43 protein-coding genes and 1 tRNA gene (1 of these 44 only partly in view) are annotated in these 57,671 nt (G+C 39.2%); 17 read left to right on the top strand and 27 right to left on the bottom strand.

Features of this window, described 5'->3' with window-relative positions; translation table 11 throughout:
• The first annotated feature begins 43 nt into the window (after positions 1-43).
• Both ACZ5L8_RS00810 and ACZ5L8_RS00805 read left to right on the top strand, forming a co-directional pair.
• Positions 44-487: a DUF1569 domain-containing protein gene (locus ACZ5L8_RS00810; protein WP_464439035.1), complete on the top strand. Its 444-nt coding sequence runs from the start codon at positions 44-46 to the stop codon at positions 485-487.
• A complete protein-coding gene (locus tag ACZ5L8_RS00805) occupies positions 484-1,107 on the top strand; it encodes an FMN-binding negative transcriptional regulator (protein WP_464439034.1) in 624 nt (207 codons plus the stop codon). Before ACZ5L8_RS00810 ends, ACZ5L8_RS00805 begins: the two co-directional genes overlap by 4 nt.
• On the opposite strand, the gene ACZ5L8_RS00800 is transcribed toward ACZ5L8_RS00805, so the two are convergent.
• Positions 1,104-2,456: a UDP-N-acetylmuramate--L-alanine ligase gene (locus ACZ5L8_RS00800; protein WP_464439033.1), complete on the bottom strand. Its 1,353-nt coding sequence runs from the start codon at positions 2,454-2,456 to the stop codon at positions 1,104-1,106. The genes ACZ5L8_RS00805 and ACZ5L8_RS00800 overlap by 4 nt on opposite strands.
• 155 nt (positions 2,457-2,611) lie before the next feature.
• Complete coding sequence (locus ACZ5L8_RS00795) at positions 2,612-3,571, bottom strand: tetratricopeptide repeat protein (RefSeq protein WP_464439032.1); 960 nt, start codon at positions 3,569-3,571, stop codon at positions 2,612-2,614.
• A gap of 108 nt (positions 3,572-3,679) precedes the next feature.
• On the opposite strand from ACZ5L8_RS00795, the gene ACZ5L8_RS00790 reads away from it, so the two are divergent.
• Complete coding sequence (locus ACZ5L8_RS00790; protein ID WP_464439031.1) at positions 3,680-10,300, top strand: alpha-2-macroglobulin family protein; 6,621 nt, start codon at positions 3,680-3,682, stop codon at positions 10,298-10,300.
• A 3-nt stretch (positions 10,301-10,303) separates the two neighbouring features.
• Here ACZ5L8_RS00790 and ACZ5L8_RS00785 read toward each other — a convergent pair whose 3' ends face one another.
• The 4 genes from ACZ5L8_RS00785 to ACZ5L8_RS00770 form a co-directional block, all read right to left on the bottom strand.
• Positions 10,304-10,825 (bottom strand): DUF4136 domain-containing protein, encoded by a 522-nt coding sequence (locus tag ACZ5L8_RS00785; protein ID WP_464439030.1) that lies wholly within the window; start codon positions 10,823-10,825, stop codon positions 10,304-10,306.
• 63 nt (positions 10,826-10,888) lie between these two features.
• Positions 10,889-11,899, bottom strand: coding sequence for a GTPase ObgE (obgE, locus tag ACZ5L8_RS00780; protein ID WP_464439028.1), 1,011 nt, complete (start codon positions 11,897-11,899; stop codon positions 10,889-10,891).
• A 20-nt stretch (positions 11,900-11,919) separates the two neighbouring features.
• Positions 11,920-12,381: a hypothetical protein gene (locus tag ACZ5L8_RS00775; protein ID WP_464439027.1), complete on the bottom strand. Its 462-nt coding sequence runs from the start codon at positions 12,379-12,381 to the stop codon at positions 11,920-11,922.
• A 26-nt stretch (positions 12,382-12,407) separates the two neighbouring features.
• Positions 12,408-13,514, bottom strand: a complete 1,107-nt coding sequence (locus ACZ5L8_RS00770; RefSeq protein ID WP_464439026.1) for an adenylate kinase — start codon at positions 13,512-13,514, stop codon at positions 12,408-12,410.
• A gap of 162 nt (positions 13,515-13,676) precedes the next feature.
• Here ACZ5L8_RS00770 and ACZ5L8_RS00765 point away from each other — a divergent pair, with 162 nt between their 5' ends.
• The 4 genes from ACZ5L8_RS00765 to ACZ5L8_RS00750 all read left to right on the top strand — a co-directional run bounded on the left by ACZ5L8_RS00765 (position 13,677) and on the right by ACZ5L8_RS00750 (position 18,328).
• Complete coding sequence (locus ACZ5L8_RS00765; RefSeq protein WP_464439025.1) at positions 13,677-14,837, top strand: 5-(carboxyamino)imidazole ribonucleotide synthase; 1,161 nt, start codon at positions 13,677-13,679, stop codon at positions 14,835-14,837.
• A gap of 5 nt (positions 14,838-14,842) precedes the next feature.
• On the top strand, positions 14,843-15,328 hold the full coding sequence (purE, locus tag ACZ5L8_RS00760) for a 5-(carboxyamino)imidazole ribonucleotide mutase (RefSeq protein WP_462599388.1): 486 nt from the start codon (positions 14,843-14,845) through the stop codon (positions 15,326-15,328).
• Positions 15,329-15,627: 299 nt separating this feature from the next.
• Positions 15,628-17,655, top strand: coding sequence for a M3 family metallopeptidase (locus tag ACZ5L8_RS00755; RefSeq protein WP_464439024.1), 2,028 nt, complete (start codon positions 15,628-15,630; stop codon positions 17,653-17,655).
• A gap of 376 nt (positions 17,656-18,031) precedes the next feature.
• Positions 18,032-18,328, top strand: a complete 297-nt coding sequence (locus ACZ5L8_RS00750) for a GIY-YIG nuclease family protein (RefSeq protein WP_464439022.1) — start codon at positions 18,032-18,034, stop codon at positions 18,326-18,328.
• A gap of 244 nt (positions 18,329-18,572) precedes the next feature.
• On the opposite strand, the gene ACZ5L8_RS00745 is transcribed toward ACZ5L8_RS00750, so the two are convergent.
• A complete protein-coding gene (locus tag ACZ5L8_RS00745) occupies positions 18,573-19,790 on the bottom strand; it encodes a glycosyltransferase family 4 protein (RefSeq protein WP_464439021.1) in 1,218 nt (405 codons plus the stop codon).
• 145 nt (positions 19,791-19,935) lie between these two features.
• On the opposite strand from ACZ5L8_RS00745, the gene ACZ5L8_RS00740 reads away from it, so the two are divergent.
• Positions 19,936-20,436 carry a GbsR/MarR family transcriptional regulator gene (locus ACZ5L8_RS00740; protein ID WP_464439019.1) on the top strand — a complete coding sequence of 167 codons (501 nt, stop codon included), beginning with the start codon at positions 19,936-19,938 and terminating at the stop codon, positions 20,434-20,436.
• Positions 20,437-20,481: 45 nt separating this feature from the next.
• Positions 20,482-21,393: an SRPBCC family protein gene (locus tag ACZ5L8_RS00735; RefSeq protein ID WP_464439018.1), complete on the top strand. Its 912-nt coding sequence runs from the start codon at positions 20,482-20,484 to the stop codon at positions 21,391-21,393.
• A gap of 54 nt (positions 21,394-21,447) precedes the next feature.
• Here ACZ5L8_RS00735 and ACZ5L8_RS00730 read toward each other — a convergent pair whose 3' ends face one another.
• Together ACZ5L8_RS00730 and gcvP are read right to left on the bottom strand one after the other, a co-directional pair.
• Positions 21,448-21,885, bottom strand: a complete 438-nt coding sequence (locus ACZ5L8_RS00730) for a DUF4468 domain-containing protein (protein ID WP_464439017.1) — start codon at positions 21,883-21,885, stop codon at positions 21,448-21,450.
• Between the two features lie 190 nt (positions 21,886-22,075).
• Complete coding sequence (gcvP, locus tag ACZ5L8_RS00725) at positions 22,076-24,925, bottom strand: aminomethyl-transferring glycine dehydrogenase (RefSeq protein ID WP_464439016.1); 2,850 nt, start codon at positions 24,923-24,925, stop codon at positions 22,076-22,078.
• Positions 24,926-25,049: 124 nt separating this feature from the next.
• Here gcvP and ACZ5L8_RS00720 point away from each other — a divergent pair, with 124 nt between their 5' ends.
• Positions 25,050-25,859 carry a UbiA prenyltransferase family protein gene (locus ACZ5L8_RS00720; RefSeq protein ID WP_464439015.1) on the top strand — a complete coding sequence of 270 codons (810 nt, stop codon included), beginning with the start codon at positions 25,050-25,052 and terminating at the stop codon, positions 25,857-25,859.
• On the opposite strand, the gene ACZ5L8_RS00715 is transcribed toward ACZ5L8_RS00720, so the two are convergent.
• Both ACZ5L8_RS00715 and ACZ5L8_RS00710 read right to left on the bottom strand, forming a co-directional pair.
• The gene (locus tag ACZ5L8_RS00715) at positions 25,840-26,094 is read right to left on the bottom strand and encodes a hypothetical protein (RefSeq protein ID WP_464439014.1); all 255 of its coding nucleotides are present in this window, start codon (positions 26,092-26,094) and stop codon (positions 25,840-25,842) included. The genes ACZ5L8_RS00720 and ACZ5L8_RS00715 overlap by 20 nt on opposite strands.
• Positions 26,091-26,645 carry a sigma-70 family RNA polymerase sigma factor gene (locus ACZ5L8_RS00710; protein WP_462599398.1) on the bottom strand — a complete coding sequence of 185 codons (555 nt, stop codon included), beginning with the start codon at positions 26,643-26,645 and terminating at the stop codon, positions 26,091-26,093. The genes ACZ5L8_RS00715 and ACZ5L8_RS00710 overlap by 4 nt, the downstream gene beginning before the upstream one ends.
• A 126-nt stretch (positions 26,646-26,771) precedes the next feature.
• Between ACZ5L8_RS00710 and ACZ5L8_RS00705 the strand changes: the two genes are divergently transcribed.
• Both ACZ5L8_RS00705 and ACZ5L8_RS00700 read left to right on the top strand, forming a co-directional pair.
• Positions 26,772-27,296, top strand: coding sequence for a methyltransferase (locus tag ACZ5L8_RS00705; RefSeq protein WP_464440892.1), 525 nt, complete (start codon positions 26,772-26,774; stop codon positions 27,294-27,296).
• On the top strand, positions 27,293-28,138 hold the full coding sequence (locus tag ACZ5L8_RS00700) for a glycosyltransferase family 2 protein (protein WP_464439013.1): 846 nt from the start codon (positions 27,293-27,295) through the stop codon (positions 28,136-28,138). The genes ACZ5L8_RS00705 and ACZ5L8_RS00700 overlap by 4 nt, the downstream gene beginning before the upstream one ends.
• On the opposite strand, the gene ACZ5L8_RS00695 is transcribed toward ACZ5L8_RS00700, so the two are convergent.
• The 4 genes from ACZ5L8_RS00695 to pafA form a co-directional block, all read right to left on the bottom strand.
• Entirely contained in the window at positions 28,135-30,837 is a 2,703-nt protein-coding gene (locus ACZ5L8_RS00695) for a TonB-dependent receptor (RefSeq protein ID WP_464439011.1), read from the bottom strand. The two genes, ACZ5L8_RS00700 and ACZ5L8_RS00695, sit on opposite strands and share 4 nt — an antisense overlap.
• Positions 30,838-30,840: 3 nt before the next feature.
• Positions 30,841-31,716: a GLPGLI family protein gene (locus ACZ5L8_RS00690; protein WP_464439010.1), complete on the bottom strand. Its 876-nt coding sequence runs from the start codon at positions 31,714-31,716 to the stop codon at positions 30,841-30,843.
• 107 nt (positions 31,717-31,823) lie between these two features.
• Complete coding sequence (locus ACZ5L8_RS00685) at positions 31,824-32,864, bottom strand: BF3164 family lipoprotein (RefSeq protein ID WP_464439009.1); 1,041 nt, start codon at positions 32,862-32,864, stop codon at positions 31,824-31,826.
• Between the two features lie 252 nt (positions 32,865-33,116).
• Complete coding sequence (pafA, locus tag ACZ5L8_RS00680) at positions 33,117-34,751, bottom strand: alkaline phosphatase PafA (protein WP_464439007.1); 1,635 nt, start codon at positions 34,749-34,751, stop codon at positions 33,117-33,119.
• Between the two features lie 121 nt (positions 34,752-34,872).
• Here pafA and ACZ5L8_RS00675 point away from each other — a divergent pair, with 121 nt between their 5' ends.
• Positions 34,873-35,610, top strand: coding sequence for an MlaE family ABC transporter permease (locus ACZ5L8_RS00675; RefSeq protein ID WP_462599401.1), 738 nt, complete (start codon positions 34,873-34,875; stop codon positions 35,608-35,610).
• Positions 35,610-36,377, top strand: coding sequence for an ABC transporter ATP-binding protein (locus tag ACZ5L8_RS00670; RefSeq protein ID WP_464439006.1), 768 nt, complete (start codon positions 35,610-35,612; stop codon positions 36,375-36,377). The genes ACZ5L8_RS00675 and ACZ5L8_RS00670 overlap by 1 nt, the downstream gene beginning before the upstream one ends.
• On the opposite strand, the gene ACZ5L8_RS00665 is transcribed toward ACZ5L8_RS00670, so the two are convergent.
• The 10 genes from ACZ5L8_RS00665 to porU form a co-directional block, all read right to left on the bottom strand.
• On the bottom strand, positions 36,374-37,825 hold the full coding sequence (locus ACZ5L8_RS00665) for a DUF389 domain-containing protein (protein ID WP_464439005.1): 1,452 nt from the start codon (positions 37,823-37,825) through the stop codon (positions 36,374-36,376). The two genes, ACZ5L8_RS00670 and ACZ5L8_RS00665, sit on opposite strands and share 4 nt — an antisense overlap.
• Entirely contained in the window at positions 37,822-38,925 is a 1,104-nt protein-coding gene (locus tag ACZ5L8_RS00660; protein WP_464439004.1) for a mannose-1-phosphate guanylyltransferase, read from the bottom strand. The genes ACZ5L8_RS00665 and ACZ5L8_RS00660 overlap by 4 nt, the downstream gene beginning before the upstream one ends.
• An 11-nt stretch (positions 38,926-38,936) precedes the next feature.
• Positions 38,937-39,533 carry a SprT-like domain-containing protein gene (locus ACZ5L8_RS00655; protein ID WP_462599405.1) on the bottom strand — a complete coding sequence of 199 codons (597 nt, stop codon included), beginning with the start codon at positions 39,531-39,533 and terminating at the stop codon, positions 38,937-38,939.
• A 1-nt stretch (position 39,534) separates the two neighbouring features.
• The gene (locus tag ACZ5L8_RS00650; protein WP_464439003.1) at positions 39,535-40,218 is read right to left on the bottom strand and encodes an SDR family NAD(P)-dependent oxidoreductase; all 684 of its coding nucleotides are present in this window, start codon (positions 40,216-40,218) and stop codon (positions 39,535-39,537) included.
• Positions 40,208-41,200, bottom strand: coding sequence for a M20/M25/M40 family metallo-hydrolase (locus tag ACZ5L8_RS00645; RefSeq protein WP_464439002.1), 993 nt, complete (start codon positions 41,198-41,200; stop codon positions 40,208-40,210). Before ACZ5L8_RS00645 ends, ACZ5L8_RS00650 begins: the two co-directional genes overlap by 11 nt.
• A 65-nt stretch (positions 41,201-41,265) precedes the next feature.
• Positions 41,266-42,924: a pyruvate dehydrogenase complex dihydrolipoamide acetyltransferase gene (locus ACZ5L8_RS00640; RefSeq protein ID WP_464439001.1), complete on the bottom strand. Its 1,659-nt coding sequence runs from the start codon at positions 42,922-42,924 to the stop codon at positions 41,266-41,268.
• Between the two features lie 2 nt (positions 42,925-42,926).
• A complete protein-coding gene (gene pdhA / locus ACZ5L8_RS00635) occupies positions 42,927-43,928 on the bottom strand; it encodes a pyruvate dehydrogenase (acetyl-transferring) E1 component subunit alpha (protein WP_464438999.1) in 1,002 nt (333 codons plus the stop codon).
• 115 nt (positions 43,929-44,043) lie between these two features.
• Entirely contained in the window at positions 44,044-44,526 is a 483-nt protein-coding gene (gene cdd / locus ACZ5L8_RS00630) for a cytidine deaminase (protein ID WP_464438998.1), read from the bottom strand.
• Between the two features lie 3 nt (positions 44,527-44,529).
• Complete coding sequence (gene porV, locus ACZ5L8_RS00625) at positions 44,530-45,705, bottom strand: type IX secretion system outer membrane channel protein PorV (protein WP_462599411.1); 1,176 nt, start codon at positions 45,703-45,705, stop codon at positions 44,530-44,532.
• A 40-nt stretch (positions 45,706-45,745) separates the two neighbouring features.
• Entirely contained in the window at positions 45,746-49,594 is a 3,849-nt protein-coding gene (porU, locus tag ACZ5L8_RS00620; RefSeq protein WP_464438997.1) for a type IX secretion system sortase PorU, read from the bottom strand.
• Between the two features lie 199 nt (positions 49,595-49,793).
• Here porU and gldJ point away from each other — a divergent pair, with 199 nt between their 5' ends.
• A complete protein-coding gene (gene gldJ / locus ACZ5L8_RS00615) occupies positions 49,794-51,488 on the top strand; it encodes a gliding motility lipoprotein GldJ (protein WP_464438996.1) in 1,695 nt (564 codons plus the stop codon).
• 61 nt (positions 51,489-51,549) lie between these two features.
• On the top strand, positions 51,550-52,839 hold the full coding sequence (locus ACZ5L8_RS00610; protein ID WP_464438995.1) for a UDP-N-acetylmuramoyl-tripeptide--D-alanyl-D-alanine ligase: 1,290 nt from the start codon (positions 51,550-51,552) through the stop codon (positions 52,837-52,839).
• 198 nt (positions 52,840-53,037) lie between these two features.
• On the opposite strand, the gene ACZ5L8_RS00605 is transcribed toward ACZ5L8_RS00610, so the two are convergent.
• Positions 53,038-53,112: transfer RNA gene (locus ACZ5L8_RS00605), tRNA-Val, on the bottom strand.
• 151 nt (positions 53,113-53,263) lie between these two features.
• On the opposite strand from ACZ5L8_RS00605, the gene ACZ5L8_RS00600 reads away from it, so the two are divergent.
• Positions 53,264-56,869 (top strand): BamA/TamA family outer membrane protein, encoded by a 3,606-nt coding sequence (locus tag ACZ5L8_RS00600; protein WP_464438994.1) that lies wholly within the window; start codon positions 53,264-53,266, stop codon positions 56,867-56,869.
• On the opposite strand, the gene ACZ5L8_RS00595 is transcribed toward ACZ5L8_RS00600, so the two are convergent.
• On the bottom strand, positions 56,866-57,671 hold the 3' end of the coding sequence (locus tag ACZ5L8_RS00595) for a sodium:solute symporter family protein (RefSeq protein ID WP_464438992.1). 907 nt of this gene lie beyond the right edge of the window; only the last 806 of its 1,713 coding nucleotides appear in the window; its start codon lies off the right edge, out of view; its stop codon occupies positions 56,866-56,868. The two genes, ACZ5L8_RS00600 and ACZ5L8_RS00595, sit on opposite strands and share 4 nt — an antisense overlap.

The following is a 57,671-nucleotide window of genomic DNA, read 5'->3' as shown; positions in this document are numbered from 1 at the left end:
TAAAAAATGTATTTTTAAAAACACCATAACCAACTGAATTTCAATGAAAAATATCTTCAATCAATCAGCTCATAATGAAATTGTTGAACGTATAAATAGGCTTTCGCCAAATAGCTCCGCACAGTGGGGAAAAATGTCTGTAAGCCAGATGTTGCATCACTGCCAGAAGCCTTTTGAGATTTTTACTGATGATAATGATTTTGGCTTAAAGCCAATGAAAATCATACAGTGGTTCTTTAAAAAGACGTTGTATAATGACAAACCTTGGCGCAAAGGATTGCCTACGGCTCCTGATTTTGTAGTGAAGGATGATCGTGATTTTGAGAAAGAAAAGGAGATTTTATTAGAACGCATTGAAGCATTTAGAGCGCTACAAGGCAGCAGAAAAGTGTATGATCATCCGGCTTTTGGTAAATTTACCGAGGAGCAAATAGGCCAGATGAGTTACAAACATCTGGATCATCATTTAACGCAGTTTGGCGAATGAAATACCCACCGCAGCATCATCAGGAAGCGAATTTTGAGAACATTATAAATACGATCAAGACATTTCCGCTGGCGACAGTAATTAGTGTTAGAGATGGCAAACCGCTCATTACGCATTTGCCGGTAGTTTATGAAGCTAATGACGGCTTAGGAAAATTGATCGCGCATATTGATAGAGTTAATCCGCAGTGTGAATTGCTTCAAGATGACAATTTGTGCACGGTGATCTTTAATGGGCCAGACACGTATATTTCACCTAGTATTTACACAACCTCTCAACTGCCTACGTACAATTACATCAAAGTTCATCTTGAAGGAAAATGCACAGCCATCACCAAAACTGAAGATGTAAAAAAGTCAATGGTAAAAATGACTGAATTTTTAGAAGGTGATGCGCAAAAATTCAAATTAGACATCAATGATGAGCGTATGGATAAATACGTAAATTACATCATGGGGTTTGAGATCGAGATCACATCCTGGGAAGGAAAATACAAACTAAGCCAAGATAAGTCTACTCCAGATTTTGACCAAGCACGTGAAGCGCTTTTGCATAACCATCAATCAAAAATGCAAAACTACCTAGACGCGATCTACGCCCAACACTCTACAAAAAACTAAAGAATTTGCTTAACCTCATCAAAGTTGAGGCCACCATAGTTACCACTACTCATCAAGAGAATTGAGGCATTTTTTGGCTTTAAGCCAAATAAATATTCTTTAAAATCTTCTGGTTTTGTGAAGATGATCAGGTCTTCACGTTCAAAAGCGTTTGCGATTTGCTCTTTTGTAATGTGATCTAACTTCTTGATCTCAACCGCTTCTGGAGAATAAAAAACTACAGCTTCTTCAGCAGCATCAAGCGCGCCCTTGTATTGTTTTAAGAATTCGGCATTGAGACTGCTGTATGTATGCAACTCTAGGCAAGCATATAATTTGCGATCTGGATATTGATCTTTAACCGCCTCTGTAGTTGCCTTTACCTTAGATGGTGAATGCGCAAAATCTTTATAAGCCACATTGCTGGCGGTCTCACCTATTTTTTCAAGACGTTTTGAAGCGCCTTCAAAGGTGGCAATAGCTTCATAAAAATCATCTTCATCAACGCCCATGTGTTGACAGATCCATTTGGCTCCAGCCAAATTATTAAGATTATGCTTCCCAAAAACAGCGATAGGCATTGGACCTTCTGGAGTTTCTATTAGCGTTTCTCCATTTTCTACCGTGAACTCTGGAGTTGTATATCCATGTTTACGCGTTGGTCCTTCGGCGGCTTCTGCGATGCGTTTTACCTCAGCGTCTTCTTCATTATACACTAGAATTCCGCCAGGAGTTATGCTATTTGCGAAAACCTCAAATTGCTCTACATAATTTTCCCAAGTAGGAAAAACATTGATGTGATCCCACGCAATACCGCTTATTAAAGCGATCTGTGGTTGGTACAGGTGAAATTTTGGGCGACGGTCAATAGGCGAAGACAAATACTCATCTCCTTCTAATAAAATAAAATCATTCTCATCTGTAAGATGCACCATATTATCAAAGCCAGCCAACTGTGCTCCTACCATAAAATCTACCTCGCGATCGTGATAATGCAACACATGCAAGATCATAGAAGTGATCGTGGTTTTACCATGAGAACCGCCAATAACAACACGCGTTTTATCTCTAGATTGCTCGTATAAAAACTCAGGATACGAATAGATCTTAACGCCCAGTTCTTGCGCTTGCAACAACTCTGGATTGTCTGGTTTTGCATGCATACCTAGGATCACAGCATCAAGATCTGTGGTGATCTTTTCAGGGAACCAACCAAAATTCTCTGGCAACAAACCTTTGTTTGCTAACCTTGATCTTGATGGTTCAAAGATCGTATCATCACTTCCTGTGATCTCATATCCTTTATCATATAGAGCGATCGCAAGATTATGCATCGCACTTCCTCCTATGGCAATAAAATGAATTTTCATATGCTGTGTCTTCTGGGCACGAATTTAGGCAATGCCCATGAATGATTGAAGTATTTTAATATCGCTTTCGCGAAAGGGATTGCAGCGGCATCCTTTGTGAGTGCAGCGAGCAAAGATATAGCATAAAGCCCGGTGCCTTGGCATTCGCCCAAAACTTACATTCGCTGAATTTTATCTTTCTCCTCTAGCGCTTGTTCAAAGTCTGGCCTGTCATTAAGCGCGAGCTCTATGTAATATTTTGCACTGGTTTTGTCGCCAAGATTCCTGTAGATCTGCGCCATGCGGTAATACGCCCAGTCTACCGGCACGCCATCACGCACGGTGTGATTCTTCACGTAGCGCTTTAAGCTACTTATACCTAGTTCTGCCTCCATATTATACTCGGCAGCGATCTTGCCTATCTGGTAATTCGTCTGATTGCGTTTATGCAGTTTTAGAGAAGTTGACGCTGTTTGTATCGCTTCTTTGGGCTGATCATTTTTCTCATAATGTTCTGACAGCTTCTCATACGTATGCGGCGATTTACCTATTGCAACCGCCTTTTTATAAAACCGTTCTGCATCTTCTTTGCGGTCGCTTTCTTCTGCGATGTAGCCTTTTGCGAGATACCCATCAACGGCAGAAATTTTCTCTAGTTCGTCTGCATAATGCAGTGCTTTTTTCTCGCTACCACCTACAATTCCCGGAAGTTGCATGTATAACTCTACCAGTGCCCAGCGGGTGTCAATGTGTTTAGGATCAAGTTCTGCGGCTTTAGTAAAATGCTCTTTAATATCATCTATCATCGTCAGGGCACGCAGCTTGTTGATCTCAAGCGCTTTCATACCCATTGAACCGCCGTATTTAAAGTGATATGTAGCATTTTTAGGGTCATGCTCCACAAGCTTCTCATAATAGTCTATCGCCGTGTCCCAATCTTTAGAATATCCAGCGATATCGCCAAGATATTCCTGCGTTTTTATATCTGTAGGATGTGATCTTAAATACTGTTGAAAAATGGGTTTTGCCTTTTCAAACTGTTCTTTTTTAAAGTAATCCTCAGCTTTTTTATAGTCGGTATTTTGGCTTAAAGCCAAAAAAGGAAAAAGCATTAGCAGTACAAAAAGGTTTTTCATAGGATTTTCATTTTGGCCTAAATCTAAACAAAAAATGGGCCATTACTTATTCTTAATAGTTAACTTAACCGATCGTGTTCTATTTAAGTATAAATCTACCATTTACACATGAAACATCATCTACTGGTATTGCTGTTCTTTTTTTCTCTTTTTGGCTATAGCCAAAACAACAATTACACTCAAAAATGGCAAGTTATTGATTCTCTAGAAGTCAATAAACAAATCACCTCTGCCATTGATCTTGTGGATGCCATTATACAACGCAGTGAACGCAAAAATGATCATGTAAATTATCTAAAAGCAAAAATATATAGGTGGAAATTTCTGCAGATAACACAAGAAAACAGCACAGATTTAATCGTAAAAGAGCTCAATAAAACGATCGCTGATTTTCCACAGCCTTATAAATCTATTGCACAAACGTATAAGGCTAAATGGCTTTTTGATTTTTATAAAAATAACCGTTATAAAATTAGCGGTAGAACACAAGTTGATGATGATGTTATTGAAGATATTGAGCTTTGGGATGTTCCCTATTTTTTACGTGAAATTAGAGCGACTTTTGATTTGGCTTTAAGCCAAAAGAAAATGCTTCAAAAATATCCTGTTGATGATTATGATGAACTTCTAGATGCTGCTTCCTTAGGCCGAAAATTTAGACCTACGCTTTATGATCTAATTATTCATGAGGCATTAGATTTTTATGATAATGATTTTTACTATGTAACAAGACCAGAAAATCTGTTTGTCTTAGATGATCCAGATTTATTTGGAGATAGTAAAACATTTACTTCGCTGAAATTTAAAACTATAGACAGCATTTATTCTAAATTGAATGTGCTCAAAACCTATCAAGAACTAGAACAAAATTATCAAAGTAAGGATGAGCAAATCCTTGTGTATAATGAATTAGAGCGATTAAAATTTGTTTATCAAAATTACAAAGATGACACTGACGATAAATGGGATCTATACAGAAGGGCTTTAGAAAATTTACGATCAAAGTTGCATAACAGACCTGCAAGCGCAATGGTTTTAAATGAACTCGCACGATCCTATTACAGCTTATCTGATAAAAAATTAGAAAGTGAGGATTATGAATCTTCTGATTATGGCCAAGAAGAAATAGATAGATTAAGCGAAATTGAGTACGGAAAGTATCTTTTAAAATATCCTGATTACCGCAAAAAAGCCGAAGAGATAGCAGAGATCATCATAAATGAATTTCCTGACACACAATATGACCAAGAAGCATCATCAATTCTTGCGATGATCAATGATGTTCAACTAAGCCTAAAAACCCAAGAAAGACTATCAGAAAATCAAAAAGGAAGAATATACATTGAGTATAAAAACATAGACTCACTTCAACTGTCAATCTACAAGATCACAAATGATGCTGAGCGTTTGCTTAATCCTGTTTCAATAACAGACTCTACTCTTCAAACAATTCTAAAAAGAAAACCCAACGTTACGCATACATATCTCTTACCAAAGAACGAAGACCTGAATATGCACAGTGTAGAATTTATGTATGATGGCTTACCGTTAGGTGAGTATTTTCTATTTGCTAGCGGACCAAAATTGTGGTCAAAGGATAAATTTTCATTTTCAAAAATCAGAGTTACAAATCTTGATGCCGCAGTCGTAGAGCATCAAGGGTATGAGAATTTTTATGTTGTAGATTCTAAAACAGGCGAACCTCAAAAAGATGTTGAAGTTTCTATTTTTAAATACGCTGGTGATAACACACCTTATTTTAAAGGGTATACGTTCTCTAATGGTGAAATACCAGTTCCTAAATTCAATAGTTTCTCGAGAGCTAGAAATGTAAAATTTAAAAATGGAGAAGATACTAATGTGCTCTCCTTTTATGCCGGACGTAAATACTATGACGAAGAAAAAGAAGATGAGATAGAGACAGATTCTGTAGCACGCGGTGTGGTCTATCTAGATCGCGCTATCTATCGCCCAGGACAAACAGTATATTTTAAAGGAATTCTGCTCTTAAAACTTGGCAAAGAGACATCTGTTGTGCCTAATGAATATGTTACCATATTTGTGGACGATGCCAATGGAAACGAGATTCAAGAAATACGTTTAAAGACTAACGACTATGGATCTGTTTCTGGCGAATTCACTTTACCCACATCAGGACCTACAGGAGAATTTGATATTTATCTTGATGAAGATTATGAAGTGGATAGCACGTTCTGGGATACTGTTTGGGATTTTGATTATAAAGAGACAACCTTCAGCGTTGAAGAGTATAAACGCCCCACATTTGAAGTGAATTTTGATGAGATCACTGCAACATATTCTCCGGGAGATAGTGTTACAATTACAGGTAAGGCAGAATCTCTCATGGGCGCTAATTTATCAGACGTTCCTGTAGCATATTCTATCAATAGAGATAAGTATGAAGGGCTATGGCGCTACAACGCAACTGAAAAATCAAACATTAAAAACGATACCATTTTTACTAACAACGAGGGTAAGTTTGAAATAAAATTCGCAACCGTAGACAGTATTTCTTCTCAATACGGATATTACAATTACAGAATTAATGCATCAGTTACTGACGTAAGCGGAGAAACCCGCGAGGCTTCTACAAATTTCAATATTGGCAAGAACAACCTTAGCGTCAAACTTACCAACCCTTTACTCGTTAGAACAGATGAGAAACTGAACTTAGAAATAAGATCCACAAATCTCAATAACCAACCCACTAAAGCTAGCGGCACGCTTAAAATCTTCAAGAAAAAGTCTCCAGCTCGCGTCACAAATTCACGCCTATGGCCAGCTCCCGAAATACAAATGATAGATGAGCAGGCTTTCGCCAAAAATTTTCCGTCAGAACCATACTTCAATGAAGGTCAGTCTGAAAATTGGGAAAACGGCAAAGAAGTGTTTACAACGGATTTTGAAATTGATGGAAAGCTTATAAAAGAAATTGCTGTAGACAAATCATGGGCGTCAGGAAAATATGCTATCGAGGTTGAGCTTAATACAATGGGTGGCGCTTTCGCGGAAGCGAAAAAAGAATTCACCCTTATCAACCCCAAGGAAAATACATTACCCGATCATCAAACTTTTGCCATGAATGTCTTGACAAAAGACCCAGAACCTGGCAAAGACTTAAAGTTAGAGTTATTATCAGCCTACGACACACTAAACCTCAACCTCAAAGTATTTGACGCAAATGACATCGCTTATGAAGAAAATGTGCGTTTAGAAGGCAAAGAAATAGTAAATATCACACTGCCACAAACAAAGGAAGACAGATTAAAAATACAAGTTTATGGGTTGAAAGATGGTCAATGGATCACAGATCAAACATTTGTAAACTTCCCTAAAGAAGATGAACGATATCTTACCATTGCTACTAGAACGTTTAGAAACAAACTTCAACCAGGTCTAGATGAACAATGGAGTTTTGTAATAAAAGACGATGCAGGCAAAACTCCAAATGCTGAGATCTTAGCCTCTATGTATGATGCCTCTTTAGATCAATTTGTTACTGAAAACTGGGAGAGAAAAATAGATTTTGACGAGGATTACTATTATGGTCCAGATTTTCCAAATTTAAATAGTGAGCAGATTAGCTCTATTTACTTCAGGAAGAATTTCTCAGCCAGAACTAATGCCGTAAGCAGGATTTTTCAAAAGTTTGATAAGCTATACGACTTTGGATTTGACTTTGGCAATCCTGACTCATATCAATACAGGAATTATCTAAGCAAGATCGAGAAAAAACAAAAATTAACCGTTACAGGAAATACACGTGGTATTGTTACAGATGCAAATGGTTTGCCGTTACCCGGCGTAACTGTAATGATCAAAGGAACTTCTGTAGGAACTACAACAAATTTTGATGGTCAGTACGGCTTAAACACGAGTAAAGGAGATGTTTTAATATTTTCTTATGTAGGTTTTAAACAAATAGAATCTCAAGCAAATCAAGCTAATAACATGTACATAAAAATTAAAGAAGATTCTGCAAGTCTTGATGAAGTAGTTGTGATGGGTTATGGCAAACAAAAAAAGATATCGTTAACGGGTGCTGTCGCCACCGTAAGTGTTGAAAACAGTGCGCTTACTAGTATCTTAGAAGGAAGAGTCGCAGGAGTATCTATAGAAATGAATGATGATGAAGGCTCTCCAGGCTTAGCAAGCAATATTATCATCCGGGGTTCAGCAAGTCTTACTGCAAAAGAGCAGCCTCTTGTAATTATTGATGGTGTTCCTACAGAACTTAGCGCTTTAGATATAGACGCATCTCAAATAAGTTCAATGCAAATTTTAAAAGATGCATCTGCAACAGCGATTTATGGTTCTCGCGCTGCAAACGGTGTTCTAATAATTACAACAAATGCAGCGTTAGAAGAAGTAGCTAGTTTAGAAACAAGAAAGAATCTAAACGAAACTGCCTTTTTCCTTCCACATATTACTGCAAATAAAGATGGTGAGTTTAATATAAACTTCACCTCGCCTGAGTCTTTAACCAGATGGAAGTTAAGATTACTTGCTTACGATAAATCTTGGACAACAGGTTATTTAGAGAATACGGTTATCACCCAAAAAGAATTAAGCATTCAACCTAATATGCCGAGATTCTTCAGAGAAAATGACAAAATCACACTTAAAGCAAAAGTTACAAATCTTACTGATGACGCAATTAGCGGTGTGGCTCAATTACAGCTTTATAATGCGATCACCATGCAACGTATTGATCAAGAACTTTCAAACAATAATCCGAATGTAAATTTCAACATTGCGCAAAAAAACAACGCTTCTGTAAGTTGGAAAATTAGTATTCCAGAGAATGTTGAGGCGATTACTTATAAGGTTTTGGCGAAAGCCGGAAACTTCTCTGACGGCGAAGAAAGCAGTATCCCTGTTCTTAAAAATAGAATGCTCGTTACCGAGAGCATACCGCTATTTGTACGCGCCGGTGAAACTGAAAATTATGAATTTTCTAACCTGAAAAATAATACGAGCAGCACACTCACAAACCATAAGATCACGCTAGAGTATACCTCTAATCCTGTCTGGTATGCAATCAAATCACTACCCTACCTTATGGAGTTTCCGTATGAATGTGCTGAGCAAACCTTCGCACGTTTTTATGCAAATAGTATTGCGGCACATATCATGAATTCAAAACCAGAGATCAAAGATGTTTTTGAAAGCTGGAAGCAAAATGGAATTACAAAAAGTAACCTCGAGACGAATGAAGAGCTTAAGTCCACACTACTTGCGGAAACACCATGGGTGCGAGATGCCATGACGGAAGAAGAAAAACAGCAAAGGCTGGGCGAACTCTTTGACCTTGCGCGTTTGTCTCAGGCTAAAAGCGATATCAAAGCAAAGCTACAAGAACAACAATTAGACAATGGAGCTTTTTCTTGGTTTTCAGGTGGTCGCCCTAACAAATTTATAACTCGCCATATTTTGGCAGGACTTGGCCATATGAATCAATTAGGCCTAAACGTAAAAATGAATAAGATTGAAAATAGCGCAATAAAATATCTTGACAAAGACGTACTGAGCGCCTATAAAAACCATCTTAATAGCGACAGGAAAGAGGAAGAGTTTTACACGAGTCCGGCGCTTATGCATTACCTCTATGCGCGCTCATTCTTTCTTGACCGCAGACCGTTTAACGAAGAAATTCAAAACATCGCAAACAATGTTCTAGAGTTTCAAAAAGACAAATGGAACACCAATACAAACTACAATAATGCAATTCTTGCGCTGGTTGCAAACCGCATGGGTGATAAGGCTTTCGCCAAAAGCATCCTTACTGGACTTAAAGAAAGTGCAGTAGTTTCAGAAGAAAATGGTATGTATTGGAAAATAGGCGAAAACAGCTGGTGGTGGTATCAATCCCCAATTGAAACTCATGCGCTTATCATAGAAGCTTTCGCGGAAGCGACAAATGAAAAAGAAGTACTTGAAGAACTAAAGATCTGGTTACTTCAAAACAAAAGAATAAACAGCTGGGAAACCACAAAAGCTACAACCGAAGCTATCTATGCGTTATTGCTGCAAGGTGAAGACTGGCTTACAACTACAGATGACACTACAATAAAAATTGGCTCAGAAACCATCGACACTAAAAAACTAGCCGCTACCGACAAACAAGCAGGAACCGGATATATAAAAATCGATTGGGATAAAAATGAGGTTGATACAAACATGGCATCTATTTCTGTGAAAAATAAAAATGAGCATGCCGGGTATGGTGGAGTTTACTGGCAATATTTTGAAGATCTAGATAAGATCAAATCTGATAATGCGGGAAGCTTTAGCATTGACAAGAAAGTTTATCTCACTAAAAATTCAAGTACAGGTAAAAAGCTAGAAGAAATTAAAAGTGAAGAATCTATTAAAATAGGCGATCTAGTTACCATTAGAATGACCGTGAAATCTAATACCGATATGGAATTTATTCATATTAAGGATATGCGAGCAAGCGGTTTTGAACCCACGGATGTGATCTCTGAACATAAATTTCAGGATGGTACATCTTACTATCAAAGCACACGTGATGTTGCGACACATTTTTTCTTTGACTCACTTAAAAAGGGAACTTATGTTTTAGAATACACCATGCGTGCGAATAACGCAGGGACATTTAGCAACGGTATTACAACAATTGAAAATATGTATGCTCCAGAATTTTCAAGCCATACAAAAGGGATTCGTCTGGAGATAAAAGAGTAAGATTTAATCCGGCGGAAAGCCGCTGAAAATTTTGGTTGCAACCTTTGTAAAAAATGAAACCCGCTGCTCTGGAGTTGTGCTTTGTGGTAATGTACCAATGGCTTGTGCTTGCCAGATCAGTGCATCTTGTGCAGCGTCTACAACATCAAGTGTAATTTCCTGACGGTCTTTTACACCACCTATGGGAATTCCGCCGCCTACACCAACGCCTATTCCACCGCTGCCGCCACCTATGCCAATGCCAACGTTATTACCGGATCGTTCTTGATATTTTCTACTCATTACATTGATCAAAAAATCTGGATCATCGCTCAAAGTATATCCTCGCTCTTGCAAGATCGCATCAGTAGCATTCATGAGTCGGTTAAGGTCTAACTGACTCAAGCCACTTTGCATATCTGGCATGTAGTTATAGGTTTTTAAGGCATTAAAGTTTGCCTCCTCATCATAGTCGTAAGCAACCTTAACACCGCCGCAAGATGTTATGGCTGTCGCCAAAAGGATTAAAATCAAGATCTTTTTCATAGCATAGGTTTTCAACTAAAATAACTAAAAAACCTCAACGCTAGTCTAAATAAAGTCCTAAACCTAAGCCTGTTCTGATTTGTTGAGCATCTGCCAAAGCTTATCTTTTAGCTCTGTCAAACCTTGCTGCGCTACAGAAGAAATGAATAAATAAGGTAACGGTAACGACTTATCTAGCTCTGCTGTGAGTTCTTTTTTAAGCTCTTCATCAAGCATATCGCTTTTTGTGATAGCAATAAGTCTATCTTTATCTAACATCTCTGGATTGTACTTTTCCAGCTCATGTAACAAGATATTATACTGCGCAGCGATATCATCAGCATCTGCTGGAATCATAAACAGCAATGTAGAGTTACGCTCTATATGTCTTAAGAAACGATATCCAAGACCTTTACCCTCTGCTGCTCCTTCTATGATCCCAGGGATATCTGCGATCACAAAGGTTTTATAATCGCGATACTGCACAATACCTAGATTAGGCTTAAGTGTAGTAAATTCATAATTAGCGATCTTAGGTTTTGCCGCAGTAACGACAGAAAGTAAGGTAGATTTACCCGCATTAGGAAATCCTACAAGACCTACATCTGCAAGAACCTTAAGCTCCATGGTGATATTAACCTCTTCACCTGGCAAACCTGGCTGTGCATAACGTGGCGTCTGGTTAGTCGCAGATTTAAAATGATCGTTCCCTAGACCTCCTTTTCCGCCTTGAGCGATAATGATCTCTTTGTCACTTTCTGTGATCTCACCTATCACTTCATCTGTGTCTGTATTCTTGATCACAGTTCCTAACGGCACCTCAAGAATAACATCTTCACCATCAGCGCCGGTACTGGTTTGTTTACCACCATTAGCCCCGTGACCTGCTTTAATGTGACGTTTAAATTTTAAATGCAAAAGCGTCCACAATTGCGGATTAGCCTTCACGATAACATGACCTCCACGACCACCATCTCCTCCATCTGGCCCACCTTTTGCCACAAATTTCTCGCGGCGTAAGTGCGCACTTCCACCACCTCCTTTACCAGAGGTTACGTGCATTTTTACATAATCAACAAAATTCCCTTCAGTCATGTTTCAAACTATTCTTCAAATTATTTAACTCTTAGGTATTTCTCGATGTTAACCCTGTCAACATTGAGCTCTTCAACTTTTTCTATACCTCGAGTTATAAGGGTATCTCCCTTTATTTCAAATTGCATTTCAAATTTGTGTCCTTCCCACGCTCTGTAATTGCAGTAGTCCAGCGATTCTGTATAGGTGTTTTCTTTCACCGTGTATCTTCCGCCGCCAGCAACAAAAACAGCATTTGTAGAGTCTACACCTTTGTTAAGATCATGCCTTAAAAAAGAGAAATGCGTTTTATTAATGATCTTTATAAATTCTTGATCTTTTGTATAATCAGTAACGAGGCTGTCTTGACCTTCTACCGTCATACCTTGATACATTTTCCATGTACCTATAAGCAGAGATTTCTCCTTTTTTACAGCTGTTTCTTTTTGGCTACAGCCAAAACATAATAAACCTACAGCTAAGCAAAAAAGAAGAATTCTCATACGATCAATTTGCCTTTCGGCGAAAATTACAATGAATCGATCACTGTGCTCAATCGCTCAGTGATCTCTTCTATACTGCCGATACCGTCAACACCAAAATATTTATTCTGATCTTGATAGTAATCCTTTAAAATCGAAGTTTCTGTGTAATACACTTTGATACGATCTCTGATCACGCTCTCGTTAGCATCATCTGCGCGACCTGAAGTTTTACCACGCTCTAACAAACGCTGAACCAAAACTTCATCATCAACCTCAAGAGCGATCATCGCTGCAACTTGAGTTCCTTTTTCTTTAAGCAAAGTGTCTAAAGCCTCTGCCTGCGCAGTAGTTCTAGGAAAACCGTCAAAAATAAATCCATTTGCCTCTGGATTTTTATCTACTTCTGCGCTAAGCATATTGATAGTAACCTCATCTGGCACAAGGTTACCTTTATCCATATACGACTTTGCAAGTGTTCCTAGCTCAGTCGCATTTTTAATATTGTATCTAAAAACATCTCCGGTAGAGATATGCACAAGGTTGTAAGTTTCTTTAAGGATCGTAGCTTGTGTTCCTTTCCCAGCTCCCGGAGGGCCAAACAGAACCAAATTGGTCATTGTATTGTTTTTTAGTTTATATACTTCGTTAAGGTTACGCCCCAGACCATTATAATCCAGACCATAACCTACAATAAAATCATTTTCTATTTCCATGCCCACATAATGGATCTTGTACTCCTTTGAGTAGGCTTTTGGTTTAAAAAATAGCGATGCAATATGGCAACGCGCCACGCCGCTGTGCACTAAACTTGTGAGCAACGTTTCGATCGTGTTACCGCTATCTACCACATCTTCTATGATCACCACATGACGATCTTCTAGATCAACTTCTAGCGGCAGCTGCACCACAACTTCGCCAGTGGTCTCTGTACCATCATACGAGCTCAACTTCATGAATTCTACCTCACAATCTCCCGTAAAACGGCTTATCACCTCTGTCGCAAACTTAAACGCACCATTAAGAATCACCAGAAAAATAGGATTCTTATCTCCAAACTCTGCATTGATCTGCGCGGCCACCTTATCCACAGCTTCATTAAGCTGGTGCGTGTCCAGGTATTTTTCAAAATAAAGTTCGTGAAGTTTTATCATTGTTGCGCTATGGCGAAAAAAATCAGCGTCAAAGATACGAAAACCTTGCACATGAAAAGCTATCGGTTTTTTGCCTCTCGATTCGCTCATCTTACTGCAAAAAAGTAACTTTGTGCGATTGATGGGTATTATAAAATCAAGCCCTTACAAAGTCAAAAATTCATGACAGATTATTTTTCTTCAGATTTTAAATTAGGCATCCTAGGCGGAGGCCAACTGGGCAAAATGATGCTCTACGATACTCGAAAATTTGACATTCAAACATATGTGCTAGATCCTAGTGCAGACGCGCCTTGCCGCATGTCTTGCAACTATTTTGAAAAAGGATCCCTTACAGATTTTGATACGGTATACAACTTTGGTAAAAAAGTAGATCTGCTCACTTTTGAGATCGAGACCATCAACGTTGATGCTTTAGAGAAACTAGAAGCCGAAGGCACAAAAGTTTTCCCTAGTCCGCAAACGCTACGCGTAATTCAGGATAAAGGCAAGCAAAAAGAATTTTACAAAGAGAAAGATATTCCTACCGCTCCCTTTGAGCGATATAAAGATGTAGAAACGCTACGCAACGCGATCGCAGCAAAGCATCATACCTTCCCTTTTGTGTGGAAAAGCACAACAGGCGGCTATGATGGTAAAGGCGTTTCTGTGATCAAAAGCGCAGAAGATCTAGCAAATCTGCCAGATGTTCCTTGTATCGCTGAGGATATGATCCCGTTTAAAAACGAACTTGCAGTGATCGTAACCCGCACACCTAGTGGCGAGGTTAAAACCTATCCTGTGGTTGAGATGGAATTTCATCCAGAAGCAAACCAAGTAGAATATGTGATCTGCCCAGCGCGTATTGATGACGCTGTCGCAGAAAAAGCTCGCGCAGTTGCTCAAAAAGTCTCAGAATCTTTTGAACACGTAGGTTTACTTGCGGTTGAAATGTTTCAAACGCAAGATGATGATATTTTAGTAAACGAAGTTGCTCCTCGACCTCACAACAGCGGTCATTATAGCATTGAAGGAAGTTTCACAAACCAGTTTGAGCAACACCTTCGTGCGATTCTTGATCTGCCTCTTGGCGAAACAGAAAGCAAAGTAGGCGCTGTGATGGTAAATCTTGTGGGTGATGAAGATCATCAAGGCGATGTGCATTATGAGAACATCGAGAAGATCATGGCGATGAAGGGTGTTACACCACATATTTATGGAAAAAGGGAAACAAGACCTTTCCGTAAGATGGGCCACGTAACTATCGTAAATAGTGATTTGGCGGAAGCCAGAAAAATCGCCGAAGAAGTAAAAAAAGGAATCAAAGTAATTAGCAAAAAATAAAAAGAATGGTTGGGATTATAATGGGCAGTACCAGCGATATGCCAGTGATGCAAGCCGCGATAGATATTTTAAAAGATTTTGGCATCGAGACTGAAGTTGATATCGTCTCAGCACACCGCACGCCAGATAAACTTTTTGATTATGGCACACATGCACATGAGCGCGGCATTAAAGTGATCATCGCAGGCGCAGGCGGCGCGGCACATTTACCGGGTATGATCGCAAGCCTTTCGCCACTTCCTGTGGTGGGTGTTCCTGTAAAATCTCGCAATAGTATTGACGGTTGGGATTCTGTACTTTCTATTTTGCAAATGCCTGGCGGTGTTCCTGTGGCAACGGTTGCGCTAGATGGCGCTCAAAATGCCGGAATTCTTGCCGCTCAGATCATCGGCGCATCAGATGCTGATGTTCGTGATCGCATTTTAGCTTACAAACAAGGCCTTAAAGAAAAGGTGATCAAAGGCGCAGAAGAGGTGCGCAAAAAACAATAGAGCCGCGCTAAGCACGGCTCTTATGACGGACTCCGATTTTGATTACATTATTTATTAACCATTCTAAATATTATTAATCAAACACCCTCAACACCCGTCAATGTTGTGTATTCTTTACACAAAGATAACTTTAAATAATAGTTTGTCTTGCATTTTTAAGTCAGATTTCACGAGAACGTTATAAATCTCATAATGAATCTCGATTATTTCTGTTGATTTTTCGCTTAAAGCGAAATAAACAAAGACTTTATTAATTGAGACAAATTGATTTTCGCCTGCGCGGAAATAAAAAAACAGCTATGAAAGAAGAAAATGTATTGCTGAAGCCGTTTAACAACGAGCCTTTTGAACAAATAAAAACTGAAGATTATCAACCTGCGATCGAGGCAGCGATCGAAGAAGCACGCGCCGAAATTGATGCGATAACTAACGATACAGAAGAAGCAACTTTTGCAAATACTATTGAAAAACTTGATTATTCTGGCAGACAGTTAGAACGTGTTACAAGCATTTTCTTCAACCTCAACAGCGCCGAAACTAATGATGAAATCCAGAAAATCGCACAAGAAGTTTCGCCTAAACTTTCAGCGTTTTCTAATGATATCGCACTTAATGAAGCCTTGTTTGCCAGAGTAAAATCTGTTTATGATAAGCGCGAAACGCTTGATCTAAACACAGAACAAGCCACACTTCTTGACAAAAAATACAAAGGTTTTGCCCGCAACGGCGCCAATCTCCCCGAAGATAAAAAGGCACGCTTACGCGAAATCGACGCAGAACTTTCAAAACTTAAATTGAAGTTTGGTGAGAATGTACTTGCCGAAACTAATAAATACGAAATGCACCTTACTGATGAAGCAGATCTTGACGGCCTCCCAGAAGGTGAGAAAGAAGCTGCTGCTAGCACTGCTGCAGACCGCAATAAAGAAGGCTGGGTAATCACGCTTGAATATCCCAGCTACATTCCGTTTATGAAATATGCCAAGAATCGCGAACTGCGTAAAGAGCTTTCGATTGCCTTTGGTGCAAAAGGATTTCATGGCGACGAACTGGACAATCAGGAGAACATTTTAAAAATTGTAAACCTGCGCCACGAGCGTGCTCAGCTTCTAGGTTACGATTCTCATGCGCATTTTGTGCTTGAGGAGCGCATGGCAAAAACGCCGGATAACGTAGAGCGTTTTCTTGAAGATTTACTAGAAAAAGCTAAACCCGCTGCCGACCGTGAATTTGCGCAACTAGAGAATTTTGCAAAAGATCTGGACAACATCGACCGACTAGAAAAATGGGATTCTGCCTACTATTCTGAAAAGTTGAAGCAAAAGCTTTTTCAACTAGATGACGAGCAGTTAAAGCCCTATTTTAAACTAGAGAATGTCATCGATGGCGTTTTCGCTATAGCAAAAAAATTATACAATCTCAACTTCAAACAAGTGGACAATCTGGAAAAATACCATCCAGACGTACGCATGTATGAAGTAACCAATGACGCCGGCGAATTAGTATCCTTATTCTACGCAGATTTTCACCCGCGCCCCGGGAAACGTGGTGGCGCGTGGATGACGGTTTACAAAGGTCAGATGATTGAGAATGGCAAGAATGAGCGTCCTCATATTTCTAACGTCTGCAACTTCACCAAGCCGACAAAAACCAAGCCGTCGCTGCTTACTTTTAATGAGGTGACAACGCTGTTTCATGAATTTGGTCATGCTTTGCACGGGATGCTGGCAAACACGACATATCCCAGTCTTTCTGGCACTTCTGTGTATTGGGATTTTGTGGAGCTTCCTAGTCAGGTGTTAGAAAACTGGTGTTACGAGCCTGAGGCGTTAGCCCTTTTCGCGAAACATTATGAGACTGGAGAAATCATCCCGCAGGAGCTGATTGAAAAAATCAAAAAGGCAGCCAACTTCCAGGAAGGGATGCAAACCGTGCGTCAGTTGAGTTTCGGCTTATTAGATATGTCATGGCACGCCACAAACCCAGCTGGAATTGATAATGTAAAAACACACGAAACAGCAGCTTTTGAAAGCACTAAGTTGTATCCTGATGTTGCCGAAAATTGTATGAGCACGGCGTTTTCTCATATTTTTCAAGGTGGATATTCTTCAGGGTATTACTCGTATAAATGGGCCGAGGTTCTGGATGCAGATACCTTCGCTCACTTTAAAGACCACGGTATTTTCAACAAAACCATCGCACAGAGTTTTATGGAAAACGTGCTATCACAAGGCGGCACAGAAGACCCAATGGTTTTATACAAACGCTTCCGCGGAAAAGAACCTAATCCAGAAGCCTTGCTAAGACGTGCTGGGTTGATTGAGTAGGTCGCGTCACTTCGAGTAGAATTGCGGGACGATAGTGGAGCGATTTTGTATTGAGTTGTCACTTCGAGTGAAATCATGAAGCGCAGCGGAATGGTTTTGTATTGAGTTGTCACTTCGAGTGAAATCATGAAGCGCAGCGGAATGGTTTTGTATCGAGAAGCGACAAGCTCGTTTCACAAATTAAAAATTCTAACTAAATTGGTTCTCGATACGATTCTCCTCGCGTCGAATCACTCGAACTGACAATAACCTCAATTGTCACTTCGAGTAAAATTGCGAAACGATAGTGTAGCGATTTTGTATCGAGTTGTCACTTCGAGTGAAATCATGAAGCGACAGCGAAATGATTTTGTATCGAGAAGCTTATGTTAGAATTATGAAAGTCTACTCTGTATACATTTTAAAATGTGCTGATTCTTCTTATTACACAGGCATAACTTCAAATCTTTCAATTAGAATTGAAGAACACCATTCAGGAAAGTATCAAGATAGTTACACTTATTCTAGAAGACCTTTAACTCTCGTTTACTATTGCGATTTTACTAATCCTGAAATAGCAATTGCAAAAGAGAAACAAATTAAAAAATGGTCAAGGGCAAAAAAAGAAGCCTTAATTAATGGTGAATATGGTAAACTCCCAAATTTGGCTAAAAAGAAATTTGATAAGAAATAGCTCTCGATACGATTCTCCTCTTGTCGAATCACTCGAACTGACAATAACCTCAACTGTCACTTCAAGTAAAACTGCGAAACGATAGTGTAGCGATTTTGTATTAAATTGTCACTTCGAGTGAAATCATGAAGCACAGCGGAATGGTTTTGTATCGAGAAGCGTCAAGCACTTTTTACAAATTGAAAATCCTAACTAAATTAGTTCTCGATACGATCCTCCTTGCGTCGAATCACTCGAACTGACATCATTTATTCTTCTCCTCAATCCACTTCCCCATAAACTTTGCGGCTTGTAAAGATTGATGTTGTAGCATTGCTCCTGTGAAGTTTTGTTTTCGGTGGGAATTGAGGTTTGATTTATATTCTTGTATTGCTGCTATAAATCGTGGTTGCCACTTAGATTTTAAAAACCGCTGATTGATTATTTCAGTTGCATTTTGCTGTTTTTCTTGCCAAAGGTTTTTGTCGTTATACAATTGCGCTGCCGCAGAAATAAAATCGGTGATATCATCTTTTACATAACCATTAAATGGTAAATCACCGTGCATCCCTTCTGCACCGATGGATGTGGTTACGCTCGGAGCTCCTGTTTGCATGGCTTCTAGAAGTTTGCCTTTGAGTCCGGCACCAGTAAAAACAGGACACAATAACACTCGGGAATCCCCAATGGTTTCTAGCGCATCTTCCGCTCTACCTTCGATATAAAATTGGTCGTTGGGTTTGTGCAACTGATTCACTTTCGCGGAAGCGTAAGCACCGTAAATCTTAAGATTAGCGTCAGGAACTTGTTTTGATAATTCAGGCCAAATCTGCTCTTTTAAAAACCGTACGGCAAGCCAATTAGGCTCGTGAATAAAATTCCCGATAAAGACAAAATCCTTTCTATCATCAAAAGACTTCCAATTTTCTACTTCTGGCGCTTCGACCATAAAAGGCAGGTAGAGTAAAAGATTTTTAGGCACTTTAAAAAAACTATCCAGCAACTCCATCTCAAACTCTGAAATAATAAGCGTGAGGTCACAGCGATAAATACTGGCGATTTCGCGCTTTGCATGATCGTTATGCAAAAAAGCCTCGGTAAAAGTAGTTTTTGCCTTGAGCGCCGCTTCCCTACCCTTGCGCAGTCCGTGGAGATCCTCTGTATCTAAAATTCGTAATGCATCGGGACAATTCTCTGCCACGCGCCAACCGAATTGTTCCTCAACCATGAATCGGTCGAAAACCACGGCATCAGGATTCAAGGTTTTAATGAAGTTATCAAAACTGGAATCGTTCATTTTGATGTCGTGCTCGGTGATTTCAAAATCTGTGAGCGGTTGCGAATGCGCACTTTTCGCGGAAGCGCTACAAAAATGAACTTCCCAATTTTCTTGATAAAAAGCATCAAGCAGTTGCATCATGCGACTACCGGCCGCAGAAGATTTTGGCTCTGGCCAAACGTGACCGATGACGAGAATTTTCATGACACAAATATAGGTCAAAGTCTGACCGTCACCCTGAGTTTGATAACGGGTCTTTGCATAATATTCTGAACCAAAGTGAGAATTAATTCGTAAATTAGTTTCAATACTTTTTGAAAGTTTAAAATTTTATTCTTAAGTTTGAAACATGAAATTCAAAGAAGCAAAAGGTAAGTTTTTACAAACATGGGGCGCACTGGGTTCTCAATGGGGCGTGAACAAAACCATGGCGCAAATTCATGCGTTGCTGATGATTTCGGACGAGGCGCTTTCTATGGAAGATATTATGGAAGAGCTTCAAATCTCGCGTGGAAATGCGAGTATGAACCTTCGCGGATTGATTGACTGGGGAATTATTCATAAAGAATACAAGCCTGGGGAACGCCGGGAATATTTTAGAGCGGAGCAGGATATTGATGCGATGGCACGTAAAATCGCCATTGAGCGCAGTCGCCGTGAAATCAAGCCTGCAATTCAGGTTTTAAAGGAAGTTCAGGAAGTGGAAGGAAACAACGAGGAAGAGCTGAAATTTAAAGAAAAAACCAGCGAACTTTATGAGTTTGTTGCTAAAGCGGACACTATGCTTGAAAAAGTGGTGAATCAAAAAGAGAATTGGATCACTAAGACCATTCTTAAACTAATGAGGTAAAAAAATTTAGCTTTATATTTCAATATTTTCTGAAAGTTTTAAATTATGAAAACAAAATTCATATCTATTAGCATCACAATAATTATATCCTTCTTGTTAGGCTATCTGTCTATTTATCAATTTGAGTCTTATGGCTGGACAATATTTCTATTTCTACCCGTTCTTGTAGGTTTTATTCCATCTTACTTTTTAACCAAGAAAAGACAAGTTAGAAAATCTGAAGCGATACGAAGCGGCTTTCTTACCCTTGGATTAGCTTTATTGCTTCTAACAGCACTTGCCTTAGAAGGACTCATTTGTATTGCAATGGCTGCTCCGCTGTTAGCAGCACTTACATATCTTGGTGCACGTTTAGGCATTACTTTAGCCACTAAAAACCCAAAAGTCACAGGCACAGGAATCTTAATTCTTGCCGTTGGTTTTCTGAGTTTTGACAAGGCAAATCACAATCCTACATTAATCCCCGTGACCACATCCGTAGAAATCGATGCGCCGATTGAAAAAGTTTGGAATAACATCATAACATTTGATTCAATTGCAGAACCAGATGAATGGATATTTAAGACTGGAATTTCATATCCTACACACGCCACAATTGATGGCAAAGGAGTTGGTGCCATACGCTACTGCAACTTCACAACGGGAAGTTTTGTAGAGCCTATCACCACTTGGAATGAACCAAATCTTTTGCAGTTTGATGTTATAGAGCAACCCACACCTATGAATGAATACAATCCTCTTTGGGACATTCATCCTCCGCATCTTGATGGCTATTTTGCTTCTCAAAAAGGCCAATTCAAATTAGAGAAAATCAATGATTCAAAAACTAAATTGATAGGAACGACCTGGTATTATGTTGACATACAACCCGAATTTTACTGGTCGCTTTGGTCTGATTATATCATTCACAAAATACACCTTAGAGCCTTAAACCATATAAAACATAAAAGTGAGTAAAACTAAAAACCCCGCATCAAGCGGGGTTTTGTTCTTTTGGCTTTAAGCCAAAATCTATTTCATTGCATTTTCAAAATCTGTTATCAGTGCTTGTAGATCTTGTTTAGCTTGTGCTTCTGGATAACTCATACCCTCGTAAGTACCTTCGGTTTGACCGGTGATACTGCCGTATGGCTGCGGAGTCAAAGTGATGATTGCTGAATTTGTATTTACCCTAACCGCAACGAGGGTGTACACATTCAATGAGTTATAGGGATTGGACAATGTCTTCAATTTATAACGTCCCGTCAATTGGCCATCATCAGCATTTTGTACTTGGATTGTAGAATCATCATCTGCAAACTTACTGGTCATCCATGCATTTGCCTTGCTGTAAAGATCAGCCTTTGAGCCTTGTAAATCTAATGTTTCCTCCACGGGAGAAATGGTAACAGCATCAGTTTTATAGGTTCCGCATGAGACAGCAACAATTGCTATCAGTATAAAAATCAATTTTTTCATAGTAGTTAGAGTTATCTAAATGTCGCTTTAGACATATCAATTTCTCAAAATTACCAGAAGAAGTCGTTAAGTTTTGATAAGGGAACGCTAAAGAGATATTAATTCGTTTGCATAAAAAAACCCTGCGTAGTGCAGGGTTTCTTGTTTTATTTATTTGGCTTAAAGCCAAAACACTTCTCCATTAAGCGTCCATATATTCTTCGATAGGCGCACATGTACAGATCAAGTTTCTATCTCCATACGCATCATCTACACGGCGCACAGTAGGCCAAAATTTATTCTTAGCCACATACTCTAGCGGATAAGCTGCTTGCTGTCTTGTGTACGGAAGCGTCCACTCGTCAGCTGTGATCAAGTGCATAGTGTGCGGTGCATTTTTAAGCACGTTGTTCTCGTCTTCAGCACTTGCAGCATCAATTTCCTTACGAATGTTCAACATCGCGTCACAAAAACGGTCTAGCTCTGCTTTGCTCTCACTCTCTGTAGGCTCTATCATCATCGTTCCATTCACCGGGAAAGAAACCGTAGGCGCGTGAAAACCGTAATCGATAAGGCGTTTTGCGATGTCCACAACTTCGATTCCGTTTACTTTAAATGGTCTACAGTCTACGATCATCTCGTGAGCTGCACGTCCCTTTTCACCAGTGTACAACACATTAAACGCTCCGTTAAGACGTTCTTTGATATAGTTTGCGTTTAAGATCGCAGCCTCGGTAGATTGTTTTAAACCTTCTGCACCAAGCATCTTGATATATGCATAAGAAATCAAGCAAACCAATGAAGAACCCCATGGCGCCGCAGAGATCGCAGTAATGGCTTTTTCTCCACCAGTCTTAATAACTGGGTTTCCTGGAAGGAAAGGTACCAACTGCTCTGCTACACAAATAGGACCAACACCTGGACCACCACCTCCGTGAGGAATAGCAAAAGTTTTATGCAAGTTTAAGTGACAAACATCTGCCCCAATTTTTCCAGGATTGGTCAAACCAACTTGAGCGTTCATGTTTGCACCGTCCATATACACTTGGCCACCATTATCATGGATGATTCCGGTAATTTCTTGTATTGCGCTCTCGTAAACTCCGTGTGTAGAAGGATACGTGATCATTACCGCAGCAAGATTATCTTTGTGTTTTTCAGCCTTTTCACGCAGGTCTTCCACATCGATGTTTCCTTTTTCGGTACTCTTTGTAACAACAACTTGCATACCCGCCATCACAGCACTCGCAGGGTTTGTACCATGCGCAGAAGATGGGATCAAGCAAATATTTCTATGACCTTCTCCTCTACTCTCATGATATGCTTTGATAACCATCAAACCAGCATATTCACCCTGAGCACCAGAGTTAGGCTGTAAAGAAGTACCCGCAAAACCAGTAATTTCGGTAAGTTGGTCTTCTAATTTTTTCAATACTTCCTGATAACCACCGGCTTGCTCAAGCGGTGCAAATGGGTGAATATTTCCCCAACGCGCATCGCTCAACGGAAGCATTTCTGCAGCAGCGTTAAGCTTCATTGTACAAGAACCTAACGAGATCATACTGTGATTTAATGAAAGGTCTTTGCGCTCTAAACGCTTGATGTAACGCATCAATTCTGTTTCAGAATGATACTTGCTAAACACCTCATTTGTCAAATATTCGGTTTGACGTTGTAGGCTTTCAGGAATAGTAGTTTCTTCAACAAGTGCTTCGATATTACCAGCTTCTTTACCGGTAACATCAGCAAAAATTGAAAGTATAGTATTTAAATCCTCAATGCTCGTAGTTTCGTTCAATGCGATAGAAACCGTGTTTGCATCAGGATAATGGAAGTTTATCTTTTTCGCGGAAGCGGAAGCAACAACCTGCGCCACATCAGCTTTTACTCTAATGGTGTCAAAGTAGCCCGCATTAAGTTGCACTAAGCCCATTTTTTCTAAGGCTTGCGCCAAAGTTACTGCGCTACGATGCACTTTTTCAGCGATGTAATTAAGTCCTTTTGGCCCGTGATATACAGCATACATTCCCGCCATTACCGCCAGTAAAACCTGAGCGGTACAAATGTTAGAAGTTGCCTTGTCACGCTTAATGTGCTGCTCACGAGTTTGCAGCGCCATACGCAATGCACGGTTACCATCTCTATCTTTTGTAACCCCAATAATTCTACCAGGAATGTTACGCTTGTATTCTTCGCGTGTTGCGAAATATGCAGCGTGAGGACCACCATATCCTAGCGGAATTCCAAAACGTTGTGTAGTTCCCACAACAACATCAGCTCCTAGTTTTCCTGGAGCTTCAAGAAGCACAAGACTTAAAATATCTGCGGCGACAGCAACTTTAATTCCTGCTTCGTGAGATTTTGAAATAAAATCAGAGAAATCTGTTACCTCACCAGTAACTGAAGGATACTGCACTAACGCCCCGAAGAACTCTGTAGAGAAATCAAATTCTGCTGGATTACCAACTACAAGCTCAATTCCTACTGGATTACTTCTTGTTTTAAGTAAAGAAAGTGTTTGTGGAAATACGTTTTCATCCACAAAGAATTTTGAAACGTCATCCTTCTTTTGCTTACGGTCGCGCACAGCGGCAAGCAACGTCATTGCTTCTGCAGCAGCAGTAGCTTCATCAAGAAGAGAAGCATTTGCAAGTTCCATCCCGGTAAGATCGCTCACCATGGTCTGGAAATTTAATAAAGCTTCTAGACGACCTTGTGCGATCTCAGCTTGATATGGCGTGTAAGCCGTGTACCAACCCGGATTCTCAAGGATATTTCTTTGTATCACGGCTGGCAATTTACCTTCGTGATATCCTAGACCTATGAAAGATCTAAAAACCTTGTTCTTATCAGCAAGTCCGTTAATATGACTTGAATACTGATATTCGCTCATCGCAGGCTCGAGGTCCAGCGGTTTTTGCAACCTGATACCATCAGGCAGCGTTTCATAGATCAACTGATCCATATTCTCAACGCCAACGGCCTTGAGCATTTCTTTTCTATCATCTTCTGAAAGGCCAATATGGCGTAGGGAAAACACATCTGTCCTCATAGCTAAAAAGCGGTTTTTAAGAATGGCGCAAAAGTATGAAACCGCTATTGATTTTTAAACGCTGTAACCGCCAACTTTTTAAACATTCTGCGGGGTTATCAACAGTTTAGAATACTTTTGTTTTATGAAGTTCGCTAAAAGGCTTTTTGACTTTTATATTAACAGCAGTATTCATGTTGCGCTTGCTGTGGTTTCACTCGTTTTCGTGACGCTTTATGAGTTTGAACTGCCCGTAGATCTTAAGCTTATCGGGTTTTTATTTTTTGGTACGATCACTGGGTACAACTTTGTAAAATATGCCGGTATTGCGGGTTTACATCATCGCAGTTTAGCAGGATCGCTGCGTGTGATACAGAGTTTTTCGGCGATTTGCTTTGCTGTGTGGCTGTTTATCATTCTAGAAATGCACTACACTTTTTGGTTAGCTTGCATTCCTTTAGGATTACTCACTTTGCTTTATGCGGTACCATTTTTACCAAGACACAAAAATTTAAGAGCAGTTCCTTCTATTAAGATCTTTATCATCGCTGCCGTATGGAGTGGCGCTACGGTTTATTTACCTCTGGCATTTTTTGATTTTGATTGGAATGCAGCCGTAGTTATTGAACTATTTCAGCGGTTTTTGCTTACGCTTATTTTGATCTTGCCTTTTGAGATAAGAGATCTAGAATTTGATTCTAAGAATTTAGGAACATTGCCGCAGATCTTTGGCATAAAAAAAACCCAGATCGTGGGTTATAGTTTTGTGGTGCTGTATGTAGTGCTTCAGTATTTTCAGGAAACTCGTGTTCACTGGCCTTCTGCACTGGTTTTGATGAGCCTTTGTGTCGCGGCTATTTTCTTTTCGCGGAAGCGTCAAAAAAAATATTACGCCTCGTTCTGGGTTGAGGGAATCCCGATCGCGTGGTGGTTGCTTACTTTGCTTCTTGATTAAGTTCGCGAGCGATCTCTTGCTTTAAACGCTCCTTACAACCACAGGTATTTTTGCTACAAAGGTTACTCTCGTCAATGAGTTTTGTGAGTTTTTGGTTCTTTTCAGAATGCGTTTTGCAGCTACGGCACATATAGAAATGCCAACGCAGACGCATTTTCTCAAACCAACTCGCCTCTTCGTATTGCGCCTTATCACAACAGGCACAAGCATCTTTACAGTTAAAAAATAGTTTCATTCTGATAACCAATTTTGTTCTAGACATTCCGCCAGGGCCGTTCTTGCCCGGTGGATGATCACCCACAGGTTAGACGGTGTTATATCTAGTTCTTTACAAATAAGTTCAGTTTCTTGTCCTTCTATCGTTTTGCGTATGAAGACCTCAGCCTGCTTTTCGGGCAATTTCTCAATACATTTTAAAATCGCCGCGCCCAGCTCTTCATTCTCAATCTCATCCTCAGCATTGCGCTCTCGCAAATCTGCCACGCGCTCTTCTAACCAGTCGCCGCTAGACTCATCATCATTATAATCCATATGCACTTCTGCCTGACCTTTTTTACTATTCTGGCGGCGATAATGATCTATGATCTTACGCTTTAAAATAGAGATCAACCATGTGCGCTCGCTTGCCTGCCCCTTAAAATTCTTCATAGATTTTAGGGCCGCAAGAAAGGTTTCAGAAATCAGATCTTCAGCAACTTCACGATCATTTACCTTAACGATAGTGTAGTTAAAAAGATAATCTGAATATCTATCCACCCATTTTGTAGGGTCGAGTTTCTCTGCCATGGCATGGTTAGTAATGGGCGGTAAAAATACAAGATTAAACCCAATCTCAAATATAAACCTGCAACCATAAGTAAATCCTTATTTTTGTGCTTCAATTTTTCGCTTTTGCGAAATAAACTACGCCACGTGTACGAAGAGATCTATCCCGATAAACGGTTTAAGCTTACGCTAGAGTTTTTGCAAAAACACATCAAAATAGATGAAAAGATCTTAGATCTAGGAGTTGAAAATCCGTTAAGCAAGCTGATGAAAAAGTCAGGATACACCGTTGAAAACACAACCGGTGAAGATCTGGATTTTAATACCGCTGCCGCGAAAAACACTACTGCGACCGTGCTGACAGCCTTTGAGATCTTTGAGCATTTGCTCTCGCCTATTTCGGTTTTAAAAGATGCCTCTACTGAAAAACTCGTTGCGAGTATCCCTCTTAAATTATGGTTCTCGCCTGCTTACCGCAGCAAAACAGACAAGTGGGATAGACATTACCATGAATTTGAAGATTGGCAATTTGACTGGCTTTTAGAAAAAGCAGGATGGGAAATTAAAGACAGTATTAAGTTTACACATCCCGCAAAAAAGTTAGGTTTTAGACCTTTACTACGCTTTTTCACACCGCGTTATTATCTCGTTTACGCCGAAAGAACATCTTGAGAATTTCTATAATCATACCGGCTTTTAACGAGGAAGAATTTATCAGTCTTACTCTGCAATCTCTTGTAGAGCAAACTTTGCCCGCAACCGAAATTATTGTAGTAGACGACAATAGCACAGATGCAACTGCGGAGATCGTAAGTCGTTTTGGCCAAAGCCATAAAAATATAAAACTGTTCACTAAGCGATCTTCACCAGAGCATTTGCCAGGTGGTAAGGTTGTGCAGGCTTTTAATTATGGCCTGCAGCATGCGCAGGAATTTGACATCATTTGCAAGTTTGATGCAGACTTGATCTTCCCTGAGGATTATCTAGAAGTAGTTGCTGCAACCTTTCGTGAAAACGAAAAAACAGGTATGGCTGGCGGCTTTTGCACCATTGAAAAAGAAGGAAAATGGGTTGTTGAGAATCTAACGAACAAAGACCACATAAGAGGCGCTTTAAAAGCATATCGCTCAGCTTGTTTTAAAGACATCGGCGGATTGCGAGAGGCGATGGGTTGGGATACCGTAGATGAATTGCTGGCGCAATATCACGATTGGCATGTGCAAACTTTACCTGAACTAGAAGTAAAACACCTCAAACCCACCGGAAAAACTTACACTAAAGCAGCAAAATACAAGCAAGGCCAGGCATTTTACAGTTTGCGTTATGGATTGTTGCTAACGGCTATTGCTTCGGCAAAATTGGCATCAAAAAAAGGTAACCCATCATTTTTCATGGATTACCTTTCTGGATATTTTAAAGCTCAAAAAAATCAAACGGATTTTCTGGTAAACGCAGAAGAAGGAAAATTTATCCGCTCACTGCGCTGGAAGAAAATACGTGAGAAGTTGTTTTAAAAAAACCACTCTACTCTTATAAGTGCCATAATCCCCTTTAATTGATAAGAACTAGCAAAGTATTGATGTTTATCAATCGCATAAACTTGATACTTTTTTACGTTAAATATATTATTAACTGACAATCCTAGATCCAGACTGTTTTTCTTTATCGCATAGTTGGCATTAAAATCACAGAACAGGTATTGTAATACAGGCTGCTCACTTTGCTCTGTATAACTATGCACAAAATCTACTCTTGCATCCCAAGATTTCTTTGATTTATACATCAATTCAAAAGTTTGATCTACTGATACGGTTTTAAAATCATAAGAATTTATGTTATCTCTATTCACAACTGTATAATTGAAACTTAGGTTTGGCTTATACTGTATTTTGAATAACGAAAAGAAACTCTTGCTAAAGCTGGAGGAAAAAGAAAGCACATCATTATTTACAGGCACCAGAGCTTCATTTATAAACCCATTTGAAATAGAGTGATCATATTGAATTCTTAAGCTAAGTGCATTATTAATAGCAAACACATATTTGCTTAGACCTAAATCAAATTTATAATTGTAGCTATCATTTTCAATGGGCAAGGAAATTACGGTTTGACCATCTGCGTCAATATCATAACTTAATATAGCGTTTGTACTAAGATGTTCATATGAGGCTCTTGCATTAAGAAAAAACAAAGACACAGCTTTTTCTAAATTATATGTAATTCCAAAGGAGTTTTGCTTAGTCTCAAAAAGATCTGCTTCATTTTTTATTAATGAACGATAATCTCTTAATATTGAACCCCGATAAATCTGAGCTATATTCCCAAATTTTTTATCAAAAGAATAATTCGCAGAAAGGTGCTCTTCTGGTGTTATCTGATATTTAAAACTCAAATTAGGATTGAACAAAAAATCGCGCTTATGCTTATTAAGGCTATTTGAAAGATCATCGTAAGAAATATTTTGAAAAATTAAAGGCAGATCTAGTGAAGCTTTTACTTTGTTCAGCAGTAATTGAAATCTAGGCTTAAAATATAATTGCTGACGCAGCCATTGCAGTCTATTCCCTGAATCTTGATTATATTCTTGATATTGATCTCCATTTCTAAACCGCAAGTCGCTATTGAGCATTTGATCTTCAAATAAGTATCCCAGTTCATATTGCTGTTTAAAATGCGCCCCACTTTTTAAATATGACACGTATGCATTTGAATAAAATGTAGGAGAGTTCAATGACTGATCCACTTGCTCATTCATCCCTTCAAAATCTGAAATTTTAGAATTATATCCATCACCCAGAAGAAGAGATTTTTCATCCCTCTTATACGAAGTGAACCAGCGTAGTTCTACAACTCCGTCAGACCCAATGGACGGAATCCAATTAAAATCATTTGAAAATCGAATCGCATCTTCATAAAGATATTGATCAAAGTTTTGTTTATTAGATTGTATTAAAGCATTGCTTTGATTATCATCAACATCTAGAACAAATTTATTTTGCAAAAAATTTGAATCCTTATTGTTTACTACTGTAAATGCTCCTGTAAATATTTTGGGGTTTTGGGTTAATTCTTGATTTTCAGAAAAAGAAATAGTGTCTCCCGCGGTGAAATTAGCAATATAACTATTGTATTCTAATATGTTTCTATCTGCAAAAGCTTGCAGGTTGATCTTGAGTTGCAAACCATTGTCCGTTGTGTAAAGATCATTTAAGTTGATCACTTTAGAGGCATTTCTGTAGTATGTGCTTTTTGGTAAATTTGGTGGCCCCACGGTTCCAAGAGATAGGTTAACCGCACCTGGATTCACACTAATATCTGATCTTAAATTCGAATTACCCAATTGTTTAAAATCCTCTTGATAATCTACCGCTGCGTTATTTATTGCAACGGTATTCAACATCTTTATTCTTTTATTCAAAAGAATAGGTGTTAACGAAACATCGTAGAGATCAGGAACACCCAAAGCGAGATCTGCATGAGTATTTAAACTCATACTATTCTCGTCTTTGAGCAATAGGTTCATTGCCGTGCTATTAGTCAAAATTTTATCCTGAAGAACGTTTATCGGCTGGTGATTACGTATTATATCAACGCCTATAATATCTTCTTTTCTAATCGCTCGTGTTGCCAGACCGTATTTCCCATCCATAAGATCATCACCATGAATATACAAGTTAGAGATCCTACTACCATTGTAAAAAATTGTTCCATCGTCATCCACCTGTACACCAGGCATACGCTCAAGAACATCTCCTATACTTCGATCTTCAGTTTTTTGAAAGCTTGTAACTCTGTATCGTATAGTATCTCCATTACGTTTTACAACAGGCCTATTCTTGATTACGATTTCATTAAGTGCTGTTTCATCTTCTTCTAATGAAAAATCATAAATATACCGCTCCTTTTTGATTAGCAGATAAGCAGGTTTAAAGCCTAGATAGTTAACCTCAAGCAGGAGATTTTTTCCATCTTTAAGAGCATCTAACCTCAATGAATAAACCCCTTTCTCATTTGATGACGTATAGGCAATAATATTAGACAAGCTATCAACGGCAACAACACTTGCGCGCGCTAACACATTATTATTTGCATCCGTAATTACTCCCGTTAAAACAATTTCTTGTGCACATAACGCTTTCGCGAAAAGCGTAAACACAAGTAAAAGCAAAAATCTATGCTCTTTAAAATCGTAATGTTTATGATTGGCACGCAAATATTAATTCAATTCTACTGGATTAAAATCTTTAATAACAGGTATTGATCGATTATCAGAATCCTGTATGTTTATGATCGCAATATTTGAATCAGGAAAAATAGCTTTCACAAATCCTAATGGATTCTTTATAAATGTGGCTTCAAGCTTTTGCAGCTGTTTTTCTTCAACAGGAATAGCAAATTGTGGATATTCCTGAAGAGTTTTAGTCGTTTCATCAGGATCTGTGTTACGTGAAATTTCTTTAAAAACAAATTGCACTTCATTTTTTATATCTTTTGCTTCAAGTATTAATCCAGGAAGTCCTCCTAACTTCCACGGTCCATTTTGAAAAGGAAGCTGCGTTGTAAACCATGCTTCATAAGTTCTTCCAGCAAAGTCTGCCAATGCTTTTTGGCATACATACCCTCCTATCTCTTTTTTCTCTTTTAATATTTTCCATTTTAATATAGGTATGCTTCCAGACAAACTATAGGTTCTATTACCTATAAAAGAATACATTGTATATTCTTTATTGATCAAATTCTTATTTATCTCATCCCTCGTGAGAACACCACCGTTATTAACTAAGAGACCATAACCTCCCCTAACCACTTTATCTGAAGACGAGCTATTTGCTTCTTGAATTTTATTTTGCTGCAATAAAACTGTGGGCCTATTATTTGTGTATTCATACAAAGTGCTGTAACGACTACTGTTACTTCCTAAAGACAAGATCATATCATTTTCATAAGGTTGCTCTGCCTTAGATAGATCTCTAATATGATGAAACTCATACACTACATTAATAATGATTTTGTCTTGAGCTATGATCAAATTACAAGAAAAAATACTTAGGATAATGCAGCTAAAAATATGTTTGAAAAATCTTTTTTTCATCTTGTTCAATTATTGATAAATCATCTAAAAACACAGCTTACCTATTTTGAAAATAAGTCTATTTTAAAGTGCTTTTTCTCTTAAATTAATTAAAAAGGGGTTTGCCCTTATAGCTTTACCATCCTCATCTCTTTATGCTTTACGCTATAGTAATAGATAGTTTTATCATCACTTGTAACCGCAATACTAACCGCATATTCCGGGAGATTTATCTTTTTTAATGGAGCACCGCTCCAATCATATATATAAATCTCTTTGCCATAGTGACGATGCTCACCTTGATGTTGATTTCCTGAGTGAAGTAAATAAATACATTTGTGAGTTGTAGTCCCTTGAACAAAAGCATATTTAGTTTTTGGTCCACGAGCACTCATATCCTGACCATCATAATCTTCCATCACGACCATTGCAGGTTCATTAATTTTGGGACCTATTGTAATTTTTGATTTTTCCGTATTTAAATCCACTATCTGAATTCTGTCTGAGTAGCGAGCTGCAAGAACACACTTATCGCCATTAGGTTTAAGAAACAGAATACTCTCGTGTGCAGTTTTCTCTACTTTAGTTAAGGTATTGTCTGAAGAATTGGACTTATATGGAATTAATTCTTTTGTTATTTTCCCTCTCTTTAAATCCAAGTAAGAAAGCCAATTATTAGAATTATAATTACCACTAGACAACATGAATGAGTCGTCTAAAATCTGTACAGAATAATAGTAATATGGTATTGAAAATTTTTTAAAATAGTAATCCCCTTTCAACATCTCCTTTATTGAAGTCATTGCTATTTCATCCTTCATAATATCATAAAACCAAATATTATCACCCCTTACACCATATGAAATAAAGCCAAAAACATCTTGATCCTTTCTTCCCGATGAGACAAATTGCCCCAAATCCTTTTTATTTTTCAAATCAAACACTCTTAAATGATACTTTGATTTGGGTACTTTACACAACAGTAATGAATCGTTATACAGAACAAATGAATCAATTTGCGAAATACCAGAAATGAAAGTTGACTCAAATGAATCTACCTTAACCACATCAGGAAATTCTTCAAAATAACTTGCTCCATCATTTATATTTTGACCGAAAAATGAGGTAGCGCTTATTAAACAAAGTACCATTGAAATTTTAAGCTTCATAATTGTGCTCAGCTATAATTTAGTCAGAGATATCTAGAAATTAATAACAACGGTTAAGATTATAAAAAAAACCACAGCAAACAACATTAAATTGAATATTAACCAATTAAAAAAGGTAACCCATCATTTTTTCATGGATTACCTTTCTGGATATTTTAAAGCCCGAAAAAATCAAACGGATTTTCTTGTAAACGCAGAAGAAGGAAAATTTATCCGCTCACTGCTATGGAAGAAAATACGTGAGAAATTGTTTTAATCTGCTAATGCTTCAATTATAGGAGTTCCTGTTTCGCCATTAGGCATCTCAATATTTAATAGCGCTGCGATAGTAGCTGCGATATCAGGAATGGTGGTCATTCTATCTGTGTTATGACCATTTTTAATTCCCTTTCCATAAAATAAAAGTGGCACGTGCGTGTCATAACTTGCCGGACTACCGTGTGTTGAACCAGTTCTACCAATGCCCGCATAACCAGGATCTATCACGATAAAAACATCACCGCTGCGCTTCTGGTTAAAGCCTTTTTGCACAAGCGAAATTTCGCCATAATTAAATTCGCCAGCTGTAAGTTGCTCGCGTGTGTAAACTTTATCAATGTTTGGGATCTGCAATAAAAAGTGCGCAATATCCTTCTGAAGATCCTCTCTATTGATATCATTTTCGGCAAGAACGCTGTAATCAAAGAATACTTGATAATTTGAAATATTCTCAATGAGTTTTATATCGCCGTATTTGTTTTTAAGATAACCGTATAAAGAATCATCTACTTTACCCATACCAAAGCTACCAGCAGGAATTCTTCTACTCTTTAAATACGCAGGGTTGTTGATCGCACCGTGATCTGCAGTTAAGAAAACCGTGTAATTATCTTTCCCCACTTTATCATCAAGTGCTTTTAATAAGCGAGCGATTTCTTTATCTAGGCGGATATATGTATCCTCAACTTCTATCGAGTTTACACCAAAATTATGACCCACATAATCTGTACTACTAAAACTTACGGCAAGAATATCTGTAAATTCATCTTGACCCAATTCTTCTGCATCAATAGCTTCAATTGCAAAATCTGCAGTTAAACTATTCCCGTAAGGAGTGCTTGATAAAATACCGTAGCCACCGTTTTCTTTTCCAAGCTTTTTAAGATCGTAAGGAAAAGTCGCTTTGTCTTTTCCGCGAAAGCCGCCTTCAAAATCATTTTCATCTGGTCCACTTTCCACGTAAGTGTCAATATCATAAAACGTATCCCACTCTTTCATATACTGTTTTGCAGGATCTTTTTTATTGAATTTCTCAACCCACTTCGGCAACTCGTCCATATAAAAAGACGATGTGATCCAGTGACCTTCATCTCCTCCTTGAAACCAGTATGCTCCATTTGCTGTGTGACCCGCTGGCAGAATTGAACCGCGATCTTTAATGGCGATCCCTATGGTTTTACCGCGCATTTGAGTGTGCAATCTGTTTTGATCTGTAATGGTTGTAGTTTTTAACTGCATCGGGCTTTTACGACCAGAACCACTCTCTGTCCCCACAGGCTCATAGCTTGCATCATCCACACAATACACATCTTTTTGTGTGAATTTATCATACCAACTGTTTGAGATTATACCGTGATTGCGCGGCGTAGTTCCTGTATAAACAGAAGCATGACCAGGCCCGGTGTAAGTAGGCATGTAATTGTAGTGGTTATTATCTGCAGAGAAGCCCTCGTCCATAAGTCTACGCAGACCGTCTTTGCCATATCTTTCATAAAAACGGGTGAGGTAGTCATAACGCATCTGGTCTACAACAATACCTACTACCAGTTTAGGATTATCAGAGTAGTTGTTTTGGGCTTGCGCCAAAAGTGGTAGCGCAAATAGAAGAAAAAGAAGCCTTAATTTCATCTTAAGTAAATCGGTTTATAATTCGGGTTTAAATTTACAAGATGTATTCCGAAAAGATTAAGGAAATGTTGATTAGTCGCCATATGTATTTTTGCTATTTTTAAACCTGAATTAATCTGCTATGATGTACTTAAGGTCTATTGGTGAATATTTCCTCATGTTAAAGGGGGTTTTTGTAAAATTTACCAAGACATCTGTATTGCGTGAATTGATATTAAAAGAGATTAATGACCTGATCATAGATTCATTAGGCATTGTTTCATTTATATCTTTTTTTGTGGGTGGTGTGGTGAGCATCCAGACCGCGCTGAACATGGATAATCCACTTATCCCAAAATCTCTAATAGGTTTCGCCGCAAGGCAAAGTATCATTCTTGAGTTTGCTCCTACCTTTATGAGTATAATTATCGCTGGTAAAGTAGGCTCTTACATCACATCTAGCATCGGGACGATGCGTGTTACAGAGCAAATTGATGCGCTAGAGGTCATGGGTATTAACTCGCTTAATTATCTGGTTTTCCCAAAGATCATCGCCATGCTTTTTTATCCTTTTGTGATCATTATTGCAATGTTCTTAGGTATTGTGGGCGGTTACATGGCTGGCGTTTATGGCGGTTTTGCTAGTTCTGACCAATTTATCGCCGGTTTACAGGATAGTTTTATACCATTCCAATTAGTTTACGCATTTATAAAGACATTCATATTTGCAATGATCTTGGCAACCATACCATCTTATCAAGGATATTATATGAAGGGTGGAGCGCTAGAAGTAGGTAAAGCAAGTACAACTTCATTTGTGTGGACCAGTGTGGTGATCATCATCGCAAATTACATTATAACCCAATTACTGTTGAGCTAATGATAGAGGTACAGAATTTAAAGAAAAGTTTTGGGGAAGAGATGATCCTTAAAGGGATCACAACAACTTTTGAAAAAGGAAAAACCAATCTCATCATCGGTCAGAGTGGATCGGGTAAGACGGTATTTCTTAAATGTCTTCTAGGGCTTTTTAAACCCACAGAAGGCCGAATAATTTATGATGGCAACCCATACTCTGAACTTGAGGATGAAGAACAACGTCATCTTAGAGAACAAATGGGCATGGTGTTTCAAGGGAGCGCTTTGTTTGACAGCATGACGGTAGAAGAAAATGTAATGTTCCCATTGCGAATGTTCTCAAAAATGCCAAAGTCTGAACGCCGCGATCGCGCAAACGAAGTGATAGAACGTGTAAATCTTATCAATGCGAATAAGAAATTGCCTTCAGAAATTTCTGGTGGTATGCAGAAGCGTGTTGCCATTGCGAGGTCTATAGTTAACAGACCAAAATATCTTTTTTGTGATGAACCTAACTCAGGGCTTGATCCGCGTACAGCCACGGTAATTGACAACCTTGTTCAAGAACTCACAAAAGAATACGACATCACCACCATAATCAACACACACGATATGAACTCTGTGATGGAAATAGGTGAAAAGATCGTTTACCTTCAAAAAGGATATTTAGAATGGGAAGGCTCAAAAGATGAGATCTTTAAAACTGACAATAAGAATGTCACAGATTTTGTGTATTCCTCAGACCTATTTAAGCGCGTACGCAAGGCGCTTAACGAGGAGCACAATTAATTTCTAGCGATCCTCAACGTGTCTAGCTGATATTTTATTTTCAGCCATTTTGTAAGTTTTGCTTCTTGTTCTTGTTTGGCTTTCGCCGAAAGGCCATCCTTCCAACTCACTACAAAAGTGGGAATGGTATCTGTCTTTGCAAAGTCTGTAGAAATCGTATTTGCATATCCGAAGCTCTCAAGATCCTCATAATTTACCTGAACCTCCTGACTTAGATTTTGAAAAGGAATTAAGGAAGAACGCAGTTTATTAATCTCGTCTTCTAGCAGTTGTATTTGAGTATTCTTATCTGCCAGCGCTTGTTGATTGTTCACATACAGATCTTCTAGAATTCCAGATTTTACGCTACTACTCAATTGTTCTGCTAGTTGACTAGATTGATCAGATCCTTGATGAATTTTTAGGTTGACGTCAGCGAGTTTTTCATTCTCTTTAAGATCAGACATCCATTTATTGATCTCAGATTTAGGCACTAAATTTCCTATGAGATAAATATTCACGGATTTATCTTTATAGTCTTGATCAAATTTTATCACTTCAGTACCTTCATAACGTATAGTGTTTTCGACGAAAGTCTTAGTATTCTTCACAAAAACCTGTTCTTGCAATAACCTCCAGAACAAGATCACACTAGGCACGATCACGACAATCGCAACACCAGAGGCAACTTGCGCGATAAACCGGCGACGTTTGCTGTTTGCATATTTCACCATTGGGAAGCCCAAAAGCTTAGCAACCAGAAATGTAGAAAGCGCTATAAAAACTGCATTAATAGAAAAAAGATAAAACGCTCCAGTAGCATATTCTCCGCTACCAACTGCCAAACCGTAGCCTACAGTACATAACGGCGGCATCAAAGCTGTAGCAATTGCTACACCAAAGATTACACTAGCAATGGTTCCTTTTTTAGTCTTTGCAACAATAAGTGCCAAACCACCAAAAATCGCTATCGCAACATCAAGAATTGTGGGATAAGTTCTTGCTTCAAGTTCTGGAGTAAGCTCAGTAAGCGGTGAAATTTTAAAATAAATAAAAGCCGTTGTCACACTAAGAACCACCATGATCCCAAGGTTCACCAGAGATCGCTTAAGTGTATCTAGATCGTTAATCGCAACAGAAAGACCAACACCAACGATAGGCCCCATTAAAGGAGATATAAGCATCGCTCCTATCACCACAGCCGTGCTACTAACATTTAAACCTATAGACGCAACGAAGATCGAAAATATAAGGATCCATGCATTATGCCCTTTAAAAGGAATATCCTTTCTTACTGCCTCAATAGTACTGTCGCGATCTGTATCACTACGAATATCTAGCAGCTCACTAAGAAAGGTCTTCACATTTTGCCAAAGACTCTTAGCGTCCTTACCTATATTCTCTTTCGCGTCAGACTCGGCTGTATTTTGAGTCTTTAAATCTTTATTTTCTTCTGGAGAATTTATCATACAAGATCATCGCCAAATTTCTCTTTCACTAGACCTCGCATTTCTTTAACACGCTGCTCTTGGCTTTTTGGCATGATTAAAAGTACATCATCTTTATCTACTATAATAAAATCATTAAGCCCTTCTACAACCACGATCTTACCTTCACCTGTACGGATCAAGTTACCACCGCTATGTTTAGCAATTACATTAGCATTCACCACCGCATTACCCTCTTGGTTCTTTTCAAGATTATCATAAAGAGCACCCCAAGCGCCAAGATCATTCCAGTCAAAAAGCGCAGGGATCACACCCACATTTTCACTTTTTTCAAGAATACCATAATCAATACTTATATCTTCTACAGTAGGATAAAACTCATCAACAAAGGCTTGTTCCTTACCTGTATTAAGCGCATCGATATTTTGAGAAAGAATAGCATACATCTCTGGCAAATATTTCTCAAAAGCATTTGCGATCGCTTCAACACCCCAGATAAAGATCCCGGCATTCCAAAGAAAATTACCTTGATCTAAGAATTTTTTAGCTGTTTCAAAATCTGGTTTTTCTTTAAAAGCAGATACAGGTTTTAATGTCGCTTCCGCGGAATTGTATTCTATATAACCATATCCCGTATGAGGAAAAGTTGGTTTTATACCTAATGTCACTAGCAATCCATCTTGAGAACCTTCCTTTTTCTGTTCTAAGCAATATTGAAATGCCTGAGTAAGGTTTTTGGCGAAAGCCGCCTCATCCTGAATCCAGTGATCACTAGGCGCTACGATCATCGCAGCGTTAGGGTTTTGTTTCTTGATCTTAAGTGCCGCCAGCAAAATACACGGTGCTGTGTTGCGCATAGCAGGTTCAAGAACGATATTTTCGTCTGAGACCACAGGCAACTGCTCATTCACAAGCCCTTTATAGCGCTCATTTGTGAGTATAAGAATGTTTTCTTGAGGAACGATCTTAGCAATACGACTGAATGTCTTCTGAATCAAAGTTTCTCCCGCACCAAGAATATCATGAAATTGCTTTGGATTTTCTTGCGTGCTCAAAGGCCAAAATCTTGACCCTACACCACCGGCCATGATAACGGCATAAAAATTCTTATTACTACTCATATTGTTGTTTGCTAGTTAATCAATTCTACTTCTGCGTTGGGTTGAAAAAGATATATCCTTCCCGTTGCAAGTTCAAGACACTCGTATCGCTTTATGCGTCGTTTGCCTTTTCTATACACTTTACCATTATAGATCCTGAATTTAGAACCTTCAGGAATTTCAAATATATAGTTTTTATCATTCTCTGGGTCGTACTCTTTAAGAGCAACACTTAGTCGTGCATCTGTATCGCTACTCGCTTTTGGATTCTTAAAGTGCTGAGCGATCAACGGCAACAACCTGTTAGGAAAAATCTCTGGTCGTATAAATGGCAACATCATTTGTTGAAACGTATGTTTCCATTCCTGACCATGCGGTTTTATACTACGCCCATATTTTTTAAAAGCAACGAGATGCGCAATTTCATGAATCAAAGTAATGAGAAACCTGTATTTATTAAGGTTTGTATTCACTGTGATCTGATGCGTACCATCTGGCAAACGTCTATAATCGCCATGTCGCGTCACACGTTCATCCACGATCTTTAAATGCACATTAAGCGCCTTTATCAATTCAAAGACAGGAATCACACTTTGCTTAGGTATGTACTTCTCTAGTATTTCTTGCATACTAAGGCGTTGTCGCCGAAACCTGAATTGTTTTTCCGTTATGGAATTTAGCTCCTTTTAAAGCGAAATCATAAATATAATCAGCCATTTCATCAGGCTTAACCGGCGCTTCATACCCCGGGAATGCTTCTTCTAACATCTCTGTTTGCACAGCTCCCAGTGCTAAAGTATTAAATGCGATCTCACGCTCTTTATACTCTTCGGCGAGAAGCTCAAAAAGTATGGTGAGTGCACCTTTACTACTGCTGTATGCAGCCAAGCCTGGAAATTTCATCGTGCCTTGCACGCCGCCCATAGAATTGATCCCAAGAACATGAGCGCCATTTTTCATAAAAGGTAAAACCAATTGTGTCAACCTAGCAACTCCAAATACATTTACCGCATAGACATTCTCAAAATCTTCTGTGGTCAATTTTTCAAATGGCTTATTTACTAAAGCTCCGGCATTGTGAATTAAAATATCCACAACTTCCATTTTTTCTAAATGCTTTTTGGCTTCCGCCAAATCTACTTCTGAAGAAAGATCACAAGACAACGCAGTGATATCAGAAATACCCAATGACTTTAATGGCATTTCATTTCGCGAAAGCGCTAAGACTTTATGACCAGCCTTTGCAAAAACTTGCGCCAACTGAAAACCTATACCACGGCTTGTGCCGGTAATTACAATATTCTTACTGCACATTGATCATCACTGTCTTTTCTTGAGAATTCACTAGACCATCAAGCCCAGGAATCAAGCTATTTGCAACATTTGCCATGTGCACAGGATCCATTTTATCTGCCTCGTCATCTGCGCCGTGATAATGATCAAAATTTGTAAAATCAAAGGTAGAAACCGTTTGTGCTGCTACATCAAACTGCGCATAAAACGGCGCATTATCACTGCGATTAAAGAGATTAAACTCCTTTGCCTGCGGCAAGAATCCTATAACATCTTTACCACAATAACCGTTAAAAACATCTGCAAGGTTGCTCATTTCATAACCGGTAATGTACATCAAATACTCCTTATCAAGCATCGGCACACCCACCATCTCGATATTGAACATCACATAAAGATCAAGATTTTCAGCTTTCAGTTTTTCAGCGAGGTGTGCTGAACCTAGAAGACCTTTTTCCTCGGCAGAGAATAATGCGAATATTATTGATCTCTTATTTGTTTTCGCTGCAGCGAAATGTTTTGCCAGCTCAATAACCGTTGTAGTTCCTGATGCATTGTCGTTTGCTCCATTTGCGATGGTATCTCCATCTACTTCTTTAGCAGTACCGATGTGATCGTAATGCGCACCAACGATAACATACTCATCCTTAAGCTCAGGATCGTTACCCGGAAGCACTCCAACAACATTAAATGCCGCAGTTCCCTTTGCATCAAAATCGTCTCTGTAAGTTTCAAAATATGGTTTAATTCCTACTAATTTAAATTGGTCCGCAATATAATCTGCAGCTTTTGCGATTTGCTCAGAACCTGTATTTCTACCTTGCATCTCATCTGACGCAAGAAACGCTAGATGTTTTTCTACCGCTGCTGGCTCAATTACATATTCTTCTGAGGCAGTTGCCTGCGTATTTTGCTCATCACCGGTAGACTCGGTTGTTTTATTTTCTCCAGAACCGCACGCTACTAAGAATGCTGATCCTAATATAAAAGCTAGTTTTTTCATGGTTTTAAAGATAAAAAAAATCCCACCTGTATGGTGGGATTCGTATTATTAGATTGTTACAAATCTTATGCAAGCATTAGCACAGGATTCTCAACATAGTTTTTAAGCGTTTGCAGGAACTCTGCTCCTGTTGCTCCATCTACAGTTCTATGGTCACAAGCTAATGACAATGTCATTGTGTTACCTACAACGATCTGACCATTCTTAACAACTGGTTTCTCAATAATAGAACCTACGGAAAGAATTGCAGAGTTAGGTTGATTTATAATAGATGTAAACTGTGTAATACCAAACATACCAAGGTTAGAAATCGTGAAGGTACTACCTTGCATTTCTTCTGGTTTAAGTTTCTTATTACGTGCTTTACCTGCTAGTTCTTTAACCTCAGCGTTGATCTGCTGTAAAGATTTCTCATTAGCAAATTGTACAACTGGCACAACAAGACCATCAGGCACAGCAACTGCAACACCCATATGCACATGATGATTTAATCTCATCTTATCATCAAACCACTGTGAGTTAACCTGTGGGTGTTTTTTTAGCGCAAGCGAAACCGCCTTGATCATCATATCGTTAAATGAGATCTTAGTATCTGGCAATTGATTATACTGCTTACGGAAAGCCATGAAGTTTTCCATATCTAGCTCTACGTTTAAGTAGTAGTGCGGTGCAGTAAATTTGCTCTTGCCTAGCGATTTTGCGATAGCCTTACGCATCTGGCTATTGTTAACCTCATCGTAGCTCTCTTCTCCCGTTGCCACGAAAGGTTGTGCGCCACCACCTGTACCAGGTACGAAATTCTCAATATCAGATTTCACGATACGACCGTGATCACCAGAACCTTTAACTTGAGAAAGATTTATCCCCTTTTCTTCTGCTAATTTCTTAGCAAGTGGAGAAACAAATACACGAGCATCTGAAGAAGATTTTGCCTCAGGTTTTTCCTGTGCTGGTTTTGCAACCTCTTTTTTCTCTTCTTTCTTAGGTGCTGGTGCAGCTTCTTTCTTTTCTTCTTTTTTAGGAGCAGCTTTTTTCTCGCCACCACCAGACTTGAAGTTCGCAACTACTGCTGAAACATCAGTTCCTTCTGGACCTAGAATTGCAAGAAGCGCGTCTACTTTTGCGCTTTCGCCTTCTGCTATACCTATATGAAGTAAAGTCCCTGCATAGAAAGACTCAAACTCCATTGTAGCTTTATCTGTCTCGATCTCTGCAAGAATATCACCTTCAGAAACTTTATCGCCTTCTTGCTTTAACCAAGATGCAACAGTTCCTTCTTCCATTGTATCACTAAGACGTGGCATTTTTACCACTTCAACTCCTTCTGGAATTTCAGCGTCGCCAGATGCATCATCAGAAGATGCTTCAGAAGCCTCAGCTTCTTCAGTTTCATTTTCTTCTGTTTGCTCTTCTTTGGCGGAAGCCTCATCTTTATTATCCTCACCGCTTGCTGCGCTTCCATCTAGCAATCCAGAGATATCTTCTCCTTCTTCACCGATGATCGCAAGCAATGCATCTACATTTGCAGTCTCACCTTCCTGAATCCCAATATGAAGCAGCGTCCCTTCGTAGAAGGATTCAAACTCCATAGTCGCCTTATCTGTCTCAATCTCTGCAAGGATGTCTCCTTCTGAAACGCTGTCTCCTACTTGTTTTAACCAAGAGGCTACAGTTCCTTCTTCCATCGTATCGCTAAGGCGGGGCATTTTAATTACTTCTGCCATGTTTATTCAGGTTTATGTGGTAAAAATGGATAATCTTCTTGCTCGTAAACTACATCGTATAGCTGTTGTTTTTCTGGCCATTCGCTTTCTTCAGCAAATTTCTCACACTCAGCCACACGACTTTTTACGCGCTTATCTATTTCTTTTATTTCGTCCTCAGTAGCAAAACCTTTCTCTAGAAGAATGTCTTTTACTTGAGTGATCGGATCTATTTTTTGGTATTCTTGAACCTCTTCTTTTGTACGGTAATGCTGTGCATCACTCATAGAGTGACCACGGTAACGATACGTTTTAAGCTCAAGGAATGTAGGACCATCACCACGACGTGCACGAGCGATCGCTTCATCAAAAGCTTCTGCCACAGCAACAGGGTTCATAGCATCTACAGGACCACAAGGCATCTCATAACCTAAACCTAACTTCCAGATATCTTCATGGTTTGCAGAACGCTTAACAGATGTTCCCATCGCATAACCGTTATTTTCTACACAAAATACCACAGGAAGTTTCCAAAGCATCGCAAGGTTGAACGACTCATGCAAAGAACCTTGACGAGCAGCACCATCACCAAAGAAAGTAAGAGTAACTCCATCTCTCTTGAAGTACTTGTCTGCAAAAGCAATACCAGCACCTAGTGGAATTTGACCACCTACGATACCGTGCCCTCCGTAAAATCCTTTTTCTTTAGAGAATATGTGCATAGAACCACCCATACCCATTGAAGTACCGGTTTTCTTACCATAAAGCTCTGCCATTACACGCTTAGGGTCTACACCCATACCTATAGGTTGAACGTGGTTACGGTAAGCCGTGATCATCTTATCTTTACTAAGGTCCATTGCGTGCAGTGCTCCTGCAAGTATCGCTTCTTGACCATTGTAAAGGTGTAGAAATCCTCTTACCTTTTGTTGTATATAAACCTGCGCTAACTTGTCTTCAAACTTGCGCCAAAACAACATTTCTTCATACCAATTAAGGTACGTTTCCTGGGTTATTTCTTTCATCAAAAATTAATGTTTGTGACAGGGTCTAGGCCCTAAAAAACACGAGGAACAAAAATAGTATATCATAAAGGAATAATAAAAACCTTTCTTAAAATTATTCCTTAAGAAGAAGTACTTATAAATAATCTTGGGTAAACAGTAGCGGCAGTAGGTTTTCGAGCGAATCGCTTTTTACGATTTTACCTTTTTCACCCATAAAATAAAGTGCGATCGGGCTATTTTGCTTCACTTCGTATTCTGCGATGGCTTGACGGCACGCTCCGCAAGGAGGAATTGGCTCTATTGTTTCTTTGTTTTTGGCTTTCGCCGAAATAGCGATCTCAACAATTTCAACTCCCGGAAAATTTGCTCCTGCATAGTAAATTGCCGTTCGCTCTGCGCACAAACCAGAAGGATAAGAAGCGTTCTCCTGATTATTCCCTTTTATTATTTGGCCGTTAGCCAAAAGAATAGCCGCGCCTACGTGAAATTCTGAGTATGGCGCATAAGCAACATTGCGAGCTTCAACAGCAGCTTGCATCAACGAGCGCACATCTTCTGAAAGTTCAGACAGATCATCATAAACCTCCAGTTGCGACTCGATCTTAATTTTTTTCATGCATTAATATTCTTGGTACTCGTTGCCAAAGTTAAAGGTAAGACCAAAGCGAAGTGTATTTTCAAGCGGATTTCTCACATTTGAAGTTGAGAAAAGATAAGAAACATCTATACCTATTGATGAGTATTCAAAACCCAGACCCAAGGTTGCAAACTTGCGACTTCCTTTATCGTTACTCTCATTAAAGTATCCTGTTCTTAAAAAGAATACATTATCATAAGCATACTCTGCACCCAGCGACCAGGTCACCTCTTTAATTTCTTCACCGAAGCCATCTGGCGCATCGCCAAAGGATTTAAACATTCCTTCAAGAAAACCTATGTCATTATACGCCTGCGCATCTTCTGCATCAATATCACCATCGCCATCATAATCCTGAGGTGTTGGCACAAGCAGTTTATTAAACTCTAGCCCTACTCCTATTGTATTATAGCTATCAAGAATAAAATCAAATCCACCAGCAACTCCTAGCTTGGTTGGCAAGAAGTTCTCCTGTCCTGCTTCGTCGTATTTAAATTTCGGACCTATGTTTGAAATATTGAATCCTGCCTTCCAACGACCATCAAAAGAATCATAAGAAACCTGCTCTGATTGAAAATAACCTGCAATATCTACACCTATAGTATTTGCCGCACTCGCATCTTCATCACTTACCTGAAGCTTCAAGTCACTACGCAAATACCTTCCGGCGACAGCCAGAGAAAACTGCGGACTCAAGCGTATAGCATACGATAGGTCTAATGTAAATTCATTGGGACGCAATAAAAGCGGATTCTCTAACTCTGCCTGCGAAGGATTAGAATTAAGAATCGCCTCAATATCGCCAAGATTAAAATATCTCAAACTTGCTGCAAAAGCAGAACGATCATCTATTCTATTATGGTAAACCACTTGCCCTAAGAAAATATCATCAACAAGCTTTGATAAATAAGGAGTGTACGTCACACCTACACCTTGAGACTGCTCAATAAAAGCATATTTTGCGGGGTTCCACTGTTGTGAAAAGGCGTCTGCCCCGGTAGCAATACCTTGATCACCCATACCAGCAGCGCGAGCGTCTGCAGCGATAAGCAAGAAAGGAACACCAGTAGTAATCACTCTATTCTGATCATCCTGAGCTTGTAAGTTTTGAGTAAGTAACGGAGCTGCAAGTACTAACGAAAGTAGTAGTTTTCTCATGACAGTAAGATGGTTATATGACAAATATATATTTAAAAGCTTACAGGATTACGAGTTTTTCAATTTTTTCCACCTGCTTATTCGTTAACGTAGATTTAACTGTAATCTTATACACATACACGCCTTTTCCTATTTTTTGCCCAAAATCATCCCGACCATCCCAAGTTATATCTCGAGACAAAAATCCAGAACTCGTTATTGTTTGATTTATAGTCTTCACTACTTTACCACTTACGGTAAAAATCTGCACTTGGACTTCTAACGGCTCAAAAGGTCTATTATGGTTAAACCAAAACTCTGTATAATTCACAAATGGATTAGGGTAATTAATCACGTGTTCTAACTTCATATCCTCATCACCCACAACCACAAATTGAATATCTGCCGTTGAGGAATTATTGTAGGTATCCCACGCTCGCACAGTGATCGTATGAAGACCGGGTTCTAGATCTCTAAGCTTACGCAGAATTTGCCCTAACGTAAAATTATCTTCGTCGCTTTCATAAAAATCATTAAGAATGATTGGGTTTTCTTCATCACCATCAAGAATCGCAATAAGATCATGACCTATTCCGCCAGCGGTGTTGATCCCGTTTTCGTCTTCTAGTTTAGCTAAAAGAAAAGGAGAAGAGTTTGTGATACCGCCATTCACAAAACTTTCATCGTTCATGTATAATTGTATCAAAGGGCCTTCATTATCTTCTGGCGCATTTTCATTTAAACCTCCTACTAAGATATCCATATTATACCCGCCTTTATCTTCTAAGATGTTTTCGCGCTCAGCGTAAAAACTAACACGCCCTTTGCCCACAGGGATTTGCGCATCACGAGGCACCACAAATTCAAAATCAAACAAACCATTCTCTACAGATGCCTGACCGTTATAAAGCACATTACCCAACTCTTTAAAATCGAGAATTAGCAGATTACCGTTACTATCTCTTACGCCATCATTACCCAAGGTCTGTCTATCTAGAAATTTATCAAAAACAGTCGCGCTGAGTTTCCCATTATAATCATTGATCAATTGCCCTGACGGTGTTACAACTTCACCGCTCATTTTTACACGACCCAACGCTTTAAGCGTATCTACCGCTTGCGTTAAAGGAACATCATTTATTGCTGTCAGTCGGATGTTCGGCTCGGCGAAAGCCAACTCCATCGCAGGATCACCAATGTAAAATATCACACGACGCAGCTCATCAGAAATTCCGTTTTTTGTCTCTCTAAGGTTTTCTGCAACGCTTTTAATCTCGTTAGTTCCGTAAGAAAAAAGATTTGCAGCAAGATCTTGATTGAAGGTCACGCCCAGCTGAACAAAAATTTCTCTCGTTGTTGCCACAAGACCTACTGCCCCACCTTCAGCATTCCAAAAAAGATCTTCACCCGCCGCCGGATGCGTAGGATTATCAAAACGCGTAAACTCGCATGTAACGGTGACTATCACAGGAAGACGCTCACCGTTTTTTAGGTTTTTAGCATTTTCTCTAGTAAAGATCACCTCGCTAGCCAAATTATCCTCACCGCCATGTCCCAAATAATTCATCACAAGTGCACCCGCCTCAAGCGCATCAGAAATCGCATCATTTACTTGAGGATATCGCTCACCTCCAGCAGAAGCTTGCTGCTCATAACTATCGCTGTGAATCTTTATAACATTGATAAAAGGCTTTTCTTGCTGTATTTCATCACCCAGCGCATCAAGCGTAGATTCTAACCGAGTGAATTCCCACGATTGATCAACATCATCTGAGACTAACACAAAATTATTATGCCATCTGCCATACGATGCGCGCGCATCATAATTGATGATCTTATCAACCACAACTTGTGCTAATTGCGGAGAATCTGCTAGAATTCGGCCTACGGCAAGATCAAGTTTATCACTACCTCCACTTCCCGCCGGACTCGCATTTTCAATCACACCTTCATCTGGATCTAGCGCCCCAAAATAATCATCACTCATATAAGAAGTGGTCTGCGCAAAACTATCATAGGTGTTAAACGTGGGCACAATATTATTGTTCCCGCTTATCCTGTCCTTATAATCTATAGACGTATCGCCAAAGAGACACAGATATTTTAATCCACTTCCATTAGTATAAACGTAATTCACAAAATTGCGAATCGCACCGATGTCTTTTCTACCGGTAGAAAATTCAGCATAAATATCTTCAAGACTTACAACGGCTACTTTAAGATCACGATAGTCACGATTGTGCTGAGCAAGTCGCTGCGCCTGCGGAATTAAAAAATCTGGAGAAACAATAATATAATCTGGCCCTTGAGCACCATACAAACCTGCAAACATTTCACCTTTGAGGTTTTGATTTGCAACTCTTGCATTTTCATTTGTTCGCTGTGGCGAAAAGAAATCTGCACCGTCCAAAGCCACAAACTTCTTATCAGAACCTAAACTCGCCTTAAAGGTAAGTTGCGCTGCGTTTTCAGTATTTTCCACGAAAGTGATATTCTGAAAATCTGAAACATCCCAAACTTCTGTAACCGCCGAAGCATTACTTATTAAATATTCTGCCACGCCTGTTTGCGGCAGATCATTTTTGTGAAACTGTAATTGACCGCCGGCGTATTGCAAATTCCTTTCCGCGCTAAGCGCAATAAAATCTAGGTAACCCTGCGCTGAAGGATTCCCCAAATTATCAAACTGTATCAACGCTTCAATATCATCGCCGCTACACAGCAATCCTTGATCATTAAATCTAAATGTGTCGTAGGCATTGTCACGCGCCAATCTGCTATCTGTAATTTCTTGCACCGTGAGACTCACTGGAGTTGAACCGTTAAGCGACAATGAGAAATTAGAATCACTCTCTGAGATCGCAGCCACATAAAAGCGCACATCTACAGGAGAAGACGCCACACGATTAGGGAATGAGAAATTAAACGTTTGCTCATTTTCAAAACCAAATTCTTCTCCAAACCATCTGCGCCCCAATCGCAAAAGATTTGTATTATCTACCTCATGAAACTGGTAATCATTAAAGGTATTTACCACAACATCGGCACCAGTCACTGGTTGCTGCATAGCTTGAATTCTTCTACCAGCACCGCCACTCGCGGTTATATAATAATAGGTGTTATCGTCGTAAGCGTTTACGTGAGTTAAACTTTCAGCATGAAATTGTTTTGAACCTTTAGCGTAGAACAAAATATAATCAACGTTATCAAAACTTCCATCTTCGCCGTCCACAACTTTAATAGCATTTTCAGGCGGATCGTAGAATGCGTTGTCTCTATTTCGCAACGGCAACATTCTACCGCCATCGCCGTAGATCTTAAGATTTGCTGGGTTGATATTGCGAAGATTCATCCCAAGATCAGCTAAAAATGAAGCTTCAATTTTATAAACCCCAGTTTCTTCAACCTTGAATTTGTAAAAATCTCCACTCGACAAAACCGAATTTGTCACCGCAAGGCTGCGTGTCGCATTTTGGGCTCGACCCTTATTATAACTTACAGTAAAGGAGGTCACTTTTTGCAAAACACCGTTCCTTCTAATAATAGGAGAGAACGAAATTGACACAAACTCTTTACCGCGCGCAACAGATTTACTCATTAAAAAATTATGTTGGCTTTGCGCCAAAAGTTCGCTGCCAGCTATTTCTGAGTCATTTAGCGGAGCATATTGCACGTTTTGCAAGGTCGCAGAAGTGGTCAAAACATTAGATTCTTGCCACTGCGCGTTAAATTTTATACCATCTTTAGAAGAAAATGAATAATTTTCAGCTTGAAAACCGGGAAGTAAATTTGGTTTTTCAGAAGTTGAAACATTTACTTTATCACCCCAAGTAATGGTAAATTTCTTTGACTGTCCGCTAGCAATAACAGAGAGCAACACAAAGAAAATGAATAAAGTAATTTTGTTCATCATAGCATTTAACGCAAAGGTAATTTTAAAATTATAAAAGTAAGATTTAACTAAACCTTTAGACTTTGATACTAAACAAAGTTTTGATTCGTTAAGTAAACCCAGGCTAAACCGCATGGGCGCAAGAAATATTCTGTTGAGAATTAGACGTTAATTATTATATTGCAGACCCAAATCTGCTTAAAGAATTTTGATAAAAATGAAAAGAAAGCTCTTGTTTAATGCCTTGATTTTAGGGATCATCGCAGTATCCTTAAGTTCTTGTGGCGGTAAGAATGAATATAAAAATTCTTCGCGCGCAACAGGATGGAGTATCAATGACCCCAATGGTGGCTTTCAGGCAAACACCAAGTATGCCGGGCAAGAAGCCGCTCCTGGCCTTGTATTTATTGAAGGTGGAACATTCACAATGGGCCGCGTTCAAGACGATGTAATGCACGACTGGAACAACTCTCCTACTCAGCAACACGTTCAATCTTTTTATATGGACGAAACTGAGGTTACAAACCTTATGTATCTAGAATATCTAGATTGGTTAAAGAAAGTTTTCCCTCCTAGTGATGAGATGTACAGCAACATTTATGTGTCCGCACTTCCTGATACTCTTGTATGGAGAAACCGCTTAGGTTTTAACGAGACAATGACTGAAAACTACTTGCGCCACCCTGCATACGCTCGCTACCCTGTTGTAGGAGTTAGCTGGGTACAAGCTGTAGAATTCAGCACTTGGAGAACTGACAGATACAACGAGCACTTATTAGAAGATGCTGGTTATACTGCTCAAAATGCAAAATATAATGTAGATGCTGCTACTACCTTTAACACTGACACTTACATCCAAGCGCCAAGTTTAACTTACGGTGGTCAAGATGATGTAACTCGTGGTGGTAGAGAATCTGCAAGAATAGAAAAACAGAACACACCAAGAGCAGACAAAAACAATCCTGGTGCTTCTCAAGAACCATCTCACCTGTATGCTCGTACAGAAGATGGTGTACTTTCAACAACAAAATATAGATTACCTACAGAAGCTGAGTGGGAATATGCGGCTCTAGGTCTTGTAGGTTTAAGAGAATACAATGTGTATCGCGGTCGTAAGAAATATCCATGGGATGGTGCTTACACACGTAGCGGAAACCGTCGTACTCGCGGTGATCAATTAGCTAACTTCAAACAAGGAGATGGTGATTATGGTGGTATCGCAGGATGGTCTGACGATAACGCAGATATCACAGCACAGGTACAATCTTACCAGCCTAATGATTATGGTCTTTATGACATGGCAGGTAACGTTTCAGAATGGGTTGCTGATGTTTACCGCCCTATCGTAGATGATGAGTTCAATGACTTTAACTACTACCGTGGTAACGTTTACACTAAAAATGCAATAGGCGATGATGGTTCTGTGGTAGTTCTTGGTCCAGATGAAACAGTTTATGATACGCTAGAAAATGGTAAGATCATCGCAAGATATCTTCCTGGTGAGATCAAGCAAGTAGCTGTAGATTCTAACGATACCTATTTAAGAACACAATTCTCTGAAAGTGACAACCGTAACTTTAGAGATGGTGATAAAGAGTCTACAAGATATTTTCAGTCTTTTGCAGATGACAGCAGCGACGATCGTATGTATGATAGCCCAGTGAACAAAAACTATATTGACGACAATGGCAACCTTATCAAAGAATACGACAAGTCTAACAAGCGCACAACGCTTATTGATGACGAAGTAAGAGTTTACAAAGGTGGCTCGTGGAGAGATCGCGAGTACTGGTTAGACCCTGCTCAAAGAAGATATTTGCCACAAACAATGGCAACAGATGATATTGGCTTTAGAAACGCAATGTCAAGGGTAGGCTCAAAATCTGAGACAAAGAAAACTCCTAGACAATAATGCATCTTAGCAACTAAAAATTTTAAATGCCCAGGAGAATATCCTGGGCATTCTTTTTATTATGAGTATTTCAGATTTACATTCTATATTTCTTAAGTGCAGCGGAGTTTCAACAGACACACGCAACATCTCACAAGACAATCTATTTTTTGCGCTCAAGGGCGAAAATTTCAACGGTAACCTTTTTGCCGAAAAGGCTATAGAAGCAGGTGCTGCATACGCAATTGTAGATGAGAGCGATTACGCTAAAAGCGAAAAAACAATTCTTGTTAATGATGTGCTTACTGCACTGCAAGAACTTGCCCGCTACCACCGCAACTATTTAGGGTTACCGATTATTTCGCTAACTGGAAGCAACGGTAAAACCACGACTAAAGAACTCATAAACGCTGTACTTTCTCAGTCTTTTAAAACTGTTGCTACAAAGGGAAACCTCAACAATCACATTGGTGTGCCGCTCACTTTACTTTCGATGGATGAGAGCACGCAAATGGGAATTGTTGAAATGGGCGCAAATCACATTGGCGAGATCAAAATGTTAGCAGAGATCGCTCAACCAGATTATGGATACATCACAAACTTCGGGAAAGCGCATCTTGAAGGCTTCGGTGGTGTAGAAGGCGTGATCAAAGGTAAAAGCGAACTGTATGATTACCTGAGAAGAACTGATGGATTGATCTTTCTTAATGGTGACGATGCTAAGCAAGTTGAAAAGGCACAGAAAACGGCTGTTTATTCTTTTGGCGAAAGCCAAAAAAGCAACATTAAGATCACTTATCCGCCGGCTAATCCTTTTGCTGCGGTTAACGCTGGCGAGACCAAAATTCAGAGCAATCTCATAGGGCAATACAACGCCACAAATATTGCTGCGGCGATTTGTATAGGGCAGTATTTTAATGTTGAAATAGGCAAGATCAATGCTGCGATCGAGAATTACACGCCTACTAATAACAGGTCTCAGATCATAAAGAATCAAGATCAAACCATTATTCTGGATGCGTATAATGCGAATCCTACGAGCATGGAGGCGGCGATTAAAAACTTTGCTCAACTGGAAGCTGAAACAAAGATCCTTTTTCTGGGTGATATGTTTGAACTGGGCGAAGAAGCAAGCGCAGAGCATGAAAAAATCGCACAGCTTGCAACTTCATACACTTTTGACAAAGTGATCTTTTTAGGAGAAAATTTCAAGAAAAGTATAACTGCACAAAACAACACGAATTTTAAAAATTTTGACCAACTCAGAGAGCTTGGCCTAGCCGAAGAAATCACTCAAAAACTTCTCACCGCACACATACTTATTAAAGGTTCGCGCGGTATGGCGCTAGAACGACTTCTGGACATCATATAAAAAGACCCGATGCCTCCCTTAAGCATCAGGTCTCTAAACTTAAAATTTGACAACCCCCTAACTTTGTCAAATATTTATCGCAAAATACCTTTTATAACCCATCGTGTAAATACCCATTACTGGGTATATTTTGATCTGGCTTTCGCCAAAAAAAAACAAAAGATCCCGCTGAATTGATCAACGGGATCTTTTGGTTTGTGGGTCATATTGGATTCGAACCAATGACTTCTACCCTGTCAAGGTAACACTCTGAACCAACTGAGTTAATGACCCTATATTTCAAGCTAAAGTAACTCTTTATCACTTCCAAAAACCAAAAGTTCATAATATATTCTCAAAACTGTGTTATAGACTTTTGAAAATAGAATGAGCATTTAAGATTTTTCTACAATTTTATGAATTGAGATAAAACAGCCTCCCAAATATGCAAAAAACATACACTTCAAGTTTTTCAAAACACTTTATTTTTTCAGTCATTATTGGTCTTTTTGTGACTTCTAATCTTTTGGCTCAAGCCAAAAAAACATCTAGCAGAGAAGTTTCTAAACAGATCTATTTTACCGCAAACACCGGTTATAAAAATGACGAAACTTCACAGAAAGTTCTTGACGCAATCGTAAAATCATCGCAAAATGATGAAGAAGCGGTGCTTATCGTAATGGGAAACATCACCCCAAAAGGTGGATTTCCTGACAAGGATGACAAAGCCAAGCGCAAAGACGCAGAAGAATATTTAATGAAGAATTTACTTTCTCCACTTGAGAATTTTAATGGTCAGATCATTTATGGTCCTGGCGTTAATGAGTGGAATTACGAAGGACACGAAAACATAGACGATCTAGAATCGTATTTACAAGACAATCTTGAGTCTGACTTCTGGCCTAACGATGGCTGCGCGCTAGAAAGTGAAGAATTAAGCGACGAGATCGAGCTGCTGATGGTAGACTCTCAGTGGTTTCTAGAAGATTGGGACAAGCAACCTTATATCAACAATAAGTGCGAGATCAAAACACGCGAACAGTTTTTTGTTGAGTTTAAGGACGACATAAAAGACGCACAAGGCAAAACGGTGATCGTTGCTGTACATCATCCTATTCTATCTTCAACGCGGTTGGATCCTTTTGAAAAAATGGGCGGTTTTACAGAGCAGGCATATTATGGAAAACGCAGACAAGAATTGGCAGGCCGCATGGAAACTTTAGCGAGTCAATTTGAGGATGTGATCTTTGTTTCGGGTAACGACAGCAACCTTCAGTTTTTAAAGGATGACGATATTCCACAGATCATTAGTGGTTCCGCTACAGCGAAAAAAAATAAAACCAAAAAAGCCGGTGATGACGAGTTTACTTCTACCGAAACTGGTTTTGCTAAACTAACGGTTTATAAGGATGGTGGCTCTAATGTTGAGTTCTTTAAAGTTGACGACAGCAATTCACAAAAGATCGCCGAAAGAGAAATTAAACGTCAGCGCATCTCTGAAGATGAAGTAACGTATCATACTAAAGATGAATTTGGACCAACATACAAAGCATCGATCTATACAGATGAAGAAACTGATAAAAGCGGCGTTTACAAATGGTTTTGGGGCGATCATTACAGAGAGGTTTATAGCCGTGACATAGAAGTTCCTGTATTGTTTATTGATACATTACCAGGCAATCCTGTTGCAATACGCGAAGGTGGCGGCCACCAGTCTAGATCACTAAGAATTAAAGGTGAAGACGAGCACGAATACACACTGAGAGAGATCAGAAAAAGTGCACTTCGCTTTTTACAATCGTTCATAAAAGATCATTATGTGTATAATTATCTTAACGAAAGCGTCGCTGAAGACCTAGTTCAAGATTATTATACCACAGCACAACCTTACGCTCCCTTTGCGGTAAACGACTTGCTTAAGGCGGTTGATATTTACCATGCAAACCCTAAACTTTACTACTTACCAAAGCAGAAAAACCTAGGCATTTACAATGAAGATTATGGCGACAAACTGTATATGTTAGAAGAGCACGTGGGCGATGAGAATAAGGAGTTTGAGACCTTTGGCAATGCTGACGATATTATAAGCACATCAGACATGTTGCTTGAATTACGCGAGGACAAAGAGAAAAAAATCGACGAAGATGTTTACATCCGTGCTCGCTTGATGGATATGCTTCTGGGCGATTGGGACAGACACCATGATCAATGGCGCTGGGCAGAATTTGAGCAAGAAAATGGCGATAAGATCTACAAAGCTATTCCGAGAGACAGAGATCAAGCATTCCCTAAATATGATGGCGTAGCCGTAAGTTTATTGAGATTTGGCGCGCCAGATTTTAGACCTATGCAGAGCTATGGCCCAGAGATAAAAAGTGTAAAGTGGCTAAACTATTATGCCACAAAACTGGACAAAGCGATGATCAAAACTGCTTCGTGGGACACCTGGAAAAAGCAAACAGAACTTATCCAGAACAATCTTACTGATGCTAAGATCGATACTGCGTTTGCGGCGCTTCCTCAGGATGTAAAAGATGATAATATCACACAGATCGTCGCAGATCTTAAAGCGAGACGCGATAATCTTTCGGCTTACGCCAAAGAATATTACACGTTCTTAAAAAAGTTTGAAACTGTAATAGGAACTGAAAACGATGACACTTTCACTATCACTAGAATGCCAGAAGGAAAAACTCAAATTCAGATCACAAATGAAGATGGGAAACTTGTTTTTGACAACACCTACTCTAAAGATGAAACCAATGAGATCTGGATCTATGGACTGGATGGCGAAGACACTTTTAATGTAGAAGGCGATGGTTCAAAATACATAAGATTGAATATTCTAGGAGGTGAGAATAATGACACCTATGATTTTGCTACAAAAAACAGAACTAAGGTTTACGACTACAAAAGCAAGAAAAATTCATTAGACAATGTTGGCAAAAGTTGGTTAACTGATTCTTACGAGATAAACACCTATGATCCTAACAAGATAAAAAGCAATCAAAACATCGTATTGCCTATCGTGGCTTTTGATCCAGATGATGGCTTACAATTGGGCATCAAAGATGTTTTCACGACGTATGGATTGACAAACAATCCGTTCTCTGCACAGCACAGCATTGATGTAAAATATCACTCTGCGACTCAAGGTTTTTCAGCCGAATATTATGGTGAATTTGCACATGCCTTCAGGAATTGGAACTTTGGCTTACAAGCCAAAATAACCACACCAACCTATGCGATAAACTACTTTGGCGAAGGAAACGACACAATGTACGACGAAGACGCCGTAGACATGGATTACAACCGCGTGGGCGTGAGTCAATGGTTGCTTGCACCATCTTTGATCTGGAAAGATGATCTAGGGTACAGCTTCTACGTTAAACCATCATTTGAATCGTATGAGCTAGACCGAGATATCACAGGAGTAACTGGAGATCAATTTACAGCTACAGATAACCTTTTTGAGAGACAATATTACGCTGGTGGCGAAATAGGGTTCAACTTTAAAAATAAACCCGGCCAACTTGCTTTTATACGACGCGGAATGGAGTTTGGCTTAACCGCAGGTTACAAATCAAATATCGACGGAAACGGCAATAAGTTTGGATATGTAGAACCGCTTATTTCATTTGATTTTCCATTGCACGAAAGCGGACTTGCTGTCTTAGCGACCAAAGTGAGTGGTAAAGCAATTTTAGGTGATAATTACGAGTTTTATCATGGTGCTACCATTGGCGGAAACACCAGCTTAAGAGGATATAGATTTGAACGCTTCAACGGTAAATATGCGTACTACCAAACCACCGACCTACGCGTTGGGATCACAAAATTTAAAACAAATTTTGTTCCTATTCGCATGGGTGTAACTGCCGGTTTTGATTACGGTAGAGTTTGGTTAGATGACGATAATTCCAATACTTGGCACAGCAATTATGGCGGCTCAGTTTTCATAAACGGTTTCCAAGCATTTACAGGAAACTTAGGGTATTATAAAAGTGAAGAAGACGCCAGGATCGTATTTACATTAGGATTTAAATTCTAATGTTGTGACGCTTCACCCGCTCCGCTAGGAATACGGATGTTCTCAACAATATCCTGAACTTCTTCTGGCGGAGCTGGTGTAAATGCGTTAATCACGATCGAAACTACAAAATTCACCACCATCGCAACAGATCCAAAACCTTCTGGAGAAATACCAAACCACCATTGATCTTTAAGACTTGCGACTGCTTCTTTACCTCCATCAAAGATCCCAAATTTGAATTTCAGCATATAGAACAGCATTAAAGAAATCCCCACGAGCATACCCGCGATAGCTCCTTCTTTGCTCATTTTCTTGTAAAAAACTCCCAATATAATTGCCGGAAAAAATGAAGCTGCCGCTAATCCAAATGCCAACGCAACAACCGCCGCAACAAATCCCGGCGGATTGATCCCAAAATATCCTGCGATCACCACTGCAACAGTTGCAGAAATTCGTGCCGCCCAAAGTTCTCCTTTTTCTGAGATGGTTGGTTTAAATACTTTTTTGATCAAATCATGCGAGACTGCAGAAGAGATCACAAGCAGTAATCCCGCTGCTGTAGACAATGCTGCCGCTAATCCACCTGCTGCGACTAATGCGATCACCCAGCTAGGCAATTGAGCGATTTCAGGATTTGCAAGTACCATAATGTCTTGATCTACTTTTAATTCATTTTCTTTGGCTGCAGCCAAATACTGAATCTTACCATCGCCGTTCTTATCCTCAAATTCTAGCAAACCTGTTTTCTCCCAGTTCTTGAACCATTGCGGCATACTGTTGTATTCTTTATTACTCACAGTTTCTAGAAGATTGGTCTTGG

This window comes from Leeuwenhoekiella obamensis (genome assembly GCF_055391795.1).
This window is presented reverse-complemented; position numbering and strand designations above follow the sequence as displayed.

What these genes read in the sequence shown, in the direction of transcription:
- ACZ5L8_RS00810 (WP_464439035.1), top strand. Translation starts at nt 44, where the DNA reads ATGAAAAATATCTTCAATCAATCAGCTCATAATGAAATTGTTGAACGT.
- ACZ5L8_RS00805 (WP_464439034.1), top strand. Translation starts at nt 484, where the DNA reads ATGAAATACCCACCGCAGCATCATCAGGAAGCGAATTTTGAGAACATT.
- ACZ5L8_RS00800 (WP_464439033.1), bottom strand. Translation starts at nt 2,456, where the DNA reads ATGAAAATTCATTTTATTGCCATAGGAGGAAGTGCGATGCATAATCTT.
- ACZ5L8_RS00795 (WP_464439032.1), bottom strand. Translation starts at nt 3,571, where the DNA reads ATGAAAAACCTTTTTGTACTGCTAATGCTTTTTCCTTTTTTGGCTTTA.
- ACZ5L8_RS00790 (WP_464439031.1), top strand. Translation starts at nt 3,680, where the DNA reads ATGAAACATCATCTACTGGTATTGCTGTTCTTTTTTTCTCTTTTTGGC.
- ACZ5L8_RS00785 (WP_464439030.1), bottom strand. Translation starts at nt 10,825, where the DNA reads ATGAAAAAGATCTTGATTTTAATCCTTTTGGCGACAGCCATAACATCT.
- obgE (WP_464439028.1), bottom strand. Translation starts at nt 11,899, where the DNA reads ATGACTGAAGGGAATTTTGTTGATTATGTAAAAATGCACGTAACCTCT.
- ACZ5L8_RS00775 (WP_464439027.1), bottom strand. Translation starts at nt 12,381, where the DNA reads ATGAGAATTCTTCTTTTTTGCTTAGCTGTAGGTTTATTATGTTTTGGC.
- ACZ5L8_RS00770 (WP_464439026.1), bottom strand. Translation starts at nt 13,514, where the DNA reads ATGATAAAACTTCACGAACTTTATTTTGAAAAATACCTGGACACGCAC.
- ACZ5L8_RS00765 (WP_464439025.1), top strand. Translation starts at nt 13,677, where the DNA reads ATGACAGATTATTTTTCTTCAGATTTTAAATTAGGCATCCTAGGCGGA.
- purE (WP_462599388.1), top strand. Translation starts at nt 14,843, where the DNA reads ATGGTTGGGATTATAATGGGCAGTACCAGCGATATGCCAGTGATGCAA.
- ACZ5L8_RS00755 (WP_464439024.1), top strand. Translation starts at nt 15,628, where the DNA reads ATGAAAGAAGAAAATGTATTGCTGAAGCCGTTTAACAACGAGCCTTTT.
- ACZ5L8_RS00750 (WP_464439022.1), top strand. Translation starts at nt 18,032, where the DNA reads ATGAAAGTCTACTCTGTATACATTTTAAAATGTGCTGATTCTTCTTAT.
- ACZ5L8_RS00745 (WP_464439021.1), bottom strand. Translation starts at nt 19,790, where the DNA reads ATGAAAATTCTCGTCATCGGTCACGTTTGGCCAGAGCCAAAATCTTCT.
- ACZ5L8_RS00740 (WP_464439019.1), top strand. Translation starts at nt 19,936, where the DNA reads ATGAAATTCAAAGAAGCAAAAGGTAAGTTTTTACAAACATGGGGCGCA.
- ACZ5L8_RS00735 (WP_464439018.1), top strand. Translation starts at nt 20,482, where the DNA reads ATGAAAACAAAATTCATATCTATTAGCATCACAATAATTATATCCTTC.
- gcvP (WP_464439016.1), bottom strand. Translation starts at nt 24,925, where the DNA reads ATGAGGACAGATGTGTTTTCCCTACGCCATATTGGCCTTTCAGAAGAT.
- ACZ5L8_RS00720 (WP_464439015.1), top strand. Translation starts at nt 25,050, where the DNA reads ATGAAGTTCGCTAAAAGGCTTTTTGACTTTTATATTAACAGCAGTATT.
- ACZ5L8_RS00715 (WP_464439014.1), bottom strand. Translation starts at nt 26,094, where the DNA reads ATGAAACTATTTTTTAACTGTAAAGATGCTTGTGCCTGTTGTGATAAG.
- ACZ5L8_RS00710 (WP_462599398.1), bottom strand. Translation starts at nt 26,645, where the DNA reads ATGGCAGAGAAACTCGACCCTACAAAATGGGTGGATAGATATTCAGAT.
- ACZ5L8_RS00690 (WP_464439010.1), bottom strand. Translation starts at nt 31,716, where the DNA reads ATGAAAAAAAGATTTTTCAAACATATTTTTAGCTGCATTATCCTAAGT.
- ACZ5L8_RS00685 (WP_464439009.1), bottom strand. Translation starts at nt 32,864, where the DNA reads ATGAAGCTTAAAATTTCAATGGTACTTTGTTTAATAAGCGCTACCTCA.
- pafA (WP_464439007.1), bottom strand. Translation starts at nt 34,751, where the DNA reads ATGAAATTAAGGCTTCTTTTTCTTCTATTTGCGCTACCACTTTTGGCG.
- ACZ5L8_RS00675 (WP_462599401.1), top strand. Translation starts at nt 34,873, where the DNA reads ATGATGTACTTAAGGTCTATTGGTGAATATTTCCTCATGTTAAAGGGG.
- ACZ5L8_RS00670 (WP_464439006.1), top strand. Translation starts at nt 35,610, where the DNA reads ATGATAGAGGTACAGAATTTAAAGAAAAGTTTTGGGGAAGAGATGATC.
- ACZ5L8_RS00665 (WP_464439005.1), bottom strand. Translation starts at nt 37,825, where the DNA reads ATGATAAATTCTCCAGAAGAAAATAAAGATTTAAAGACTCAAAATACA.
- ACZ5L8_RS00660 (WP_464439004.1), bottom strand. Translation starts at nt 38,925, where the DNA reads ATGAGTAGTAATAAGAATTTTTATGCCGTTATCATGGCCGGTGGTGTA.
- ACZ5L8_RS00655 (WP_462599405.1), bottom strand. Translation starts at nt 39,533, where the DNA reads ATGCAAGAAATACTAGAGAAGTACATACCTAAGCAAAGTGTGATTCCT.
- ACZ5L8_RS00650 (WP_464439003.1), bottom strand. Translation starts at nt 40,218, where the DNA reads ATGTGCAGTAAGAATATTGTAATTACCGGCACAAGCCGTGGTATAGGT.
- ACZ5L8_RS00645 (WP_464439002.1), bottom strand. Translation starts at nt 41,200, where the DNA reads ATGAAAAAACTAGCTTTTATATTAGGATCAGCATTCTTAGTAGCGTGC.
- ACZ5L8_RS00640 (WP_464439001.1), bottom strand. Translation starts at nt 42,924, where the DNA reads ATGGCAGAAGTAATTAAAATGCCCCGCCTTAGCGATACGATGGAAGAA.
- pdhA (WP_464438999.1), bottom strand. Translation starts at nt 43,928, where the DNA reads ATGAAAGAAATAACCCAGGAAACGTACCTTAATTGGTATGAAGAAATG.
- cdd (WP_464438998.1), bottom strand. Translation starts at nt 44,526, where the DNA reads ATGAAAAAAATTAAGATCGAGTCGCAACTGGAGGTTTATGATGATCTG.
- porV (WP_462599411.1), bottom strand. Translation starts at nt 45,705, where the DNA reads ATGAGAAAACTACTACTTTCGTTAGTACTTGCAGCTCCGTTACTTACT.
- porU (WP_464438997.1), bottom strand. Translation starts at nt 49,594, where the DNA reads ATGAACAAAATTACTTTATTCATTTTCTTTGTGTTGCTCTCTGTTATT.
- gldJ (WP_464438996.1), top strand. Translation starts at nt 49,794, where the DNA reads ATGAAAAGAAAGCTCTTGTTTAATGCCTTGATTTTAGGGATCATCGCA.
- ACZ5L8_RS00610 (WP_464438995.1), top strand. Translation starts at nt 51,550, where the DNA reads ATGAGTATTTCAGATTTACATTCTATATTTCTTAAGTGCAGCGGAGTT.
- ACZ5L8_RS00600 (WP_464438994.1), top strand. Translation starts at nt 53,264, where the DNA reads ATGCAAAAAACATACACTTCAAGTTTTTCAAAACACTTTATTTTTTCA.